Origin of the sequence: Corynebacterium sp. LK33 (genome assembly GCF_014334955.1) — a bacterium.
GTDB classification, from domain to species: domain Bacteria; phylum Actinomycetota; class Actinomycetes; order Mycobacteriales; family Mycobacteriaceae; genus Corynebacterium; species Corynebacterium jeikeium_D.
In genome coordinates this window covers 171,537-229,207 of record NZ_PDGU01000011.1, presented here as the reverse complement: position 1 = coordinate 229,207, position 57,671 = coordinate 171,537, and the positions used below count along the sequence as shown (strand labels likewise).

Genomic DNA, 57,671 nt, shown 5'->3' with positions numbered 1-57,671 from the left:
TGAAAGCGGCCATGCCTTCCTTCTGGTCATTGGAGGAGAACAGGGAGTGGAAGGTGCGACGCTCAAAGAGCAGTCCCTGCGACAGCGTCATTTCGTAGGCCTGGTTGATCTGTTCCTTAATCTGGGTAGTGGCAACCAGCGACTTCGACGCAATGGTGTCGGCGACCTTCAGGGCCTCGTCGAGAAGCGCTTCCGGCTCGACGACGCGGGCGACCAGACCCGCGCATTCAGCTTCTTCGGCGCCCATCATGCGGCCGGTGAGGCACATCTCCATTGCCTTAGCCTTGCCGATTGCGCGGGTGAGACGCTGCGAGCCGCCCATACCCGGAGAGATGCCGAGGTTAACCTCAGGCTGACCGAACTTGGCTTTAGCGCCAGCGATGATGAAGTCCGCCATCATGGCGACCTCGCAGCCACCGCCCAGGGCGTAGCCGTTAACGGCGGCGATAACTGGAGTGCGGACGGAAGTCAGAACATCCCAACGTGCGAACCAATCGGAGATGTACATCTCGGTTCCGGACTTGTCCGCCATCTCCTTAATGTCCGCACCTGCGGCAAACGCCTTCTCGGAGCCGGTGATGATAATCGCGCCAATGCCTGCATCGCTGTCGAAAGCGGTGGCTGCTGCACCGATCTCTTCCATGGTCTTGTGATTGAGGGCGTTCAGCGCCTTCGGGCGGTTCAGGGTAATAATGCCGACGCGACCGCGGGTTTCGGTAAGGATGTTTTCGTAGGTGGTCATCAAATGCTCCTTCGTGATGGCTTAATTTTTGGTGAAAGCCGGATGCGTAGCCCAGCACTTCATAATCTGAAGAATTTGGCTGCGGATTGGAAAGTCTTTCCTGTGTGCGAGGGTACCTGGGGTGGCGGGTGTCGTCAGGCTGTTTGGGCTGATGGATGCCGTGTGGGGCGAGTTGGTGTCTTTTGGTGCTCGATGTGTCGGTAGTTATGTTGGCCAACTAGACAGCTTTGTCTATATACTTTGCCTTATGTCAAACGAGAACATCGCAAATACGCACGAACTATGGAACATTGCTCGCAAGCTTCGGGAAAACCACACCTATGTTGATTTGACGCACGCGTTTCACGCCGGTCAGCCGAAATTCCCGGCGCTTCCCGACGAACAGCGAACACGGCTTTTCACCGTTGCTGAGCATGGATTTGAAATCGACCAATACCAATTTGTTGGCCAGTGGGGTACGCATGTGGATCCGCCTGTGCATTTCGTCCAAGAGACGAGAACTCTTGACAATATTGGCGTCGAGCAGATGATTCTGCCTTTGGTCGTCCTAGATTTCACTACTGAAGTCGCTCGGGATAATGATTTCTCTCCTTCGATTGCTGATGTGGAAGCGTGGGAGGAGCGCAATGGCTCTATCCCGGACGGTGCGTTCGTCGCATTTCGCAGTGATTGGTCAAAGCGATGGCCTGACGCTGAGGCAATGGCCAATGCGGATGAAGAGGGCGTGACCCATTATCCAGGATGGAACGTTGAGGTTGTCGAATGGTTGATAGACAACCGTGGCATTGTGGCGATTGGGCATGAGACCACTGATACGGACCCTGGCATCGTGGCTCACGGTGGAAGCTTGCCGACGGAGCTCTATCTATTAGGGCGTGACCGCTGGCAGATTGAGCTGCTGGCAGGACTCGACCAGGTGCCAGAAACAGGGGCTCTCGTCGTTGCATCCTGGCCGAAGCCAAAGGATGGGACAGGCTTCCCGGCTAGAGTTTTTGCAGTTTTGCCAGCGTAGTCTCATCTATCTTTAGATTCTCAGATAAAACAGCTCTGCATGTGGTGAAATGCAGGCAGGGGCCAGCTCGGTAAACGGGTGGGCGGATAGGAAAGGAAAAACATCTGATGACCGATTAGAACCCGTCTGATTACAACAACGACAGCTACAACACTGGAAATCACAGCAGCAGCGGTGACAGCCAGAACAACCCGTACAGCGAATCGGCGAATAGCGCCGGAACCGGAGGACAGTCGTACGACACCTGGGCGCAGCAGGGTAACTACAACTACGGAACTAACAATAATGCGGGCACCCCGGGTGCAGCTGGAGCTGGCAATGGGTACCAAACCGGGTCTAACAGCCAGTATGGGCAGTCAGCTGGATTTCAGGCAGCAACGGTGAAAGCAGAATCGCGTGGGTTTTTCCAGGCGCTTTTCGATTTCAGCTTTTCCAGCTTCATCACCATTCAGTTTGCCAAGTTCATCTACATCATCAATATCGCAATTGCCGCGTTGATTTATTTCTTCTTCGTCATCGCAGGTTTTTCCGGGATGGGCGAAGATGTTGGTGCCGGTTTCCTGGCTGGTTTTGGCATCCTGTTGTTTGGCTGGATTCCTGCTCTACTCCAAATCGTCGCAGTCCGGTTGGGGCTTGAAGGTATGATTGCCGTGATTCGAATCGCGCAGAATACTGCAGCCATTCGTGAGGCTAATGCAGGTAGATAGCCTCTTAAGTTGCTGACTAACGTCGAGCTAGAACTTCTGCTTGGAAGAGCTAAGTAGAAGTCCTAGCTCGACTTTTGTATTTAGTGTGTGGAAATGGCGCCTTCGAACTGTTTTCGAATACGTCAAAAGTTCCGCCTAACTCAATCCGGGCCTAATTATATGATGCAGGTGTCATTGCTCGAGGGGGCATAACCGCTGGTCGGGTCGTGAAGACCTTGGGGTATCGGTCGTCGTAAAGCGACTGGCACTATGAGCAGCCGAAAGTCCCAACGGATTAGAGGAGACAAGCTATGGCTCATACGGCGGGCTACAGTGCATCGGTTGGTTTCGATATTTCCAGCAAAGACTGGTCGTGGGCGTACACGACGTTGGAGGGGACTTTTAGTCGGGGCCAGGTGACGCAGGTTGATTTGGTGCCGTTGCAAGACGACGAAGACGGACGTCCGATTCTTGCCCGAATGGCGGTGGACGCATCGGGGGCGGCTGTCAACGTGGGGGTATTGAATGTGGTGCCCGGGTTCTTTTCCCATGAAAATAAGGCTTTGACCTTTGTTGCGGCGGTCGATGGTGGAGAGGAACGCGGCAATTTAGGGCAGTGTTTCTTCGACAGTGGTGGGCTGATTCCCTTCGACGAAAACTATGAAGACAATGATGCCACGTCTGATTCCTTCACCTTGCAGGTTGACCTGCAGTGGCTCGATGTGGATTCACCGACAGTTGAGGATTCTTCTGAGATTGAGGCTGCGCTGAAGTACGTGCCGCTCAACCTTGGCGCGCACCTGCACGTATCCAACCCATTCGAGGGACCTGGTGAGTTCTCCATTGTGGACTCTCTGATGGAGGGATATATGGAGGAAGACGAGTTCCCACAGGTGCCCCTGAAGTCCACTATCGGCCAGCTTGGATATCTTGCGCTGACCGCGCTTTTTGACGTCGCATCGGTGCGAGTCTTCCGCTCACAGCTGTGGGAAGAAGGGTTCAACTCATGCGAGGAAGCCGAGGATGAGACTGGGGTGGAGTGCACGAATCTGTCGGAGCTCACCGGACCGGAGGAAGACATTGCCGGGCTTGTTGTCAGCGCCACCCGGCATCAGAACAGAATGACTGAAAAGGAATTCTGGGAGTTAATCCTGCGGTTTAAAGACGGGAAGGAGCTGCACTGTTGCGCACCGCACCCATTCGCTTCGGGCACTTTTGAAGCGGTCGAACCGTACCCCGTGGGCGCGATAGTTTCTGGAAAAGCACTGTTTACCGGGCACTTCCTACCGGTGGAGTGGCGTGGCAGCTTTGGGGCATCGCGCTTACAGTTCCCCATCGCAATCGACAGAGAATTGCTGGATGGAGGTTTCCCGTCGCAGGTCGGTGTGCCGTCGGCAAGTAATTATCCGCTGGCCGCCAGTTTCCAAGAGTTCAACGAGGATTTTAGCTTCGGTCGCATCATGACCGATATTGGCGGTTGCCTCGGTTTTTCTATCACGAGTGGTAATGAAGCACTGTTGTCGATGATGCACCGACCGGCGAGAGCGCAGTGGGCGTCGGCAAGCAGATTTCTAGAAATTTTGGGCGACGAAGGGCGGTATGCCCGGGCGACGATGAGCCTTTCGGCTCGAACTGAGACGATGCCGGAATGGAGGCGTGTGCTTTTTGGGGTGTCTCTGCCCACGCTGTCGTGGGGTGGGGCAATCAGTGCAGACGTACACCATGACCCCCTCGACCACTATGCGGCTGTGGATTGCCAGCTTTGCGCCAAGGCTGACATTGCTGGGACGAGCTTCGGGCAGTTGCTCGATACTGAAGTGGATACTGGCCTGCCTATTTACGGGCAGGCGGTAGTCACGGCATCATACGTGTGGGCACCCGAGATTCACCGCAACCCGTTCAGTGGGAGTCGATTCCTTTCAGTGCACGGGTTTATTGGCCGAGAGGCGTTGATTTACTTCCCCTGCCCTGATTGGCTTGAAGAGCTCTGTGATGAACACGGGGATGATGGCGCCGAGGTCGCGTATGCGCTGCAAAATCTTCCCGGCAAGGTGTTGGTTGGACGTTTCGACCACTGCCAGGTTGACTACGGCGGGCAGAATGTTGATCTCGACTGCTTTGATGAGGCGATTTACTCGCGAATCCCGGAGTCTCCGTTGAAGCGCATGGATAAGCGAGTAGTGGAGGATATCGAAAGGTCCTGGAGGAACCCGGAGGTAGCGCTGAATACGGACGCTGTGTTTGATGCGTATGCCTCCGAGAAGTGCACAACCGCAGATTTGATGACGAGTCTGGTTACCGGACCGAATGGCCTGAACGTCCGCCGGGCGGACATATTCGACACTCGTCTAGTGAACCTCTATGAGGCAGCCCCCGACGACTGGCGCGTTGAATGGCCAGAAGGAGGGGATGCCATCATGCTTTTATTGGACACCCAAGAGATGGATGAGTCGGACTATTTGGAGGAGCTTCCCGAAGGTTACGGTACCGGCTCAAGCGACCCCTCCGTACGCGACTACCTCACCGGCGAGGACTTATTTGAGCAGCACGTGGACATGGTTCGAGCCGGCATTGCAGAAAGGCGCTGCTTGTCCATCCTCTATGGCGACCGAAACGACGAGCCGACAGCGCGGATTATCCGCCCGGTGCGCATTGTCGAGCTCGGCCGTCCCTACGTGCTCGCATGGGATGAGCTCCGCGACGACTGGCGAACATTCCGACTCGACAGGTTTAAGATGTGCTCCACCTTGGACCGTTGGTTCAGTCCCATAGAGGTCCCGCTTCCCGACGACATGGATGACGACAGCTATGAGCGGGTGCAGGAGGCTCTGGGTGGTTCCGCCGATGCGGCGACAATCCGCGTTGCCTGGTCAATTGGGATTGGGCGGTAGGCCGGGACAGAGGGGAGGTCGAGGTGGAAGCGGAGGCAGAGATAGCGGTGCCGTGATCGTGGTCGCCGTGGCTGCTGCTGCCGTGATGACCGTTCCCATGGTCGTGTCCGTCGTCCCCAGACTTCTCGACCAGGTCCACAGTCGGAACGGGGTAGTCATCATCGTGGCCCTTTTCGACCCAGTTCATAGACCCCTTTTCGCAGGTCTGCAGCGCCGGCACCTCAACTGTCGACACCTTCGCGTCGGCGAACCGTCACAGCCATGACCAACGCCGAAGGCCAGGTCGGCGTACCCGCCGATTGGAGCTGAGGAGGGAGTTGCGTGAACATGTGTGGTTGCAACGGCTGGGAAGGTGGGAGTCAGCGCGACGCGTGCCGACGCAACTGCGAGGCTGCGGCCTAGGCGGATGTGGGAATGCTTTTCTTGAGGCATGGAAAACTCCCAAATATGTGGGATGAATTCTTGGCTCGATTGCCCCGCCAGGGGAAAATCGGACGTGCATTGCGGAGTCGCCAGAGCTGATTCGGAAGGGCGGGGTTGGGGTTGGCCAGCCCTGCGCTGCCGATGAGCCGGTAGCTGCACAATGTGTCAGGGGATTAGTCGGTTTGTATTGCGGGAAAGTTCCCGGGGCAAGTTACTAAAAATTATTTTGCGGCCCTGAACTGCAAGTATGTAGAACTTTCCAGAAAAGTTGAGTTGGGTGGGAATAACTTTGCCCCATAGTCCGTTGCATAGCATGACAAACATTGAGTCGGACACACTCAAGTTTGCTTGACAGATTTTCTACGGCAATGCAGACTTGAGCGCGTAAGACTTAAGGGCAATTCTTTTACTCTTCTAGAAAGGTGTTCATCATGGGACGCGCTGTTGGTATTGACTTGGGTACGACGAACTCCTGTGTCTCCGTCCTCGAGGGCGGCGAGGCTCAGGTGATTGCGAACGCTGAGGGTTCGCGCACCACTCCGTCGGTGGTTGCATTTGCAAAGAATGGTGAGGTCCTGGTTGGCCAGTCCGCTAAGAACCAGGCTGTCACCAACGTTGATCGCACTATTCGTTCGGTCAAGCGCCATATGGGTACTGACTGGAACATCGAGATTGATGACAAGAAGTACACTCCGCAGGAGATTTCCGCTCGTACGCTGATGAAGCTGAAGCGCGACGCTGAGTCTTACCTGGGTGATGACGTCACTGATGCGGTTATTACCGTTCCGGCTTACTTCAACGACGCTGAGCGTCAGGCAACCAAGGAAGCAGGTCAGATTGCTGGCCTGAACGTCCTGCGCATTGTTAATGAGCCGACTGCTGCTGCACTCGCTTACGGTCTGGAGAAGTCCGACAAGGAGCAGACCATTCTGGTCTTCGACCTCGGTGGCGGTACCTTCGACGTCTCCCTGCTGGAGATTGGCGATGGTGTTGTTGAGGTTCGCGCAACTGCTGGTGACAACAAGCTCGGTGGCGATGACTGGGATCAGCGCATCGTTGACTGGTTGGTTGAGAAGTTCCAGTCCAGCAACGGCATTGACCTGACCAAGGACAAGATGGCTCTGCAGCGTCTGCGCGAGGCTGCTGAGAAGGCCAAGATTGAGCTGTCCTCCTCGCAGCAGGCATCTATCAACCTGCCGTACATCACCGTTGATGCTGACAAGAACCCGCTGTTCCTGGACGAGACCCTGTCCCGTACTGAGTTCCAGCGCATCACCTCCGATTTGCTTGACCGCACTCGTAAGCCGTTCCAGCAGGTCATTGCTGATGCTGATGTTGCGGTTTCCGACATTGACCACGTTGTGCTGGTCGGTGGCTCCACCCGTATGCCGGCAGTCTCTGAGCTGGTCAAGGAACTGACCGGTGGTCGTGAGCCGAACAAGGGCGTTAACCCGGACGAGGTTGTCGCAGTTGGTGCTGCTCTGCAGGCCGGTGTTCTGCGCGGTGAGGTCAAGGACGTGCTGCTGCTCGACGTTACCCCGCTGTCGCTGGGTATTGAGACCAAGGGCGGTGTCATGACCAAGCTGATCGAGCGCAACACCACTATCCCGACCAAGCGTTCGGAGACCTTCACCACTGCTGAAGACAACCAGCCGAGCGTTCAGATTCAGGTCTTCCAGGGTGAGCGTGAGATGGCTGCTGCCAACAAGCTGCTGGGCTCTTTCGAGCTGGGCGGAATCGCTCCGGCACCGCGTGGTGTCCCGCAGATTGAGGTCACCTTCGACATCGACGCCAACGGCATTGTCCACGTCACCGCTAAGGACAAGGGCACTGGTAAGGAAAACACGATCACCATCCAGGACGGCTCCGGCCTCTCCAAGGAGGAGATCGACCAGATGATCAAGGACGCTGAGAAGCACGCTGACGAGGACAAGAAGCGCCGCGAGGAGCAGGAAGTCCGCAACTCGGCTGAGTCCATGGCTTACCAGACCCGCAAGTTCGCATCGGAGAACGAGGACAAGGTTTCCCAGGACATCCGCGACCGCGTTGAAGAGGCCGCCAAGGAAGTCGACGAGGCTCTGAAGGGCTCCGACATCGAGGCCATCAAGTCCGCCGTCGAGAAGCTGTCCACCGAGAGCCAGGAGATGGGTAAGGCTATCTACGAGGCTCAGGCAGCTGAGGGTGCAACCGCAGCCGAGGGTGCTGAGGCCGCTGACGCTGACGACAACGTCGTTGACGCTGAGGTCGTCGACGAGGACGAGAAGGACAAGTAAGAATGACTGACCAGGATCAGGGAAACCAGCCCACCCCGGAGGAGCCGGCCAACCTGGCCGATCAGGTCAACGAGGTCTTCGAGCAGGCCAAGCTTGACGACGACGTGGAGCCGGCGACCGAAAATGCCGCCGGCGACACCGCCGCGGAGGAAGCTGCAGACCCAGTTGCAGCCATCCAGCGTGAGTTGGATGAGCGCACGGAGGACCTGCAGCGCCTGTCGGCGGAGTTCGCAAACTACCGTCGTCGAGTTGACCGAGACCGTGAAGCCGAGCGCGTACAGGCGAAGGCAAAGCTGGCTGGAGAACTGCTGGTTTTGGCTGATGACCTCGACCGGGCTGAAGAGCACGGCGACTTGGCAGACGGCACCCCGCTGAAGGCTTTCGCGGATAAATTCCGCGGCGTGCTGACCGCACAGGGCGTTGAGGAATTTGGTGCCGCAGGAGAGGAGTTCAACCCGGACATCCACGAGGCTGTCCAGGATCTCTCCGAAGGGGATGACAAGGTTCTAGCCAATGTGCTGCGCAAGGGCTACCGAATTAATGACCGTGTCATTCGTACGGCGATGGTAATCATCGGCGATCCGCAGTAGCGGAGACACAAGTGACGCAGATTTCTTTGAATTAGTTTTTCTGAAAGGAGGAGATGCACCATGACTCAACGGGAATGGGCAGATAAGGACTATTACGCTGACTTGGGCGTCTCTAAGTCTGCGTCACTCGACGAGATTAAAAAGGCCTACCGCAAGTTAGCCCGGGAGAACCACCCGGATAAGAACCCGGGTAACAAGGCCGCTGAAGATAAGTTCAAGCGAATCTCCGAGGCATACTCGGTGGTCGGTGACGAGGACAAGCGCCGCGAATACGATGAGCTGCGTGCAGCTCTCGCAGGTGGTTTCCGATTCCCCGGTGCCGCAGGTGCCGGCGGAGCCGGTGCTGCCGGTGCACGTGGATTCGACTTCGACGTGTCGGATCTCTTCGGCGGAGGTGCCGGATTCGGTGGCAATGCTGGTGGTGCAGGTGGCCTAGGTGATTTCCTGGGCGGCTTCGTAAACCGCAATGGTGGCGCTGGTGCTGCCGGGCGGCAGAAGGCCCGCCGTGGTGCGGATGTGGAGACAGAGATTACGCTCGATTTCCGCGAGGCTGCCCAAGGTGTCACCATCCCGCTGCAGCTCACCAACCCGTCGCCATGCACGAACTGCAATGGTTCGGGTGCAGCGCCGGGAACCTCACCGGTGACGTGTACCACCTGTCATGGTTCGGGATATGTCAAGGAGCAAAAGGGGGCCTTCGGCTTCTCCAGTCCGTGTGCTGACTGTGGTGGCCAGGGCACTCGCATCGAGAACCCTTGCTCGCAGTGTAACGGCACCGGTGTGACCACCCGCCGTCGTACCATCACCGTTCGCGTCCCCGCTGGTGTGGTGGACGGCCAGAAGGTCCGTCTTGCGGGCCAAGGTGAAGCGGGACTGCGGGGGCGTCCGGCCGGTGACCTCTTTGTCACCGTTCATGTTCGTCCGGATGAAGTCTTCACCCGCAGCGGCAACGACCTTGAGGTCACGGTGCCCGTGAGCTTCGGCGAGCTCGCGCTCGGCGGCACTATTACTGTGCCGACGTTGGGTGACAAGATTCGCGTGCGTGTCCCGGCTGGCACAGCCGATGGCCGAACACTGCGTGTGCGCGGTCGAGGAATCCCGAAGCGCAATGGCACTCCGGGTGACCTGTTGGTAACCGTGCGTGTGAAGGTGCCGACCAATTTGGACGACAATGCCACTTCGGCATTGCGCTCCTACGTCGAAGCGGAACGTGCCAGTGGGTTCAATCCTCGTGAGGGTTGGGCAGGTGCGAAATAATGTCCGACAACACTGAGGTCTATGTCATATCCGTAGCCGCGAATCTCGCGGGCATGCATGCGCAGACGCTGCGTAATTATGACCGACTCGGGTTGGTAACTCCGCAGCGAACCTCCGGCGGAGGTCGGCGCTACACCAAACGCGATGTGGCGCTGCTGCGTGAGATTCAGCGTCTGAGTCAGGAAGACGGCGTCAACCTGGCCGGTATTAAGGCCATCATCGACCTGACTGAGCGGGTGGATTCGCTTGAGCAGGAAAATGCAGAACTGCGAGAGCAGCTCTATCAAGCAAAGGCACAGGCTCGTCGTTCGCGAGGCGAACTGGTTCACGTCCCACGCTCTACGGCAGTGGTGATGTGGGAGCCGCGCACACGACGTAGGCACAAAGACAACCGCGGTGCGGAAGGATAATCCCACACGGCTGATTGAACGGACTAAGCAGCGTTGGCTGGTTAGTCCGTTTTCTCTTGGCTTGTTAATTTTGGCCGTGGATTAGCAACCGCTGATCTGAGACACCGGTCAGCTGTCAGTTAGCCACCGGTTGGTCTCGCGGGTGAAAACTTCGTCGTCAAAGTAGTGTTCGATGTGCGGGTTGCCCTGAACGTGCCGATACTTTTGAGGAATATCCTGCACGGGAGTGACCATGAAATCGGTCAAATCTCGCATGGACAGGCCACGCTCACTCAGGTTGAGTGTGTACGCGCCGAAATCCTTATCCGCTGGGTTTTTCCCATGAATCCCCAGTTCGGCAGGAATACGAATGGGGTCCATCGGGGACGTCGCCACTGCCACACGGTGGCTATTCTCATTTTCGGGTCGGACTGTTCCGTCCGGCTTGAGTAGTTTCATGTCGTTTGCGCGCTCCAGTCCGGGGCCAACACCTGGCGGAGCTATGAGCAGCACCCTATCCGCGTAGAGGCCACTACCAAGGGAAGCCTGCGAGACCACCGTCGCCCCATAGCTATAGCCGGCAACAACGTGCCGCTGAGTAGAAGACGTGCCGTGGCTAGTAAGGCCACCGGCAATCGCAGTGTCACCACTATCGACACCACCGGAACGCTCAATCAAACCAGCTTGCAAATGCTGCAGCCGCTCAGCGGCAAAATTGTGATACTCGGTGCGTATGGCCTCACGGAGGTCGGGCGGCGCGTCATAGGAAAACAACACCACCGCCACATCCTCCGGATCTTCACCGGCGGCGTGGAAGGTCGCGGCTACGCGCTCGAACTGCCTGCTAGCGTCCTCCGCGCTAGAGCTGGTGCCGGGGACGAGAGTAATCACAGTCGATGCTCGCTCAACGTCACCGAACGCAATCGCAGAATGTCCAGGCGAGGACTCCAATAGTTGTCCAGGAGGCAGCCCCAAAGCCCGAGCGCGAGCGGACATGGCAGCGTCTATCTCCGATAGCGGTCTACTCGAATACGCCCCAGTCAATCCGCTCCCAAATTCCAAGTCCCAACCACCGTCAAGCCCTCTGTCAGCAGGGTTGCCAGTACCGCTGCCAGCCTGCGATGGCTGCAATCTACCCGAGCCGCTAGCTCCGGTTGCCACCAGTGGTGAAAGAGCTGAGATTGCGCCCGCCGCCTTCTCATCGAGTCGGTTGAGCTCAGCCAAAGCCGACTGAATCCGCAGCTGCGAGGTTGCACGCCATTCGGCCATGGTGAAAGGCCCGGCAGGAATTTTGGGATGAACGAGGCTGCGCGCAATCGCAGACAGCATGCCCTCCGGCGGAGTCACCGCACCAGAAACCAGGTTCACCTGAAACCCCAGGTTGGTTGCCTGGTTTACCGCGTCGGTAAGTTCGCGGATGACGTCGTTAAGCATGGCGGCGGTGTCGCTGCAGCAGGCGGCGAGACGTTCGAGCGCGACGCTGCTTCGGCGCAGACGCGTGGAGCTGTGGGTGACAGAAACCTCGGCGGCGCTGCGGTTGTCGCCGGCGAAGTCATCCTCTGAAAGCGCGTTGAGTGCGGCCTGGGAACTGTCGGCGGAATCGGCGAGGGCGCGCGCCCCGGAACGCAGTGCCCGGGCAAGCGTCTCCAGCGAATCCACACGCCACAGCAGCGCTTCGCCTACCGTGACCATGACAGCTTTTCCAAGGCGGCGGACTGGTCATGCTCGTGCGCGAGAGCGCTGACAGCGAGGGCATCGGCAGCCTGCGCAATAACGTCGATGTTTGTGCACGCAGCAAGCAATGATTCCGACCACTTTCCACAAGTAGTGGAGGCAGCGGGGACGATCCGTGAGCCGGGCAGGGCAGAGGTGAGCTCGGCGCTTCCCGGGGCAGCTGCGACGATGGTGGAAAGACCATCAATACGAGTGGAAATCTGCTGGTAGGAACGACTTAAGGTGGATAGTTGAGCTGGGTTGACTGTGATGTGTTCGGCCATGTTTTTGATTCTGCTGGGTGGCGAAAGGCAGCGGAAGACCATCTTCAGCGAACTGTGGATAACTCTGAGCGGAAGCAACGCAGGAAGCCGCGCTGTGGATAACTTCAGGGCGGTCAATCCGGGGTAGTCGGTAGCATTTAGGCATGCGTATTGCACTGGCTCAGTTGGAATTGTCAGCGTCGGTTGAAGAGAATCTGGACGCGGTGAAGGTGACTATCGCGCGGGCAGCACAGGACAACGCCGATTTGGTGGTTTTCCCCGAGGCCACGATGAAGGCGTTCAATTCCGGTCGCCTGGATGTCGTGGCGGAGTCCAGCAGCGATAGGTTCGTAGCGGAGGTCTCGCAGGCCGCTCACGATGCCGGAATCAGCGTGGTGGTCGGCATGTTCCGGCCGGCAGATGAAGTGGAGCGCGACGGTAAGACGATGCACCGCGTCTTCAATTCGTTGCTTCTGGCTTGGCGTGATGAGGACGGCCCCGGTGTCGAGTTCTACGACAAACTCCACCTCTTCGACGCTTTTGGGTTTCGCGAATCGGATACTGTCGCGCCGGGCAACGCGCACGTGGTCTGTGATGTCCCGCTTGCCGACGGATCGTCGGTCGCCCTCGGTCTTGCGACATGCTTTGACATCCGGTTCCCGGAGCAATTCATTCAACTGGCCAACCTGGGCGCAGAGGTCATCGCGCTGCCTGCATCGTGGAATGACGGCCCGGGCAAGGTAAGGCAGTGGCAGACGCTGGTGTCGGCACGCGCACTGGATAGCACTTGTGTGATTGCGGCAGTCGATGCAGCCCGGCCTGGTGGGGCGAAGGCCGCGGGGAAAGATGAGGGGCCGACCGGCGCGGGGCACTCCATGTTGGTCAATGCGGACGGCGGAGTTATTGCCTCGGCGGGCTACGACCCGCAGTTGCTTGTGGCCGATGTGGATATAGCGGAGGTGGAGCGGATTCGTCGCTCGATTCCGGTGCTGGAGATTCGCGATCAGGGCTAGCCGGGAAGCAATGAAGCGGGCCGAGCCGAGGGGGCGAAGATTGCGGGATATTAGCCTATAGTTCTACCGATTCGGGCGAAGTCCTTTATATTTCTTATCATGCTGCTCCACATCCTCTGGGTCATCGGAATTACGGCTGAAGGCGTCACCGGCGCACTAGCGGCCGGTCGAATGCGCATGGATCTCTTTGGAGTTTCAACAATTGCGTGCATGACTGCTATCGGCGGCGGTACCCTGCGCGATGTCATTCTCGGTCACTATCCGTTGGTGTGGGTTGCAAGCCCACAATATTTGCTGGTTATTGTCGGTGCAGCACTGATCACGGTGCTGTTGGCCGACTTCCTGATGAAGCACTTCCGGGTCGTGTTCTTGGTCGCTGACGCAATCGGTTTGTCGGCGTTTTCCATCATTGGTGCCCGCGTGGCCATGGAAATGGGGCACGGCGTCATCATCGCTATTGTCGGCGCCGTTCTTACCGGTGCGTTTGGAGGTGTGCTCCGCGACCTGATGTGTGACCGCGTCCCGCTGGTGTTTCAAAAGGAGCTCTATGCCTCCATCGCAGTCGTCGCGGCGACGCTTTACTACGTGCTCGACATGGTTGGCCTGCACGAGAACATCAACATCATCTGTGCGGTGCTGTCCGCACTGTTCATTCGACTAGCGGCGCTTTGGCGTGGCTGGTCGCTGCCGGTATTTGACTATCAGGGGCGCGATTAAAACACAGTACCCAGAAAAACTCTCAGCAAAATACTCTAATTAGCTCAGCAGAATCGATAGTTGTTGCTGAAAAGATTGCCGTTATGGGTTTTTCTGGATTCCTCTCCGGTATCGGAGACCCCGAAGCTCTACTCCAGGGGTTTGGCCCTTGGGTGCTTGCGGGGCTTGGACTCATCATCTTTATTGAGTCCGGTGTGCTCTTTCCTTTTCTGCCCGGTGACTCGCTGTTGGTCACTGCTGCCGTCTTAAGGTCAGAGCTAGATGTCCACACCTGGCAGGTGCTGGTTATCGGTATTATTGCCGCGGTGCTGGGTGATCAAGTCGGTTACTTCTTAGGCCACTCCTTCGGCCGCAAACTGTTCAGCGACAATGCCAAGGTGCTCCGAACTAATCGGCTGGAAGCGGCCGAGAAGTTCTTTGCCAAGTACGGACCACTGTCGTTGGTGCTGGGGCGATTTGTTCCCATTGTGCGCACCTACGTTCCGCTGGCTGCGGGCACTGCGAATATGCCCTACGGAAAGTTCATCGGCTGGAATGTCACCGGTGCGATTGGCTGGGTCGCCAGTATGGTCGCTGTTGGTGTGCTGCTGGGCAACATTCCGGGAATCACCAGTTCCATCGACAAGATCATGTTGCTGGTCATTGCAATTTCCGTGCTACCGGTTGTCATTGGTGGTGTGAATGCGCGTCGTAAAGCAGCTGTTGCGAAGCGCTCGGTGTAGGACGGTGCTGTCGTAAGGGCAGAGGCGCCGACAGAAAAACTCCCGCACCAAGAAAACCTGGTGCGGGAGTTTTTAGTTGCGCTAGCGACTATCTAGAGGTGCGCACAAGCGCAGATGCACAGCGCGGACGATTAGGAAATCGAAGCCTCGTAGATGCCCTTGACGGACTCAGCCATAGTTGCGTTGAAATCTTCGTCGGACTGCTGAGCGGACAGGCCCTCAGACAGTGCACGGGAGAAGGAAGCAATCATGCCGTGGTTGCGGGACAGGCGCTCGTTGGCGTCCTCGCGCTCGTAGCCACCGGACAGGGCGACAACGCGCATGACCTTCGGGTGCTCAATCAGCGGCTTGTACAGGTCATCCTTGGTCGGGATGGAAACCTTGATCATGACCTTCTGGTCATCAGCCAGGTCATCCAGGCCAGCGAGCAGCTCGCGCAGGACGATGTCCTCAGCCTCTGCCTTGTCAGCAGCGTTGATGTCGACCTCCGGCTCCAGGATCGGAACCAGACCGTGGGACAGAACCTGCTTGCCGAACTCGAACTGCTGGGCAATGTTGGCCTTGATGCCCTCTTCGTTTGCCTCAGCAATGAAGGAACGCATCTTGGTACCGAAGATGCCCTTAGCGACAGCGCGCTCCAGCAGCTCATCCAGGCCCGGGCACGGCTTCATAAGCTGAACGCCGTTTTCCTTGTCTGCCAGGCCCTTGTCAGTCTTCAGGAACGGGACGATGCCCTTCTTTTCCCACAGGTACTGAGCGGTCGGGATTCCCTCAATGTCGCGATCCATGGTCTGCTCGAAGAGAATCGCGCCAATAATCTGCTCAGAGTTGAAGGACGGGGAAGTGATGATGCGGGTACGCATCTGGTGAACCAGGTCGAACATTTCATCTTCGTTCGAGTACTGATCCTCGTTGATGCCGTACAGGCGCAGAGCCTTCGGGGTAGATCCACCGGACTGGTCGAGAGCGGCGATGAAGCCCTTGCCCTCAGTCATCTGACGTGCCTGCTCGATGTTCATTCGAGTCCTTTCGTGAGAATGAAGGAATGTCACCTACCAGGGTAACCAAAACAGTATGAGTGCGCTGTCCACCCATCACTCACATGGGGGAAGTTGAATCCGGCGGGAGTGTGCTGGTGAGGACGTCGGGCGGTGTGTCGGAGTGTGTTCGCACGTGGTTTCTCGAGCTTTCCAACGTTTTCTAGTGCTTTCCGGCGCGCTACTACGCTTAACGACGCTGCCGAGCTCAATCCTTTTTGCTATAGATGTGGTGTGAATCACAGTCGGAAATTGAAAAATTTGAAGTTGAGTGGAACAGACTCAAGGCTGAGTGCGTTATGGGTAGTGAATGACAAAGTTGAGTCAAAGGGGCGCAAGTTATGAGTTTTACACCAACAACTAAGACTGGAGAAGTTCTCCAGGAAGCTATGAAGGCCGCGACCAACGCGGGTAACCCGGATATCCGGCCTGGGCACATTCTGGTAGCACTGCTGGAGCAAAAGGAGGGTATTGCGGCTCCACTGCTTGAAGCAGCGGGCGTTAATCCTTCCGGGGTTTTGACCCGCGCTAAGGAGTTGGTCGCGGGGTACCCGTCGGCAAGCGGGGCGAATATGGCGAACCCACAGTTTAATAGGGACGCCGTTAATGCTCTGAACGCCGCCGAGGAGCTGGCGGGGGAGCTGGGAGACGAGTACGTTTCCACGGAAATTCTGCTTATCGGTGTAGCAACTGGCCAGTCGGAGGCGGCAACTGTGCTACAGTCGGCGGGTGCTACTGCCGAGGCGTTAAAGGGCGCGCTGACTAGTGTGCGTGGATCGAGGAAGGTAACAACGGAGAATCCAGAAGAGCAGTACCAGGCTCTGGAAAAGTATGCGACGGACTTAACCGCGCGGGCACGTGAGGGCAAGATTGACCCAGTTATTGGCCGCGATGCGGAGATTCGTCGCGTGGTACAGGTCTTGAGTCGTCGTACCAAGAACAATCCGGTGCTCATTGGTGAGCCGGGCGTTGGTAAGACGGCCATTGTAGAGGGGCTGGCACGACGGATTGTTGCAGGTGACGTGCCGGAATCTCTGAAGGGCAAGACGCTGATGAGCCTGGATCTGGGCTCTATGGTCGCCGGTGCGAAGTACCGCGGTGAGTTCGAGGAGCGCCTGAAGGCGGTTCTGGACGAGATTAAGGAATCCGACGGTCAGATTATTACCTTCATCGATGAGATTCACACCATCGTTGGCGCTGGCGCCACGGGTGATAGCTCGATGGATGCGGGCAATATGATTAAACCGATGCTGGCTCGTGGTGAGCTGCGGCTGGTCGGTGCGACGACCCTGGATGAGTACCGCAAGTACATCGAGAAGGATGCTGCGCTGGAGCGTCGTTTCCAGCAGGTCTTTGTCGGTGAGCCGAGCGTTGAGGACGCCATTGGTATTCTGCGTGGTCTGAAGGAGCGCTACGAGGTCCACCACGGTGTTCGCATCCAGGACTCCGCGCTGGTGGCTGCAGCAACGCTGTCGGACCGCTACATCACATCCCGCTTCCTGCCGGATAAGGCTATCGACCTGGTTGATGAGGCCGCATCGCGTCTGCGTATGGAGATTGACTCCTCGCCGGAGGAAATCGACTCCGCGGAACGCATCGTGCGCCGCCTCGAAATCGAGGAAATGGCCCTGGAGAAGGAAACTGACATCGCGTCGAAGGAACGCCTGGACAAGCTCCGTGAGGAACTTGCAGATGAGCGCGAGAAGCTCAACGCTCTGAAGACTCGCTGGCAGAACGAGAAGTCCTCGATTGATGATGTCCGCTCCGTCCGCGAAGAGCTCGATGCCCTGCGCACTGAGTCCGAAAAGGCTGAGCGCGAAGGTGACTACGGGCGCGTCGCAGAGCTGCGTTACGGACGCATCCCTGAGTTGGAGAAGAAGCTGGAGGCCGCCGAGGAATCGGTCGCTGACGCAGAGGAAAACTCCATGCTCAAGGAGGAGGTCACGCCTCAGGAAGTCGCTGAGGTTGTCTCCGCCTGGACGGGTATCCCGGCTGGCAAGATGATGCAGGGTGAGACCGAGAAGCTGCTCGAAATGGAGCTCAACCTCGGCCGTCGCGTTGTTGGTCAGAATGCCGCTGTGGAGGCTGTCTCCGATGCCGTCCGCCGTTCGCGTGCGGGTGTTGCCGATCCGAACCGTCCGACTGGTTCCTTCCTGTTCCTCGGTCCAACTGGCGTTGGTAAGACAGAGCTGGCCAAGGCGCTGGCGGAGTTCCTCTTCGACGATGAGCGTGCGATGGTGCGCATCGATATGTCCGAGTACGGCGAGAAGCACTCTGTCGCTCGTCTGATTGGTGCTCCTCCCGGATACGTCGGCTACGACGCTGGCGGTCAGCTCACCGAGGCTGTTCGTCGCCGTCCGTACACCGTCGTGCTTTTCGACGAGGTCGAGAAGGCTCACCCGGACGTGTTCGATGTGCTCCTGCAGGTGCTCGATGAGGGGCGCCTGACCGATGGTCAGGGCCGAACCGTGGACTTCCGAAACACGATTCTGATTCTGACCTCCAACCTCGGTGCTGGTGGTACGCATGAGCAGATCATGGATGCGGTCAAGATGGCCTTCAAGCCGGAGTTCATCAACCGTCTCGACGATGTAGTGATCTTCGATCCGCTGACCTCCGAGCAGCTGCGCGGCATTGTGGACATTCAGGTTCGCAACCTGGCAGAACGCCTGGAGGCACGTCGTCTGGTGCTGGATGTCTCCGATGAGGCACTGGATTGGCTGTCGGAGCGCGGCTACGACCCGGCCTACGGCGCCCGTCCGTTGCGTCGTCTGGTGCAGAAGGCAATCGGCGATGAGCTGGCACGTCGACTGCTCGCCGGTGATGTTCGCGATGGTGACCGCGTAGAGGTCACGGTTGCTGACGATGGCGAGTCGCTGAAGGTTGTCGGCTATGACGAGGATGGTGTAGCCCGAGTCTAGGGCGCCTGATACTCAGGGCGATAACTGCTGAGCAGGCTGTCTGTTTGTTGGGGCGGTTTGGGAGAGTTTTCTCCTGAACCGCCCCTTTTTTGTGCCTTTATTGTCCGGGTTTATGTGTCTTGTGACCGACCGTGTGGGCTTGTTGCATTCCGGTCAGTCTGGAGTGCGCCGGTATAGTGCGCAAATATGACTAACTTTCAGTGGCGACCAGCGACAGACTCCGACATCCCCTTCATTGCCTGGATGGACGAACTAACGGAAACATTCGGAGATGAAAGTCAGCCACTGCCGGAAGATTATGTGGTCACGAGGCGTCAATACGTCGACCAGTGGGACGCGAGTCAGGGCGGGGTTATCCTTTTCGCCACTTCGCTTGACGACGCTGACCTCGAGTCGCTCAGTAGCGACATGACCCGCACTGACCCATTTGAACCGAGGGTTTCTCGCGAGGCTACCTACAGTGCGGCCGCCATTAAGACGGAATGGTTGGAGCGCGGGGATTCGTCGTCAAGCGAAGAGCACGAGAGCTATGAAGTGCCGGTGGGGGCGGCCTGGCTGCGTACGTTTACGCAGGACGATCCGGGGTACGGGTTTGTGGAAAATCGGATTCCTGAGGTAGCGATTGCGCTGCGTCCGGGTGTTGTTGGGCGCAGGCTGTCGCAGCCGATGATTGCAGGACTCCTTGAGTATGCGCGTGAGCTGGGGTACCCGGGGGTTAGTCTGGCTGTCCATGATGCCAACCCGCGGGCGGCGAAAGCCTATGTGAAGGCGGGATTTGAGCTAGTGGGGCGCTCGAGCTTCCCGGACCATGATGTGATGGTGGTGCGGTTTTAGGTTTTCGGCGTGCAGTTTTTGGTGGGGGCTGCGCGGGTTGGTGGGGGGCTGCGCGGGTGGTGAGGGACTGCGCGAGTTGGTGGGGTTTTCAGGGCGGATGGTGGGGTGTTTAGGCGCTGGAAGCGAGGCAGCGTTTCGGAAAAAGGTTCGAAAAAGTTGACTTAGGGGGTTGTGGTGTGTCGAATGGGTGTGCGATAATGTGGGGGAGGGAAATTAGTTAGTCCATTTGGGGATTCGGATTGCTAGCGTTTTAAAAGGGGTGGGGAAATGTCTACACCATCGGCGTCAAACGGCGGTGGACCGCTTTCGACATCGCAGGTTTTAGATGCGGTTGCGCAGTTTGAAGCTCTGTCGACAGTCATCGTGGAGAACTTCGAAGTACTTGCACCGGATCATGCGCACGATGCATATAAGTCGATTGAGAAAGCGCGAAAACGACTCGCAGTAATTGATGCGACTTATGTGGAGACTATGAAGGGGCGGATGCCCAGCGCGGAGCACCGAAGGATCGCGTGGCTAGCGCAGGAGATGCGAATCTCGCGAGCAGAAGCGAGGCAGCGTATCAATGTCGTCGGACGTCTGAGTAGGAATGTTGATCCGTTTGCTCCGGCGAATGAGGATGTGCGAATGCCGAACCTTCGTCAGAAAGTTGAGGAAGGTGTTGTCGGTGCGGATGCTGTTGCGAAGATTGACAAAGCCGTTCGGGAGCTGCCGGCAACGGAGCATGCACAGCTGTCTAGGCTGCTGGACAAGCACATTTCAGATTTAGTGGACAAAATCCGTGTTGATGATCTCAATAAATTGCCGAACCGCCTGCGGGCGATGTTGGGGGTTGATGACCCGTATACGGATGAGGACCGCGCTCGGAAACGAAGTCTAAAAATCGGTGCTCAGGGGCCGGACGGCATGAGCCGGTTGAGCGGTGTGGTTACGCCTTCGTTTGCGGCGGTGCTCAAAAGGCTGCAGGCAGATCATGCGCGGCCTGGTGGGTTACTCGAAGAAGGCGCCGATGACCAGCGGAATCCGGAGCAGCGTTTCCATGATGCCGTGGAAGCGGCGGTGAATGGGGGCTTTCAACCAGGTGGTGAGCTTCAGCCGGCGCGGGGGACGACATCGGTGGTCACCGTCGCGCATATCGCAGATGTGGCAGCGTTAGCTGGAGTCTCCCTGCCTGAGGGGGAAGATTTTGTACTTCCTGGATCGGGTAAAGCGGTCTCAGACGCGGGAGTGCGAATTTCCATTAGTCAGGCCGTGCAACAGATGGTCGATAGAAATTCGTTCCTCCAAGTATTGGGGAATGAGGGGCAGACCTTGTACTTTGGTCGATCCCGCAGGCTGGGGACTTTGCCGCAGTATCTGGCCCTTCTTGGAGAGGAAGGAGGTTCCTCCGCGCCGGGCATGGGCACTCCGGGAGCTGTGTGCGATGTTCACCATGTGCAGTCGTGGGCATCCGGTGGCGGCACTGACCTGAATAATCTCACTTTGGTGGATCCGGGTACGCATCGAAAGATCGATGATGCTCGATGTGATGAAAATGCTTGGTGGACGCTCCGGCCGGATGAGGTACCGGAGATTCTAGGAACTGACGAAGGGGACGAGGTTATCGGGGAGTGCGAGCCGGCCTCTACTGATCGTGTGGTCTGGGTGCCCCCGAAAGACGAGGAAGGAAATCGGAAAGCGGAATCCAATGAGGATCCCGATGCATTCGATAGCCCGGGACGCTGGTTACGTCGTAAAGCGCGAGAGAAACGGACGAGGGACACAGCGGATGGCAATGGTGGGACGGGACAGGATCCCGGTGGGTAGTCGGATTGGGAGGCGGGGCCTGGCTTAGAGGTTGATCTTCCGTTTCGTAGTCAGCTTTGCGTTAATGAAGCGGTTGGGAAAGGAGGCCGACGCTGGCGGCATAGTGCAGCAGTTTTTCTGCGGTGGCACGGCCGATTCCATGTCCTGTGCATGAGGTGAAAACGGCCAGGTGGACAGCATGTTCAGGTACCCTCCCAAGCTCCTAGTTTTAATAACGTACATATCGCGCTACCAAGTCAATCGATTTAGAATCCGGAATTATGACAACATCCATCTCGGTACAAGAGCTTCGTGACAAGATTGCCGGCGGCGGTCGTATCGTCGTCGTTGACGCACGCTGGTCGCGTGCTAAAAAACCATATGACTCCTACGCCACGGCTCACATCCCACTGGCCGTGTTCTGTGATCCCGAGTTGGACCTAGCAGGTGTTCCAAGCCGAGAAGCTGGTCGCAACCCGTTGCCGGATATCGAGCGTGTGCGCGATGCCGTCCGTCGATGGGGAGTCCGCTCGGAGCATCTGGTGATCGTCTACGACGCGGGCGATGGACTGTTCGCGTCACGCGCTTGGTGGATTCTGCGCTGGGCAGGTTTGGAGAATGTGCGTGTCCTCACCGGTGGGTTAGCTGCTTGGGAAGCAGATGGAAACGAGACTGCCTTCGGGCCCGGAAATCTGCCGCGGCCTGGAACGATTGCGGTGAGTGAAGGCAATATGCCTGTTGCCAGCCTCGATGACGTACGCACCTGGTCTGAGCGTGGAATTTTGGTGGATGCGCGTGAGCCCAGCCGTTTTGAAGGTCGTAGTGAGCGCGTCGATCTGCAGGCGGGTCACATCCCGGGTGCCGTGAACCTGGCGGCTCGCAGTCTGCAAAATGCCGACGGCTCCTTCCTGCCTGTTGAGCAGCTCCGTGAGCGCTTTGCCTCCGTCGGTATCGAAGACGGTCGCAATGTAGCGGTCTACTCCGGTTCCGGTCTTCATTCCTCGCTGTTCATTCAGGCTATGGAAGAAGCGGGCATCACGGGCGCCTCTCTGTATGTCGGTGGCTGGTCCCAGTGGGCTGGCAATCCGAGCCTGCCTATCGTCCGCTTCTAAGCGGGCCCGGGCCAGGGCGACCGCCCCAGGGCCCCAGATGTGCCGTCCATGTGGCTTTTGCCCCTCGCCCTTTACCGTCCTAGAGAGTCCCGTACGCTCTCTCCTCGGGCATTGGCATTGCGCCAGACGGGGGACGGCATCTTGTCGCTGACCAAATAGAACGGCTTCTGGCTTAAGCTAGGAGATTAATGATTCCCCTAGTATTCACCCTCGCAGCGATTCTCATCATCGCCGCAGTCGCGCTGTTCGTTGTCGACCGCCGCCGTCGCAGCACAAGTGAGACTGCTGTGGCGTCTCCGTCATCGCCATCGCTTTACGACGAGCCCTCGGACTCCACCGGCGAAGTAACCGGTGTGGCGGCAGAAGATGTTGTGTCCGAACAGTCGGATTCTTCGGAGCAAGGCAGCCCCGAGACAACTTCTGTGGCGAGACCGAATGTCGCAGCTGACGCTGACTCTGAGGTTGCCGCTGAGACTGATAGCGCCGCTGAAGTTGATTCTGAAACTGAGGTTTCGACGACAGAACTGGGGACTTCAGCTGTAGAAAAGACACCGACGGAGCCTGAATCTGTCTCGGGAATCGAGCCGGCGGCCACTGCTGAAATGCCCGAAGCAACAGAAGACGCGGGTGCTGCCGAAACATCGGAAGCAGCAGCTGATCTGAATGCGGGAACGGACGTGACTCTCCGAAGCGGCGCGGAGTCTGGCACAGAATCTGGAGCAGGGCCTGGCATGGAGCCAGCCGAGTCGGTGACTGCTGAAGATACCGATACCACGGATGAGCCCGAGACAGGTTTAGTGGACAACACCAGTGCCATAGATGCCAACAGCACCACTGCTCCTGACGCTCGCATTGGAACTGTTGACGGTGCAGAATTCGAGGCTGTGCCCGGCGAAAATGCCGAGACTGACGAAGTGCCGCAATCATCCGATCGTGCGGCGCGCACCCAGGCCACCCAGGCCACCCCGCCCACTGTGTCCACCCAGCCCGCGCAACCGCAGCGCGCTCAGCAGCAATCAGTGGCCCCTATCCGTCGACGTATCAGCGGTCGCCGTGTGCGTCACTTGCGGAAAGCCTGGGCGCAGGAACGTAATTCTGTCTATAACCGTGTGGACCATGAGCTGCCGTCGTACTGGCAGCGTACGCCGGACGGCGATGCCAAGGCCGTGGTCTCCGGTTTCGCCTTTGGCCGGGAAATGCACCTCGCCGATGTCGGCGGCATCACCACCATCGCCATCCGCCGCTCTGTATCCAGCGATGAGGTTTTCGAGTTGCGCCGCAGCGGCGGCACGACGCTGCCTCACGTAGCTACCGAAGCCGGCCTGGTAGTCGCAGCTACCGACCCAGAGCTCATTCATCGCATCTTCGACGACCGTGCAACCCGCATGCTTGCCGACGTACACCCGGCCATTACCCGCATGTGGTCCGAAAACTCCTGGTCCTTGGCTCAGCTGATTGATAATTCAGTGCCAGAGGACTGGGACGGTGCACTGGCATCGCTGTCGGACTTCTCCGACATTGCGCGCAGGTTGCCACCGGCGGAAGGCGAAACCGTCGCTCCGGACACTAATCAGTGGGATCCCACTCGTTTGCAGCTCACCGAGCAGTCCGTTGACTCTGGTTCCTTGATTTCGGATGGAACCGGGCGTGGGCACTTGCACGCGGTACCAGATCAGCGTCGCAACGGTTCTGCTAACCACGAATCGCAGGATCACAGCTCACAGAACGGGCATGCCCAGAGTCACAGCGCGCAGAATAGCAAGGGTGAAGAGCCGCTGGACGTTGAGGAAATTGTTTACGCAGATTCTCCTTCGTCCTCGTCCGCTGCTACCGCGGATGCAACCACGGATGATTCGCAGTGGCCGTCGCAAAGCAATGCACAACCCACGGTGGTGCAGGCGATTGACGGTTCGTCGTGGCGCCCTACGCGGGATATACCGCTGGATCCGACGGCGCTGCCTTCGCGGTCGACGGCACGAAAGATGGGTGCAAACGTTGGCGAGTCGGAGGACATTGGAGATTCTGGCCAGCAGATTCCTGCGCTTGGGGAGGACCCCGAACATAGCCGGATGCGCTCGAGCCAGGGGCGTGTGGTGCGATCAAATGTGAAGCCCGCCAGTATTTTTACCGACGCCGCCCCAGACCTCGACAGCAGCGACGACCCCACCGAATCTATGTCCGAGGACAAGGGCGTAACCCCTGATTCCGCGGACGAGTAGAACCAGACATATCCTTGAGCACACAGTCGTTTATTTAGGAGACAACCTCAGATGAGCATCCACACGAGCAATGTCAATCAGGAGAAGCTGCAGCGTTTGGCCGAGCTGGTCAAGGAGCTGGCGGTTGTTCATGGCAAGGTCACGCTGTCGTCTGGACGTGAGGCTGATTACTACGTTGACCTGCGCCGCGCCACTCTACATCATGAGGCCTCGCGTCTGATTGGTTCTCTGCTACGAGAGCTCACTGGAGACTGGGACTACGCGCACGTCGGTGGTCTGACGCTTGGCGCGGATCCGGTGGCTACCTCTGTCATGCACGCCGAAGGGCGTCCAATTGATGCCTTTGTGGTGCGTAAGGAAGCCAAGAAGCACGGCATGCAGCGCCGCATCGAGGGACCGGACATTGTAGGCAAGAAGGTCCTGGTTGTGGAGGACACCACCACCACGGGCAACTCGCCGCTGACTGCCGTCGCTGCACTACGTGAGGCCGGTGCTGAGGTTGTCGGTGTCGCCACGGTGGTTGACCGCGCGACGGGCGCCGACGAGGTCATCAAGGCTGAAGGCCTGGACTACCGTTACCTGCTCGGTTTGGATGACTTGGGTCTGGCCTAAGAATCTGAGCGCTAGAGCTATCGCCGAGCCTCACCCTGCTCGCCGAGCCTCACCCAGCTCACCGCCCCAACGCAGTCCCACGAAAGAGGAACATCCCCATGACCACCAAGCGCGCAGGACTCCTGTCCAAGCTCACCACGACCAAACTTCCCGGCACCAAGGAAACCGTCGCTGACATGTTTGTGCGTCGCACGGGCGAGGGCCTCGGCGCACTCGTCGGTATCGCCAGCGCAAGCTCCGACACCCGCCGTGCCCCAGAACGTGCCGGCTATATCGCCGCCAGTGCGGTCAACGTTGTCTCCAGTGCCTTCGGCTGGGAGACTCCACGTCGAGTTTCCAAGACTGTCCTCATGCCACTGTTGGCGGCCAATGTTTGGCGCCGTCGCCACGAGACGTCTCGCTTTACGACGACCACCCTGCTCATCGGCCTCGCCGGCGGTTGGCTGGGCGACTTGATTCTCATGCCGAATAAGCCGAACCTGAACCGCGGTTCTGTGCCGTTCGCAGTTAACCAGGTTGCCTACCACGTGCTGCTGTGGCGTGCCGGAGCTCGGATTAGCGCGCTGCGTGCTGCCATTCGTTTCCCACTGTGGGCTGGTTCGGTACCGCTGGTCGGTGCTGTAAAGCCCGAGGCGCTGCCCGCTGCTGTTGGCTACGGTCCGCTGCTGGCTGTGACCTCCGCACTGGCCGATGACCCGGCGCTGCTGGAGGGTGCCGGTGCTGTCGGTACTGATGAGCAGACCGGCCTGCCGATTGCCGATGCCGCCTACGGCCTCGGCCACGGTGGCAACCTGTTCCTCGTCTCCGACACGCTACTGATGGCTCGAAAGATGTTTGCGGAGGAGGGCGTCGTCGGCAAGCTTCTGAATGCGGCAGTGATGGACACCTACACCGTGGCGCAGTTGTTCCTGGTCGAGGGGCTGTTGGCTCTTGACCGCGCCTGAGCCCGGGAAGGGGCCGACGGAATGGTTTGAGGCTCGTGTCGGGGTGGGGCCGTGGGAGCAGGAGCACCCGAACGAACCCCGGCCGACCGGCCCAGAATACGATGAGCAGCTTCTGGATGAGGGCGACCGACGTAATGTCGTCGATGCCTACCGCTACTGGACGATGGAGGCTATCGTCGCGGAGCTGGATAAGCGTCGTCATCCGTTGCATATCGCCATCGAGAATTTTGAGAATGACTCCAACATTGGCACCGTGGTACGCACCGCAAATGCCTTCCTGGTGGAGGCCGTGCACATCGTGGGGCGCAAGCGTTGGAATCGTCGCGGCGCGATGGTGACTGACCGCTACCAGCACTTGCTGCACCACGAGACGGTGTCGGAGGTCATTAGCTGGGCGCGCGAGCATGATTTGGCTGTCGTGGCCGTGGACAATGTGCCGGGCTCCGTACCCATCGAAACCGTTGAGTTGCCCGAGCGTTGTCTTTTGCTCTTCGGCCAGGAGGGGCCGGGAGTGACTGAAGAAGCACAGCAGGCGGCGGATTTGACGGTGTCGATTGCCCAATTTGGCTCGACGCGTTCGATAAATGCGGGGGTAGCGGCGGGTATTGCCATGCACTCTTGGATTCGTACTCATGCAGATATCACCGCGGCCTGGTAATTGTCTGCTTAGGTGTTTTATTTCGAAGGCTGTTTTAGAGCTGTTTCACAGCCGTTTTAAGGAGAGCCAGTGGTTCTAAAAATGTCGCGTCCGGAGGCCGAAACGTGGGCCTATCGTGCGGACGTGGCTGAACAGGCGATTCGCAACCGTCATGCGGCGAAGCTGTGGGGTCTTCCGGGCACGAATTTGGCAATGGCTTCCTGGCCCGCGCCGCTTCGACATAAGGTCTTCATCAACTGGCATTACTGGTGGCAGGCGCAGTATCTCGACTGCCTGGTAGACGCAGCCAAGCGCGTGCCTTCTAAGGAGAAGTACCGCGCTATCCGCCAGACCACTCGGGGTATCCGCATTCGCAACCTCACGCTGCTGACCAAGAACAAGTACTACGACGATCGCGCGTGGATGGCGTTGGCGCTCGGGCGTGCCGACGCTGTCCTCGGCGCATCGGTGCCCAAGAAGACGACAGCACGGCTGATTTCATGCTTGGGCGATGGTCGGCAGGAGTCCACGGGTGTGCTGCCGTGGCGTGAGCAGGACCTCTTTTTCAACGTCCCCTCGAACGGTCCTGCAGCCATCGCTCTGGCCCGGGCTGGTCGTATCAAGGAGGCAGAGGAACTTATCGATTGGGTTTACGCCAACCTCCTGTCGGACTCAGGGCTGCTCTACGACGGCATTCGCTTGTCCATGGCAGGTGCCGTCGTGCAGAAGGGCATGTTTACGTACAACCAGGGTGTCATGATTGGCGCTTGCCTCGAAGTGGGACTTGCGCTTCGGGCGCACGGCCAGCGTGAACAGGCGACGAAGTATTTCACGCGCGTGCAAAACCTCATCCACGCGGTGGCAAAGGATTTGGCGACCACCGACAATGTTATCGCCGGTGCCGGTGGCGGCGATGGTGGTCTGTTCAACGGCATCCTGGTGCGATACCTCGCCGATGCGGCGGTGCGTTTGCCTGGAGACAATCGCATGAATCGCGCGGCAGCTCGCATTGCTCGCCGACTGGTTCTGGCTTCGGGGGAGAAGTGCTGGTACCACCGCCTCGAGGTTGATGGCCTGCCGCTTTTCCCCGCAGATTGGAACGATAATGCTCAGTTCCCACAGGGCGGTTCGGTTGCGCAATCAGTCGGTGGCGCGGTTCGCGGTTCGGCGATTAAGGAGCGTGACCTCTCTGTCCAACTGTCGGGTTGGATGCTGATGGAAGCGTGCGCCCGAGTGGCCGATTTTGTTGCGACCAAGCTGGAAAATGGTGAGTCGTTGGGTTCGACGAAGCCGAGCTGCCCGGAGTAGTCGGGGAACGCTAGTTGGTCGTCATCTGGCGCTTGCCGACGTTGTACCACCGCGCTGTGCCCGCCGTTGCCAACAGGGAGTCACCTACTGAGCCCCTGCCATCGCCACGTGATGCCTGGCACAATAGGACGCATGAAACTCAATGACATGATGGCTCCTGCTCCCGTGAAGCTCCCCGTTCTTGACGAGGCCGTTGCTGCCCGCAACGGTGGCGCAAGCCCGGAGGCCGTGGTTCGCGCATGCCCGCGCGATTCCCAGGCTTGGGCGGATTTGGCTGAAAGCGCCTTGTCCGAGGGCCAGGAGATTCAGGCCTATGCCTTCGCTCGCACTGGTTACCACCGCGGTCTGGACCTGCTGCGTGGAAACGGCTGGAAGGGGTTCGGAGCCATTCCGTGGGAGCACGAGCCGAATCGTGGTGTGCTCCGCGCCTTCGCAGCGTTGGCTAAGGCTGCTAAGGCTATCGGCGAGGATGATGAATTCGATCGCATGATGGCGTTGCTGCGTGACAGTGATGAATCCGCGTTGCCAGAACTGGGTCTTTAATCGCGCACAGAGATTCAGCGGGCACATAAGAGTGCACAACAGCACAACGGGTACATAAAAAGCGCACAGTTTTTTACATGAGGATGGTGACTTCGGCATGGCTGGCATAGCTGGTGGGGAAGATAAGGATGCCGCAGCTGCCAGGAATCTAGAGGACCTTGCTCCCGCGCATGTCGACGACCTCGTCGAAGCTAAGGAAACGCAATTCGTCGAGGATAATCCGCGCCCGGATTTCCAAGATTTTCGCAATACGTACCTACATCCGGCCTCCCGCGCAGCAAACAAGCTGCGTCAGAAAGTGAGGCCCCGCACGCGTTTCCTCCATGCGATTGACCGTGTGCGCTCCCGTTGGATGCTCATTGTCCAAGCCACGTTAGCCGCTGGGTTGGCCTACTGGTTCGCACTTGAGGTACTGGGGCACCCCAACCCGTTCTTCGCGCCGATGGCCGCTTTCATCAGCCTCAACGTGATGACCGCAGGTCCTCGCTTAAAGCACTCTGTGGAGTTGGTGCTCGGTGCCTCGTTGGGAGTCGGCATTGGTGATGTGATTATCTCCATCCTCGGCTCGGGTATCTGGCAGCTGACCGTCGGTGTGTTTGTCGCCATGGTCATCGGTGTGTTTGTCGGTCGAGGACCGCTTGTGGTCAACCAAGCGGCATCTTCAGCCGTGCTCATCGCCACCATTATTCCGCCGGGCACCGCTGGTTCTTATTACCGAATGATCGATGCTCTCGTCGGTGGTGTGGTGGGCATTATTGTGCTCATGATATTGCCGCGAAGCCCGCTGGCGGGTGCTCGCCGCAAGGTGGCCAAGGTCCTCGACATGGGTGCAGATGTACTTTATGACATCGGCATCGGCATGAAAGAGGGCGACACCGATCGCATCCGCACCGCACTGAGCGTGGTGCGCTCCATGCAGGCGCAAGTCTCGCTGATGGACCGCACTGTCGCCGACGCGGGCGAGCAGGTCCGTATCTCGCCGTTGCTCTGGCGCTCCCGGGATCGAATCCACTCGCTGTCACGTATGGTTCATCCCGTCGACAACGCCATGCGCAACATCCGTGTGCTCGCGCGTCGCGCTATCACAGCACGTGAGGACCACATCGACTTCTCGTCCGAACTGTGCGCACTTGTTCTCGGCGTGTCTGAAGGTACGCGTCTGGTCAGTCATGTGCTTGACGACGAAGCCGCCGTGCGCCGAATCCCAGAGTGGGGCGAGTTGCCTTTCGAGTCCGGCGACATCGCTATCGCTCAGCTTTCCGAGGGATCCGGAGAGGTCAAGCTTGAAGACGTGGTTCGGTACTTGCGTCGTTTAGCGGCGAAAATGCACCCACGCGTGATCGAGGACGCAACGCTGTCGGAACAGGTTGTGTTTGCGCAGTCCCGCTCATTGGTGGTGGACCTGTTGCAGGTGTGTGGCCTGTCCAGGCGTTCAGCTGTGGCAACGCTGCCGCCGACGACCCCGTTCCCAGCAATGCCGCCGGAGGTATGGGACGAGTAGCCGGTGAGGAGTGGGTGAGTAGCGGCTCGCTAGGCGCCCGTCGGTTACTGCCCACGTGCTCCGGCGCACATGCTACTGCCCACGTGCTATTGCAGCATGCTCTAGTGCGGTACGCGCTTGACCTCGACGCCGCCGAAAGCGACGAAGCCGCGCACAATAATCTTCGGAGCCTGTCCGGCGCCAGGAGCTGGAAGGTGACGTCCCGGCTTTCCAGTAACATCCGTGCCGCCGAAGATGGGCAGCACGTCGACATCAACTTGGTAGTGGTCGGGGACAATGACGTCGACTCCACCGAAGGCGCAGCCAATGTTGACGACAGTGGTTTCCGCGGTCAGGATGGCCTCGCGGAAATCCAAGCCAGTCCCGCCGAAGGCCGCTACCGTGGTGTGCGTGGGAGCGCACGTCCAAGGGCCTCTCTTGTCGGTGCCGCCAAAGATGCCGATGGAGAGCTTCGAACCAGTTGCCGCAGCGGAGCTATCAATCCGAGCTGGCTGATGATTGCTGGCTGCATTTGGTGCCACTGAATGGTGCTCGTCCGGGACGCTGTGTAGGTTCGGGCGCAGGTTAGGGTTTGGGTGCGCATGTGGAGTCGGCTCGGCCAGGTTCGCGGGCAGCGACAAGTCTTGTGTCAATGCGGGCAACTCATCGATGTACGTCGCCTTTTGGGCTTTCTCGGTGCGCTCCTGCAGTTCCGCAAAGTCAATCTGGCCATCGCGGAATGCCCATTCCAAGCGTTCCAGCGCAGTGTGGCGGGCTTGGTCGCCAGCGCGTAGCCGTGGGGTGTTGTCAGTCATGATGCTGTCCTATCGAGGCAGTGGCGGGCAGTGGCTTTAACACCCAAATGTTATCTGTACTCGAACTTTCGCGCAGGTCACTTTCATGCACGCCACTTTCGCACAGGCAGACCGTGGCTATTGCCCGCCGCAGTTAGTGCACAATCTGCAAGTCGCGAAGGTGTCGGTACAGAGTTGTCTTCTCTCTCGGCTTTCGTGACTCCACGCCATCGCGCACATATCGGAAGCCCAGGCCACCAACTTGAACTGCCCGACCCGTCATCGGACGGTGTAGCTCGCGGGCCGGGGCTTCTTTCGCTTTACGACGGCCACCGCGCCCCAATCCGAGTCGGCTCAGCAGGCCTTTGTCGCCCTCACCCTCGTTACCGATTTCCGCTTCCGGAGCCGGAACTTCGGCCGCAACGATGCCCGGGGCGTCGGGGGTAGGGCGAATCTGCAGGCCGGTGGATGTGCCGGAGAACATCTGATGCTCGTCGACATAGACCTCGCCAGTAAACCCGTTTGCCGAGGACACTCCGGTAATTCCCGGCTCTGTCAGTAGGGCGTAACCAACAATTGCGTGCCCGGTGTCATCGCGAATCAGCGGCACTGGCGTCGTCGGGCGCGTGAGCGCGGCCGCCGCATCGAGCCCTTCCCCTCCATCGATGCCCCAGTTTTTGGCCGCGGTCGAGGGCGCGGTGGGGACATGTGCCACTTCAATCCACAGGAGGTTCTTGCGCATCAGGTAGGTTGCCACGGTAGCCAGTGCCGCGTCGGTGCCAACGACCACAATTCGTAACGGCTCGCTCGGCTTTTGCGGAGCGGGTTGCGGAGCGCCTAAGTGGTCGACTTTTTTCTGCTTGGAGATTTCCTCCGGCGTCGGAGCTGTATCGACAGGCAGTACGTCCTTGGCCAGGTCGTCGATGAAAGCCAGCTCCTTGCGGGTGGGGATCATCGCGACGTCGTGAAGCGCATAGGCGGGTGGTGCCGGAGTAGCTGGTGCTGATGGTGTGGACGGTGCTGATGTAGACCATGATTGGCGGAGCAATTGGGGAAACGCGGGTACATCGGGGCCACACTGCAGCACAACAATACGCATAGGACTACACTCTAATGCGTCGTCTGCAATCCCAGGAGTTGAAGTAGGACTATGGCCGCAATCATTATCGTCGGTGCCCAGTGGGGCGACGAGGGCAAGGGCAAAGCAACCGATATTCTCGGTGGCCGCGTCGACTACGTCGTCAAGCCCAACGGTGGCAATAACGCCGGCCACACCGTTGTCGTCGGCGGTGAGAAGTACGAGCTGAAGCTGCTTCCGGCGGGTGTGCTGTCGGAAAACGCTGTGCCGATTATCGGTAACGGCTGTGTGGTCAACCTCGAGGCGCTTTTCGACGAGATTGATGGCCTCGAAGCTCGCGGTGCAAAGGCCTCCCGCCTGCGCGTTTCCGGCAATGCCCACATGGTTGCTCCGTACCACCAGACGCTGGACCGCGTGACCGAGCGCTTCCTGGGTAAGCGCGCTATCGGCACTACTGGCCGCGGTATCGGCCCGACGTACGCCGACAAGGTCGGCCGTACGGGCTTGCGTGTCCAGGACATTCTGGACGAGTCGATTCTGCGCCAGAAGATTGAGTCTTCGCTGGCTCAGAAGAACCAGATTCTGGTCAAGCTGTACAACCGCCGCGCCATCGATCCGGATGAGGTCTTTGATTACTTCATGGGCTTCGCCGATCGTCTGCGCCCGATGATTATCGACTCGGAGTTTGAGCTCAATCAGGCTTTGGACGCCGGCAAGCACGTCCTCATGGAGGGCGGCCAGGCCACCATGCTCGATGTCGACCACGGCACCTACCCGTTCGTGACCTCCTCGAACCCAACCGCTGGTGGTGCCTGCGTGGGCACCGGCATCGGCCCGACGAAGATCACTTCGGTGCTGGGCATCATGAAGGCCTACACCACCCGCGTCGGTGCTGGCCCGTTCCCGACGGAGCTGTTCGACAAGTGGGGCGAGTACCTGCAGACCACCGGCGGTGAGGTCGGAGTCAACACCGGCCGTAAGCGCCGCTGTGGTTGGTACGACTCGGTGCTGGCTCGCTACGCCGCGCGCGTCAACGGTTTCACGGATCTGTTCATCACCAAGCTGGACGTCCTGACCGGTATCGGCGAGATTCCGATTTGTGTCGCTTACGACGTTGATGGCGTGCGTCACGACGAAATGCCACTCACCCAGTCGGAGTTCCACCACGCTGTCCCGATTTACGAGACCATGCCTGCGTGGGACGAAGACATCACTGGCTGCCGCACCTTCGATGAGCTGCCGGACAAGGCCAAGGATTACCTGAACCGCCTGGAGGAGCTCTCTGGCGCTCGCATTTCCTACATCGGTGTTGGCCCGGGTCGTGACCAGACCATCGTTGTCCACGACGTGCTGGACAACTAGCGCTGGCTCCTTAGCCTGGGGCAGTGGCGAACTAGCCGGAAAATAGTCCGGCTTTCGACCCGGCTTTATCGAACTGTTAAATAAAATATCTTCGGTGTCGAAACTGCTGGCTGCTGTAAAAAAGAACATTTGCTAACCACGAGAAGGCTCTGGGAATTGTCAGTTGGCACTGGCATCCCAGAGTCATTTTTGTATCGTAGGCCTCACCGCGTAGTCCAACGACAGAAGTCCAAACGACAGAAGGCGTGTGGTTTTCATGCAAAACACAGGACACCGAGTACAACGACTGGCAAGTTCCGCCGTACTTTCCGGCGCGATGGTTTTCTCCGCAATAGGTGGAGCCGTTGCAGCTCCTGCGGCTCAGGCGGAACCGGCCCCAGCGCCGGCACCGGCTCCAGCTCCCGCGCAGGCGGATAGCTGTACCCCGAACCCGGCAGCACCTGAAATCCAGGAGGCCCTGGATAAGGTCAACAGGGAGCGCCCGAACAACCATGATGGGTGGAAGTACACTGGCACCTCCAACTTCAGCCCGTGTAGCGATTTGAGCTTTGCTCTCGCAGATCAGGCCAAGCAGGGCAACGCTCAGTCCTCCACTGTGCTGTTGATGTTCCACAAGGGTGAGTTCATTGGTACGGACTCTGACCGGCCTCAGCACATCAACAAGGTGACGCCGACCCCTGATGGTAAGAACATCTCGGTCATCTACCACGACTGGGAGGCCCAGGAGGCCGCAGGTGCGCCGAACGCTGATGCGGCCAAGTTCACCTCTAATGTTCACTTCTTCTGGAACGGAGATCACGTCGTCCACGAGGGCAAGATTCCCGGCGGCGCGACACCCGCTTCCTAAGGACTCCCGAGAATTTTCGAGAGCTTTCGAAAATTCTTGGACACTCCCGGGGTCTCTTGAGTTTTCCCAAGTAAACTCAATTCAGAGTCGGACATGAGAAAGTAATGCTCCGTCGTAGCGCAGTGCTTGAGAAAACTTGAGAGAACAGAAGAGGTTCCAGCCATGAGTGGTCATTCAGTTCGTCGCGGGTCGATGCTGGTTAGCGCGGCGGTCGCAGGTGTAGTGGCTTTGTCCGGTTGCTCCACTGATGAGACCGCAGCACCGACCTCTGCTTCTCAGGTAGATCAAGAAACGACGACCATCACTACGACCACCACTGTCGAGGATGACAGTGAAAGTGCAGATACCCCCAATCCGGATGTCGATGACAACGACTCCGATGGGGGTTCTTCTGCGCCAACTCAGGAAGAGGCTTTCGAAGAAGCGGTTGCCGACCTGAACTCAATGGAAGGTGGCAATGGCAGCGGTTGGACAGTCACGGACGATACGAACTGGGATACCACCAGCGAGTTGACCTTTGCCTCAGCAGTACAGAATGAAATTACGCATTCAACTACCGCTGGTGCAGTGCTGCTGTTTCATAAGGGCGAGTACGTGGGGACCGCCGGTGGTCCGCAGACAATCAACTCGGTCGAGGGTGATGGCAAAACTGTGACCGTCAATTTCTTCGATGTCAATAAAATGATCGAAGACGGCGGTGCCTTCGCCTTTAAAGACCAGTACAACGCTCCCGTTACGTACTCCTGGGATGGGGCAGAGGTTGCTCAAGAAGGCGAGATTCCAAAGGCAGAGGGGAATTAAACGCTCACCCCGCACTCTCTCCAGATGCGAGTGCTGTCAGGCCGTTTTAAAGTAGTGGCGCACCACACAGTTTTCACCCAGATTTCTGTGTTCCGTAAACCTCCGACGGTAGTTTGTCGACACTGTGTTGTCGGTACTATGCCGTCGCTATGAAGTCGCTAATACTACGCCCAAAGAGGAAAAATCACCGGCCATGTCTTCTCGCAACTCATCTGACTCCATGTTTGACGAACGGACCAAGCAGAGCGAGCAGCCTCAGAATTCACGCGTCCACGGCACGCGCCGCGCAATCGCGGCCATCGCTATGGGCGCGTTTGCTATTTCTCCTATTGCAGCCTGCAGCAATGATGCAGACAACGACGCGGCGTCGTCGTCAAGCAGTGCAAGCGCGGTCAGCACTACGTCGAGCGAAGAGAAGACCTTTGAAAAGCAGCAGGTCGCTGAGCTGAATGCGGCCGCGAATGTGCGGCCGGCTGCGATGGCTAAGCTGCCGGAGGGTTTTGATCTGCAGTCGCACCGTGGTGGTCGCGGTGAGTGGACGGAGGAGTCCAAGCAGGCGATGATCAACTCGTTGGAGCTGGGCGTTACGACGTTGGAGCTGGACATCGTCCTGACGAAGGATGGCGTGCCTATGGTCTGGCACGATCCGGAGATCCAAGACGATAAGTGCTCGGACACCGAGCCAGTGACGGAGGGGGATCCGCAGTACCCGTACGTCGGCAAGCTCGTACATGATCTCACCTATGAGCAGGTACAAACCCTGGTCTGTGACAAGAAGCTCGAGGACTTTCCGGATGCGGAGCCAATCAAGGGCAATAGGATGATGACCCTGCCGGAGCTGTTCGAGCTGACTAAGGACAACCAGGACATCCACTTCAACATTGAGACCAAGATTGAGGGCGAAAAGCGCGCTGACTCGGCAGAACCGCAGGAGTTCGTCGATGTGATTCTCGACGAGATTGACCGCGCGGGTGTGGCTAATCGTGTGATGATTCAGTCCTTCGATTGGCGCTCGCTGCCGCTGGTCGCGGAACGGAACCCGGAGATTCCGCTGGTCATGCTGTGGGACGAGACCACCTGGAAGAAGGATTCTCCTTGGATTGGCGATGTCAATTACGACGAGGTCAATGGCGACATCATCGAGGCCGCCAAGCAGCTCGGCGTGCAGGTGCTCTCGCCGACGCACAGCATTCCTTACGGCAAGACACCGTCAGATGCTGACTACCACCCGGTCGCCACGCCGGAGCTAATCTCCCGTGCGCATGAGGCCGGCATGAAGGTGGTGCCGTGGACCGTAAATGAAAAGGAGACCATGCGCGAGCAAATTGCCGCTGGTGTCGACGGCATCATCACCGACTACCCGACGCGACTGCGCGAGGTCTTGGCCGAGCTGAAAATGCCGCTGCCGGAGTCCGCTCCGGTGGGTGATGCAGCGATGTCGACGAACTAGTAAACCCGGCCAGCACCAGCGGAAACTCGTCTGTATCCCTGTTTTGCCCATGTTTAGCTCTGCGGGCCGAGCATGTTTCGTGTCACACTTGACCTTATGACGCGTTTGAAAGTGCTTGCCGACGTTGACACGGGTATCGATGACAGTCTTGCTCTCGTCTACCTCGCGGGGTTGCATACCGCAGGCGAGATCGAGCTGGTGGGTGTGACCTGCGCAGGTGGTAACACCACTGCGGCATGGTCCGCTCGCAACACCAAGTACATGTTGAATCTCTGCGGTTGTCCGGAGGTTCCGGTTGTCAGCGGTTTCGAGGGGCCCGCTGACCGTGAACTGACCACCACGCCTGAGACTCATGGCCCGTACGGGCTGGGCTACAACCTGGCACCACCGGCCGTCATCTACGAACCGGGGCGCTCAGGAGCGGCGGATCCGCTGGCGCTGTGGCGACGAGTCATCGAGCAGGCACGGTCGACGGGGGAGAAGGTGCACCTGCTGGTCACTGGCCCTATGACCACCTACGTGGCCGCTTTGAAGAAGTACCCGGAACTCATGCGGGAGCTCGACGGCGTGACCATTATGGGCGGTGCTGTGGAGTACCACGGTAACGTTACCGAGTTTGCGGAATGGAACTTCTGGGTCGACCCCACTGCGGTCACCGAGGTGTTCGGCACCGCAGGTGCTGTGGCCGTCGAGCGCCCGGAGGATGCCGTGCGCAGCATCGCCACCGCCGCAGGCGCGCCGGTGCCGACGCTGGTTCCGCTCAATGTCACCGAGACCATCACCATTAGTGATACTGAGATTGAATCCTGGCGAGATGCCGGTATGAACTCGGAGCTGCTGCGTGTTCTGCGCCGCTCGCTGAAGTTCTACTTTGAGTTCCACCAGGGAGTTGGAGTCGGTTATAAGGCGCAGGTTCATGACCTCTTCGCTGCGATGGTGGCCGTCGGTGCGGTGACCGGGGAAGTGGAGAAGATGCGCCTCGTGGGCGTCGATAAGCGAACCTTTGCAGATGAGCCAGCACGCCGCGGCCAGGTGGTGGAGGATTCAGCCGGAGCGGTGGCGAATGTTGTCCTGGCCGCTGACCGTGAGGTGGCGCTGGCTGAGTTCCAGCGGGTGTTCCCGCGCTAGGTTCCCGCCCGTGCCCGCCGCGGTGAATCAGCTCGCTGTCGTATGCTGGAGGCAATCAATTTAACAGCTGCTGGTTGCGCAGCGTATGTGCCGTAGACGAAAGCGAGTTTATCTCGATGTTCACCCCCGAAGTCACCGGAACCCCGTACCAGCCGGGAGCAACGCGAGTGCTGCTGCTCGGCTCTGGCGAGCTCGGCAAGGAGGTGACCATTGCTTTCCAGCGTCTTGGCGTTGAGGTGCACGCTGCCGATCGCTACGAGCATGCACCGGCACACCAGGTAGCTCACCACGCCTACGTGTTGAATATGTCGGACCCCAGCGCACTGCGGGACCTGATTCTCCAGGTCAAGCCCCACTTCATCGTCCCCGAGATTGAGGCTCTGGCAACCGAGGTGCTGGCAGAGGTCGAGGAAGATGAGACGCTGGACGTCACCGTTATTCCGACCGCACGGGCGACTCAGCTGACCATGAACCGAGAGGGTATTCGCCGCCTGGCTGCGGAAGAGGTCGGGCTGCCGACTTCCCGCTATCACTTCGCCTCCAGCTTTGATGAGTTCACCGCAGCTGTTGATGAGATTGGCTTCCCATGCGTGGTCAAGCCGGTCATGAGTTCCTCGGGCAAGGGACAGTCCACGCTGCGTTCGCCGGAGGATGTCCAGGCCGCGTGGGATTACGCCATGAGTGGCGGTCGCGTTGAATCCGGTCGCGTCATCGTGGAGGGCTTCGTTGATTTCGACTATGAGATCACGCTGCTGACCGTGCGCTCCGTTGATCCGGAGACTGGCGAGGGGGCAACGTGGTTCTGTGAGCCCATCGGCCACCGTCAGCAGGATGGTGACTACGTTGAGTCCTGGCAGCCGGCAGCCATGAGCGAAAACGCCCTGGACAATGCTCGCTCTGTCGCCGCGCGCATCACCAACGCGCTGGGCGGTCGCGGTATCTTCGGCGTCGAGCTGTTTGTCCGCGGCGATGAAGTGTGGTTCTCCGAGGTCAGCCCGCGCCCGCATGACACCGGCATGGTCACCATGGGTACCCAGCGTTTCTCCGAGTTCGAGCTGCACGCGCGCGCAGTGCTGGGGCTGCCTATCGACGTCACGCTGGTGTCCCCGGGAGCTTCCGCTGTAGTCTACGGCGGTGCTGACATCGAGCAGCCGGGCTACACCGGCCTAGCTGAGGCCATGGCTATTCCGGAGACAGACATTCGTATCTTTGGTAAGCCGTTTGCCGGTCCGCGTCGCCGCATGGGTGTTGCTGTTTCGACCGCAGATTCTGTCGACGCTGCTCGTGAGCGTGCATCGGAGGCGGCATCAAAGATTAAGGTCGTCGAACTGGGGTAGTTCGACGACCTAGTGTGCGCTGCTGGTGTTGCTTGGGAAAGGAACGCTGCAGCGCACTTTTTTGTGCGCCTCCGGCAGCGCGTGAGCTATTTGGACTTCTGTACCGGTGGCTCGGCCGACCAGGGGAAGACGATCCAGTCATCGGTGTGCTTCCAGACGTAGTCCGGTGCAATCTCCGAGCGGGACTTGCCGTAGAGCACAGCGGAACGGACTTCAGCGCCGTGCTTCTTGAGCAGGTCGAGCACCAGATGCAGCGTGCGACCGGAGTCAGCCACATCGTCGACGACCAGCAGGCGGCGGTTGGAAATCGATTCGATGTCCAGCAGCGGCTCCAGCAGAACCGGATCCGGCAGGGTCTCCGCCACGTCGGTGTAGAACTCGACGTTGATGGCGTCAGAGAGCTTGACGCCCATGGTGTAGCTGAGTGCGCCTGCTGGCAGCAGGCCACCGCGGGCCACGGCGATAATAATCTCCGGGTCGAAGTCCGAGTCGACAATCTGCTGTGCGAGTTCACGGGAGGCGACGCCGAAGCCTTCCCAGGTCAGAACTTCCTTGACGTCCAGGTTGGATGAGTCTGCATGATAAGCCATGTATTAACTCTAATCCGAAGACCGACTGACGTGCACAATCAACTGTCCGGTTAGACCCGATGCGCTAGCTCGCGACGGTCTCCACAACAGCTTCGTGCACAGCTTCGGCCACGTCATCGGCATCTGGCTGCTTTGCGACGACCGTGGAGGCCGCAACCATGTCAGCCCACTCGACCAGCTTCTTGCGCTCGCGGCCTTCGGCTTCGCCCGCGGCACGCTCGGCGGCGTCGAGTGCGTGCCAGCCCTCCCAGGTGGTGACCTGGAGGCCCTTGTCGGCCAGGAACTCGTCGACGTCGTTATGCGTGGGCTTTGCAGGTGCGGCCAGGCGACCTGCCTCCCAGTCGGCGATGAGGTTGCCGACAGCTTCGTTGGCATCGCCCTTGGTGTTACCGATTAGGCCGACCGGGCCACGGCGAATCCAGCCGGTGGTGTACAGGCCCTGGATGTGGTTGCCGTCGATGTCGTCAAGCACGCGGCCGCCGGCATCTGGGATGGTGTGCGTGCCGGTGTCGAACGGTACGCCGGTGACTGCGTCGGAGCGGTAGCCGACTGCGCGGTAGACCGCACCGACCGGCCATTCGGTGAACTTGCCGGTGCCGCGGACGCCACCCTCGCCGTCGAGTTCGGTGCGTTCGGTGCGGATAGCGCTGACGTGCTGTACTCCATCTTCACCGGTCTCGCCGATGATTTCGACCGGGGACTCGAAGAAGTGGATGAAGAGCTTGTGCGGGGCGCCCTTTGGCTCGCGGATGGCGTAGTTTTCCAGAATCGTACAGACCTGATCGGTGATCTTGGACTCGCGACGGGACGTTTCGGAGGCGGCATCGTACTGGATGTCCTCCGGATTCACGACAACCTCAATGGTGTCAGAGTGGTCCAGTTCCTTCAGCTCCAGTGGAGTGAACTTTGCCTGAGCCGGACCGCGACGGCCAAAGACATGGACTTCGCGGGCGGCGTTTTTAGCCAGGCCGTCGTAGACGTTGTCGGCGATTTCGGTGACGTGCAGCTCATCGGCAGTCTTGGCGAGAATGCGGGCGACGTCGAGGCCCACGTTACCGACGCCGATCACAGCGACCGACTCAGCGGAGAGCTCCCAATCGCGGGCGAACTCCGGATGGGAGTCGTAGAAACCTACGAACTCACCGGCGCCGTAGTGCTCCGGCAGGTCCGAGCCCGGGATGTTCAGATCGCGGTCGCCGGTCGCGCCAGTGGCGAAGATGATGGCGTCGTAGAACTGGCGCAGTTCATCAACGCTGACCTGCTTGCCGACGTCCACGTTGCCCAGCAGTCGAACCTGCGGCTTGTCCAGCACTCGGTGTAGGGACTTAATGATGCCCTTGATTCGCGGGTGGTCTGGCGCAACACCGTAGCGGATGAGGCCGAACGGCACTGGAAGGCGCTCGTAGAGGTCGATGGCGACATCGCGGCCGGACTTCATCAGCGCGTCGGAGGCGTAGATACCGGCCGGGCCCGAGCCAACCACGGCTACACGCAGTGGCGTGGTGGAGTTGGCGAGATCGGGCAGTGAGGAAGCGGCCGTGTTCTGGGCTGCAGTCTGGTCGTTGGTCATTGGGTGGAATCCTTTTTCTACGTTTTCTTTGTCGCGATTGCTTATCGTAGACCAATCGGTCTATGCTTGCTGAAACAGAATATAGACAAACTGGTCTACAAAAAGCAAACACAAAACACCGCAAGAATCACTGCTTTGGCTTGAGAGGGTTTTGCTGCGCATCGCTTCTGCTGAATGAGCTCTGAAGGGGGCTCGTCGTGCGGGCATCGTGGCAACGGCAGGCTCTGGTTGGGTAAGTGGGGAAGGGCTTGTCATGGAAAAACTCATAGTCTTCGTGCTAATCGGCCTTGGCGCGCAATTAGTCGACGGCACTCTGGGGATGGCTTTCGGTGTCACCGCTACTTCGCTGTTTATTGTTGCTGGTAGTAGTGCTGCCACTGCGTCGGCGGTGGTTCACGTAGCAGAGGTGGGTACGACACTGGCCTCCGGTATTTCACACTGGCGATTCGGCAATGTCGACTGGCGACGCGCGCTGAGTCTTGGTGTGCCGGGTGCTATCGGTGCCTTTATTGGTGCGACCTTTTTGGCGAATCTCGACGGTGATGCCGCGACGCCTGTGACCTCGACAATCTTGCTTTTCCTCGGTCTGTGGGTGATTATCCGCTTCGCCTTTTTGGCCAATGTTAAGCGCAAGAAGAAGGCCTGGGGGGCGAAGAAGCTCGCTCCGCTGGGGCTCTTTGGTGGCCTGCTTGATTCCACTGGAGGTGGTGGTTGGGGGCCTGTTACCACCTCAACTTTGCTCGGCGCTGAGGCTGACCAGCCGCGCAAGATTATCGGTACTGTCTCTGCGGCGGAATTTCTCGTTGCCTCGGCGGCTGTACTGGGCTTTTTGCCCAAGCTGCGGGAGGAATTCACCCAGCATGCTGCACCGGTAATTGGTTTGTTGTGCGGTGGTGTGATTGCGGCCCCCTTGGCTGCGTACCTGGTGGGGCGCATTAATCCGCGGCTGCTTGGAATTGCGATCGGCGGCGTGTTGGTGGGGCTGAATATTCGCACTCTGTTTTCGTCGCTGGTTTCTGGTGGCGTGCTGGCAACGGTGCTGCTCGTGTGGGCTTTTGTTGTCGTCGCGCTGGTGCTGTGGGCGCGTTCGCACGACACTCTTCCGGGTTTGCGTCAGCGGATCCAGCTTGAGCCGACTTCTCAGTCTTCCTCGGCTGATGTGTCTAGTTCTGGATCTCCATCACCCGCTTCGGTTGATGTCGGGGCCGAGGATGCTTCTGAAGGTGTCAAAGTGGGTGCGAAAAACGGTGTCCGCGTGGGCGAAGCGGGGGTCCGCTAGGTATCCGAGCGTGTCCCGGCTTGCACTAGCCAGACTGGTCGGTCTAATGTTGCCTGCAATGCAACGTAGACCAAACGGTCTATAAAGATTAGAAACTAATTCGGTCAACGAGAACAAAACGAAAGTGATTCGGTAGATTCCCCATGAGCTCTCCTACGAAAACCGCCGAGCGTCCAGCTTCCGCAGCGGCTACCCGACGTAAGAAGCGCGCACCGAAGCCACAGGGGCAGTGGCTTATCGACGGCCGCGAGCCACTTAACGACGACGAGCGCATTAAGAAAGAAGATGCTGGCATCGCCGTTAAGCAGCGTGTTATCGACATCTACTCCAAGCAGGGGTTTGACTCCATCCCCGCGGAGGACCTAGCGCCTCGCTTTAAGTGGATTGGCCTCTACACCCAGCGCAAGCAGGGGCTTAGCGGTGAGCACACCGGCGTGAAGACCAACGCCGAGCTGCAGGACAAGTACTTTATGCTCCGCGTCCGCCTCGACGGTGGCCAGACCACCACCGAGGGTATTCGCACCATCGGCGAGATTTCCCGCGATTTCGCCCGCGACACTGCGGACTTCTCCGACCGCCAGAACGTCCAGCTGCACTGGATTCGCGTCGAAGATATGCCGGAGATCTGGGACCGCCTTGAGCGAGTTGGTCTCGACACCAACTTTGGCTGCGGCGACGTTCCCCGCGTTATTCTAGGCAGCCCGGTTGCCGGTGTTGCGGCCGATGAAATTGTCGACGGCACCAACGCCATCCGCCGCATCAAGGAGGAGTACCTCTCCGGCGACGAGTTCTCCAACCTACCGCGTAAGTTTAAGTCGGCAGTTTCCGGTTCCCCGCGTCTCGATGTCACCCACGAGGTCCAGGACGTTGCCTTCGTCGGTGTCAATCATCCAGAGCACGGCCCCGGTTTCGACGTTTGGGTCGGTGGTGGTCTCTCCACCAACCCGATGCTCGCCCAGCGTCTCGGCGCCTGGATCCCAGAGGACGAGGTTCCCGAGGTATGGGCGGGCGTGTGCCGCATCTTCCGGGACTACGGCTACCGTCGCCTGCGCAATCGTGCGCGTCTGAAGTTCCTCGTTGCCGAATGGGGCGCGGAGAAGTTCCGCCAGGTACTCGAAGACGACTACCTCAACCGCAAGCTTATCGACGGCCCCGCACCCGAACCTTTCGAAGGCGACCGTGACCACATCGGCGTGCACAAGCAGGCCGACGGTCTCAACTACGTCGGTGTTAAGCCCGCTGTTGGCCGTGTTCCGGGCTCTGATCTGGTCAAACTCGCCGACATCGCCGAGCGCCACGGTGTTTCCCGCGTCCGCACCACCGTGATGAAGGAGCTCATTCTCCTCGACGTCGCCGACGACCAGGTCGACTCCCTGCTCGCAGAACTCGACGAAATTGGCCTGTCTGCCAAGCCCTCAGCTTTCCGACGGGGCATCCTGGCCTGCACCGGCCTAGAGTTCTGCAAGCTCGCACTTGTCACCACGCGCCAGCGCGCAATTGATTTGGTGGGCGACTTGGAGGAACGCCTCGGTGACCTCGACGTCCCAATCACCATTGCGCTCAATGGCTGCCCGAATGCCTGCGCCCGCACGCAGATTGCCGACATCGGACTCAAGGGGCAGATTGTCACCGACGACGAGGGCAACCGTGTCGAGGGTTTCCAGGTTCACCTCGGTGGTTCGCTGGGGCTCGATGCCAACTTCGGCCGCAAGGTTCGCGGACACAAGGTCACCTCGGCAGAACTGGGTGACTACATCGAGCGCGTCGTCAATCACTTCAAGGAGCAGCGCCACGAGGGTGAACAGTTCCGCGAGTGGATTGTCCGCGCTGATGAGGAGGACCTGAAGTGAGTGAATCTCCCAATGGGGTTCGGTCGCAGGGGCCGTCGTCAAGCGAAAAAGACGAGACGCCAGCGCGACTGGGAATCGGTGGCCGAAGCGCACACCCCAATCCGAACCGGGGTGCGGTGATGCATTGCCCTTACTGCGGCGGTGATGATCTGTGGCCCGACCTGGAAACCGATTACGCCTGGCAATGCCGCGAATGCTGCCGGGTATTCACAGTGAAACTGCACGGACATATCGATAGAAAGGTGGCGTCATGAGCACGGGACTGAAAACCGCTGAGGTCATTAAGACTCAGGAGGCGCTCGCGCGTGAAGACGCGCTGGACAACCCGGAAACTGCTCGCCGTCTGATTGAGCTCGCACTGGAGTGGGGCTCCAAGCTGGAGACCGCTACTGCTGGGGAAGTACTGGAATGGGGTGCGGAGCACCTGCACACGCCACTGGCTGTGACCCTGTCGATGCAGGACACAGTGTTGGCGGAACTGGCTGCTCGGCACGCGCCGGAGGCAGATCTGATTTTCCTGGATACCGGTTACCACTTCCCGGAGACCCTCGACGTGGCAGAGCAGGTCGCACAGCGTTACGACAACCGACTGCTGTCGATTGAGCCGAAGCGCACCCGCGCCGAGCAGGACGCCGAAGAGGGCGTTGATCTGTACAAGACCGACCCGACGCGTTGCTGCGCATTGCGGAAGGTCGAGCCGCTGTCTGCCGTGAAGCGCCCCTACGAGGGCTGGGTCACAGGTCTGAAGCGCGTCGACGCGCCGACCCGCGCACTCACGCCGGTACTGGAGATCGACAAGACTGGTCGCATCAAGCTCAACCCGTTGGCCACCTGGACAGATGAGGATGTTGCCCAGTACATCGAGGACAACGACCTCATTGTGCATCCGCTGACGCAACAGGGGTTCCCGTCGATTGGCTGCGCAACATGCACCGCGCGAGTGGCAGAGGGTGCGGATCCGCGCTCGGGTCGCTGGGCGGGCTCCGAGAAGACTGAGTGCGGATTGCACCTCTAGTTCGAGCGGCTAGCAGACAGCTACTTGCCGCCAGCCACTAGCCGCCCGCCGATAACCGATATCAGCTAAAACAGCGCAGTTACAACAGCCAACACAGCCCCAACAGAAAGAACCCCCATGACTAGCTCAACCACCGTTTCCGTACAAAACCGCCTCGACCCGCGGCTTGCCGAGCTGGAAGCCGAGGCCATCGACATTATTCGCCAGACCGCCGGTCAGTTTGACCGTCCGGCACTACTTTTCTCCGGCGGAAAGGATTCCGTCGTCGTGCTCGAGCTGGCCAAGCGCGCTTTCGCACCGGCGGGTATCCCGCTGGAGCTGCTCCACGTCGACACCGGCCACAACTTCCCCGAAGTTATTGAATTCCGCGACAAGATTGCCGCTCAGCCGGGCATCAAGCTGCACGTAGCCAAGGTCCAAGACTGGATCGACAGCGGCATGCTCACCGAGCGTGCCGACGGCACCCGCAACCCCTTGCAGACCGTACCGCTGGTGGAGACCATTGCCAACCGCGGTTACGATGCCGTTCTCGGTGGCGCCCGCCGCGATGAGGAGAAGGCCCGCGCAAAGGAGCGCGTGTTCTCCGTTCGCGACTCCTTCGGCGGTTGGGATCCACGCCGTCAGCGCCCTGAGCTGTGGGGCCTCTACAACGGTCGCCACGCCGCCGGAGAGAACGTCCGCGTTTTCCCAATCTCGAACTGGACCGAGGCCGACGTCTGGGCCTACATCGAAGCCCGTGACATCGAACTGCCGCCCATCTACTTTGCCCACGAGCGTGAGGTGTTCAACCGCGGCGGTATGTGGCTGGCACCGGGCGAGTGGGGTGGACCCCGCGACGGCGAGACCCTCGAGGTTCGCACTGTCCGCTACCGCACTGTCGGTGACATGAGCTGCACCGGCGCTGTCGAATCGACTGCCACCACTATTGCGGAGGTCATGGAGGAACTTCGCACATCCAAGCTCACCGAGCGCGGCGCTACCCGCGCAGATGACAAGTTGTCCGAATCCTCCATGGAAGACCGCAAGAAGGAAGGTTACTTCTGATGAGCCAGCCAAATTCCCCAGCTACCCTGATTACCGCTGACCGCGCCACTCGCGCTCGTCGCACTCTTCGCCTGTGCACCGCTGGCTCCGTGGACGACGGTAAGTCCACCTTCGTCGGTCGCCTGCTGCACGACACGAAGAACATCCTCGCTGACCAGTACGAGGCCGTCGTCGCCTCCTCACAGGCGCGCGGTCAGGAAAACCCTGACCTGTCGCTGCTGGTCGACGGTCTGCGGGCCGAGCGCGAGCAGGGCATCACCATCGACGTCGCCTACCGCTACTTCGCCACCGACGTCCGCTCGTTCATCCTCGCCGACTGCCCTGGTCACGAGCAGTACACCCGAAACACGATTACCGGTATGTCCACCGCTGAGGCCGTCGTTTTGCTTATCGACGCGCGCAACGGCGTCGTGACGCAGACCAAGCGTCACGCAACGGTGGCCGGTCTGCTGGGTGTTCGCCACGTAATCTTTGCCGTCAACAAGATTGATCTGCTGGACTATAGCGAAGAGGCCTTCCGCGCCATTGAGTCGGATGTGGCAGCACTCGCAGAGCGCCTGGGTCTGCAGAACACCTTCGTTGTTCCAGTGTCGGCTCTGGTCGGCGACAACATTGTCGATTCTTCTGAGCACACCCCGTGGTACGAGGGTCCGACCGTGCTGGAGCTGCTGGAAAACCTCAACATCGGTGCCGACCTGGAAACCGATGCCGAGGCTGACCTGCGCCTGCCCATCGACTATGTCATTCGCGATCACGCCACTGAATACCGTGGTTACGCCGGCCGTATCGCCGCAGGTAGCGTGCGTGTGGGCGATGTTGTCTCCGTAGACGCCAACCGTCAGGCTACGGTCACGAAGATCACCGTGGCAGCTGAGGATGTCACTGAGGCCGTGGCCGGCCAGTCGGTGGCCATCAGCCTGGATGCCGAGTTCGACCTCGCCCGTGGCGACCTCATCAGTGGCACGCGCCCGGAAGACGTGCGCCGTTTCTCCGCCGTGGCCGTCCACCTTGCAGACAAGCCGTTGGCAGTCGGTCGCGTCGTAGAGGTGCGCTACGGTGCCGCGCTGGTGCGTGGTCGTATCGCTTCCGTCGATGCGCTCATCGATATCGAAACCGGTGAGCCCACCGGTGTGGCTGATCAGCTTGCAGTCAACGACGTTGCTGAGATTACCGTCGAGGTCGCACAGCCGCTGCCGGTCGATGCCTACCGCGTCGGTGGTCGTGTCGGTGCGTTCCTGCTCATCGAGCCGGGCACCGGTGACACTCTCACCGCAGGCCTCGTGCGTGGCGCTGCCCAGTAGAGCCGCCAGGTAGAGAAACCAGAACGCACAGCTAGCGAGCCTGAGGAGACCATCGATGACCGCACTGATTCTGCTTGCGCACGGTTCTCGGCACTCAGAGACCAAACCGGTGCTCGAAGACGTGGTCGCGCTCGTGCGCGAGAAGATGCCGCTCACCCGCCTGGATGCGCCCTCTCAGATTCGCCTCGCCTGGCTGGACCTCGACGAGCCCTCACTGGATACCGTCTGTGCCGAGCTCGCCGCTGCCGGCGAGACTCAGGCACTGGCTGTACCGCTGCTGTTCACCGATGCGTTCCACTCGCGAGTCGACGTTCCCGAGCAGGTTCGACTCTGCGATCGGCATGGTGTTGACATCACAGTGGCTGAAGGTCTCGGGCTTGGCGACGGCACGAAGCGCGCCGTCGTAAAGCGAATCATCGAAGCGGCGGAGAATGCATCTTTTTCCTGGCCGGTCGATGCGCTGGTGATGGGGGTCGGCTCCTCTGATGAGGATGCCAATGCGGCGGTGCACCAGTTTGCGGCAAATCTTGGCGGGATGCTGCCGGGACATGTGAGCGCGGCATTCGTGGTCGGTCCTGAGAAAATCAAGGGAGCCGATGCTGTGGCCGCGGCGCAGGAGCGCGCGGCCAAGCGCGGACGCGGACTCGTAGTGGTGCCGCTGTTTACCGCGCCGGGCCTACTGTGGGATCGAGTCATCGATGCGGGCGCTGCCGACGGTGCTGGTCAGGTGGCTTTTGGTGAGCCATTGGTCGAGCTGTTGGCGCCGATTGTGTGCTGCCGCTGGGACTCGCGCGCCGCGTACACGGACGTGAAGGTAGTGGCGTAGCCGACGCTTTTTATCCGTCCTAGTTACTCGCCGTTACTCGCCCTTGGAGTGGGTGACCATCTCATCCCACTCGACGTACTTCTTGCGTTCGCGGCCCTCGGCCTCGCCGGCGGTGCGTTCGGCAGCATCGAGCTTGTGCCAACCTTCCCAGTCCAGGTAGTCGATACCCTTGGACTCCAGCAGCTCGTTGACAGCGGACAACTCCGGCTTCGACGGGTTGAATTTCTTGCCCTCAGCGGCATCGGCCAGGAGATTGGCCACGGCCTCGTTGGCATCGCCCTTGGTATTACCAATCAGGCCGACCGGTCCGCGGCGAACCCAACCGGTGGTGTAGAGGCCAGTGATGGCCTCGGCTGCTTCATCCTCGGTGTTGTCGGATTCGATGACTCGACCACCGACGTTGGAAATGACATTCTTCACGTTGTCGAACGGGATACCCGGCAGCGCATCAGAGCGGTAGCCCACGGCGGAGTAGACAGCGCCGACCTTCCAGTCGGTGGTCTCTCCGGTCGGCCGCAGCCCGCCAGCACCGTCGTATTCCATGCGCTGAGTGCGCAAGCCTGTCACATGCTGCTGGCCGTCGGTACCCTCCTCGCTGAGGATTTCCACTGGCGACTCGAAGAAGTGAATGTAGAGCTTGTGCGGTGCGTTCTTCGGCTCACGGATGGCGTAGTTCTCCAGGATGGTGCAGACCTGGTCGGTGATCTTGGAGTTGCGACGCATAATCTCGGATGCGGAGTCGTAATCAATATCGCGCGGATCGACAACGACCTCGACGTTCGGTGAGTAGTCGAGTTCCTTGAGCTCCAGCGGAGTGAACTTTGCCTGTGCCGGGCCGCGGCGGCCGAAGACGTGGACTTCCTTGGCCTTATTTGTCTTCAGAACCTCGTAGACATTGTCCGGAATCTCTGTGACGTGCAGTTCCTCGCCGGTCTTCGCCAGGATTCGAGAGACATCCAGCGCGACGTTGCCGACTCCGACGACGGCCACGGACTCCGCCGAGAGGTCCCAGGTGCGCTCAAACAGTGGGTTGCCGTCGTAGAAGCCCACGAACTCGCCTGCGCCGAAGTGCTCCGGCAGGTCCGCTCCCGGCGTTGGCAGTGCGCGGTCGCCGACGGCACCGGTGGCGAAGATGACGGCGTCGTAATGCTCCTTTAATTCGTCGAGTGTGATGTCCTTGCCGAACTCAACGTTGGAAAATAGGCGCAGCTCCGGCTTTTCCATCACGCGGTGCAAGGCCATGATGATGCCCTTGATGCGTGGGTGGTCGGGGGCGACGCCGTAGCGGATTAGACCGAATGGAGCCGGCATCTTTTCAAACAGATCGACTTCCACGTCAGTACTGGATTTCATCAGTGCATCGGAAGCATAAACACCGGCCGGGCCAGAGCCAATTACGGCAACGCGGAGCGGGCGATTCATGAAGTGTGTCCTTCTTTCTCTAATGCTTTACGACGGCCACGAGGCCGCGGCGTAAGTAGCTGCCAGCGGTGACCTCGTGGGGAAAAGGAGTTATTGGTGAGCTATCGGTTTATTCGACATTCCCAATGGTAGCGCCCCCAATCGTAGCGATAACTTACGAAAAATCGAGAGGCGAGCATCACATCATCGGTGAGATGCTTTTGAAGGCATACAAAACTAAATGTGACCTTAGTCACGTCTAATGTGGGAATTTGGGCTAGTTCACTAGAAAAACCGCATAAAAGCCGCGATTATGCGGGAAAATTGTTGGAATCTGTGGGGAAAAGTGTGGCTACCAGGGGTAACCAAAGAGGTTTGAGTCCGCCGTGAGATGTAAGGTGACTCACAATAAGATGAAAATAATGATTTGGGACTCAGCGGGATTAGATTCAGCAGGATTAGAAGCTCAGCATGATCTTGAGCCTCCGGCAGTCCAACGGCTCGAGCCAAGTCAACGTTTAAATAAGTCAACGATTAAGCGCAGTGCGAGAAAGGAACGTCGGTGAGCGATAAGAACGCCCAAGCGTCCACCAACAACTCCGCAGTCCTGATTACTTCAGTGGACCGCGCAGACAATCTGCAAGATGTCATTACGGCATTGTCTGAGGCACTGGGTGGGGCACGTTGCCTCCACACTGTCGGTGGGGCGCACGGCGCCACCGTGGATCAGGTTGTTGTGGATCCGGAATCCGCGCTTGACACCATCGTCAGTGCTGTTGAAGCTGATCGCGCTGCCAACGAGGGGGCGGCTGTTCTGACCGGCTCCGGCAACCTCGATTTTGACTTCCGCATTGCCACCGTCGCCGGCGCCGGTGTCATCGTTGTCGCTGGTGGCGAGGGCTGCCACACAGAGGCCGCAAAGGCTCGCGTTCGTTTGGCTCTCAGCAGTGCAGCTCAGCGTCACAGCGAGGTACTCGCAGTTGTCCTTACAGGGGAGGAGGCAGCTAAGGCTGCTAAGACTCTCGAGCTCGACGTTCCCGTTGTTGCCGTTGACGATGCTGAGGGGCTGCGCAAGGTCGTAAGCCGCGAGGTCACCGCAGTGATGACTCCACAGCGTTTCCAGTGGTGGCTATTGCAGCGCGCCAAGGCTGATAAGCGTCACATTGTGCTGCCAGAGGGGGACGATGACCGCATTCTTGAGGCCGCTGATTACCTCCTGCGCGAGGACATCTGTGAGCTCACTATCCTCGGCGACCCGGATGCGATGAAGGCGCGCGCCGCCGAACTGGGTTTTGACATCGACGCCGCTCATCTTTGGAACCCGCAGACCTCCGAATATGTTGAGCAGTTCGCGGAGCAGTTCGCAGAGATGCGCAAGGCCAAGGGGGTCACGCTGGAGCAGGCCCGTGAGACGATGCAGGACATCTCCTACTTCGCGACGATGATGATTCACAACGGGCTTGTCGACGGCATGGTGTCCGGTGCAGTCCACACAACTGCGCACACCATTCGTCCGTCCTTGCAAATCATTAAGACCAAGCCGTCGGCTTCCACGGTGTCGTCACTGTTCCTCATGGTTATGGACAACTCGCTGTGGGGTTTTGCGGACTGTGCGGTGCTGCCGAAGCCTGCTCCGGAACAGCTGGGTGAAATCGCGGTAGTATCCGCCGAGACTGCAGCTTCCTTCGGCATCGATGCCCGCGTCGCCATGCTGAGCTACTCCACTGGAGCATCCGGCACAGGTGAGGATGTGGACCGTGTGAAGGCGGGTCTGGCCAAGGCCAAGGAGCTGGCTCCGGAGCTCGCTGTCGATGGTCCGCTGCAGTTCGATGCTGCTATTGACCCGTCTGTGGCTGCGAAGAAGATGCCGGATTCCTCCGTTGCGGGTAAGGCAACTGTTTTCGTGTTCCCGGATCTGGACGCCGGTAACATCGGTTACAAGATTGCCCAGCGCTGTGGTGGTGCATTGGCAATCGGCCCGATTCTGCAGGGCTTGAACAAGCCGGTCAACGACCTTTCCCGTGGCGCCACGGTGCCGGACATCATCAACACGGTTGCAATTACCGCTATTCAGGCTGGAGGAAACTAATTATTATGTCCCGTCACGTACTTGTTTTGAACTCCGGTTCCTCCTCTATCAAGTTTCAGCTGGTAGATCCGGAGAAGGACTCAACGCAGCCGCCGTATGTCTCAGGTCTGGTGGAGCGCATTGGTGAAGAAGACGGCATTATTAATCTGAAGTTCTCCGGACAGAAGATTGAAATCACTGAGCCGATCGCTGACCACGCCAGTGGTCTTGACCGCGCGTTCGAGCTGATGGATGAGCACGGTGTTGGTCCGGAGTCGGTGGATATTGCGGCCGTCGGTCACCGCGTCGTTCACGGTGGTCGCCTGTTCTCTGGACCGGAGCTGATTACCGACGAAATCGTCGGCATGATCCGCGACCTTATTCCGCTGGCGCCGCTGCACAACCCGGCCAATATCGTAGGCATCGAGGAGTCTCGCAAGCTGCTTTCGGACGTGCCTCACGTCGCCGTCTTCGACACTGGTTTCTTCCACACCATGCCGCCAGCTGCTGCTCTGTACCCGCTCAACGCAGAGGTCGCATCGAAGTTTGATATCCGTCGTTACGGCTTCCACGGCACCTCGCATGAGTTTGTTTCCAAGCAGGTGCCGGACCTTCTGAATAAGCCGGCAGAGGAAATCAACCAGATTACGCTGCACCTGGGTAATGGTGCGTCGTGTGCGGCTATCCGAGGTGGCCAGGCGGTGGATACCTCGATGGGGCTGACCCCGCTGGCTGGTCTGATGATGGGCACTCGTACCGGTGACATTGACCCGGGCGTCATCTTCCACCTCTACCGCAACGGCATGAGCATCGACGAGATCGACAATCTGTGCAACCGCCAGTCCGGTCTGAAGGGTGTCTCTGGTGTCAATGACTTCCGGGTTCTGCAGGAGCGCATGGATGACCACGACCCGGATGCTTGGGCTGCATACCAGATGTATGTCCACCAGCTGCGCCGCTACATTGGTTCTTACATGCTGATTCTCGGCCGCCTCGATGCCATCACCTTCACCGCAGGTGTCGGTGAGAACCATGTCGGTATTCGCCGTGATTCGATGGCTGAGCTTGAGAACTTCGGTATCAAGATTGATGACGAGCTCAACTCCCAGCCGAATGACGGCCCGCGTCTGATTTCGGCGGAGGACTCGAAGGTCAAGGTCTTCGTGGTACCGACCAATGAGGAACTGGCCATTGCTCGCTACGCAATGAGCTTCGTGGAGTAGGTTTTGAGGCAGGGGCACTGACGAGTAGGCAGGGGCTCCTGTAACCCTCCGTAATCGACGGCTGCTAGATGCCCCATCTGTTGAATCGGCAGCTGTAACTCAACAAAAATGAGCTCGCTCCCACTGCCTTCCAAACTGGAAGAACCTAGTGGGGCGAGCTCATTTTTCACCGCCGGGGCGACTGCGCCTATGCCTCAACAGGCTCAGTCACCCGGTCATCGTTTCAACGCATCAGCGCAGCTAACTACCAGATGTAGACGCCGTCGCCGACCTGCAGGGTATCGAAGTACTTCACAGCATCATCGTGGTTCAGGTGGATGCAGCCGTGGGACATCTGATTAACAGAGCCCTCGTGGAAAGCTTCGCCGTCGTTGGTGAAGTACACCGAGAACGGCATCGGACCGTTGTAAGGACGGGACCACTCATCGCGGACCTTGCGGGTAACGCTCAGGTGGCCGCGGGTGGTTTCGTAACCCGGCATACCGGAGGACATTGGCACCGGACCGTAGGTGATGTTGCCATTTTCCTGCAGCCAGGTCTTCTGGTTAGCCAGGTCAACGCATGCGCGGGCGCTCGGCGGGCACGGGTTGTTTGGCTCTGGGCGTGGTTCAGGGCGTGGCTTCTGCTCTGGCTGTGGAGCAGGGGCAGGCGCCGGCTCAGGCTGCGACGGCTCGTCCTGGCCCCCCAGCAAACCGAAAATCTCGTTGACGACGCGGGTGGCTTCGGCCTTCTGTGCAGCTGGCAACGGCAGGCTGTCGATGGCGTTCAGCAGCTGAGTTTTGACCTTGTCCGCCACCTGCTTGTTGTTTTCAGCGAACTTGAAGTTTTCATTAATCAGAGCGACGACCGAATCCGGCAGCTTCACCGAAGAGGAATCCAGTACCTCAGAGAGCTCAGGGGCAAGGTCGCCCGAATTCAGAGTCGAGATCTCCGGCAGCTTGAGGTCCCGAACACTCTGGCTAAGCGACTGCAGGTCTGGAGAAACCGGCAGGGCAACGGCAGTGCCGGCCCCAATACCAAAGGCGGTGGTGAGGGCTGCAGCGCTGATAATTACGCGCTTAGCGCTGCGGAGAGAGGATTTCGAAGAGGCAAACATAGAGGATATCTTAAACCACGAAAGGCAATTCTCTCTTTATTCACCAATTCTGGGGTGGCGCTCAGGCCCACAACAGCATGTTTGACCAGGTTCGGTAAGGAGCTGTTAGAGAGCTAACGCCAAGTCCGTGGCCGAATGAGATTTGCGATATCCACCAAGTTGTAGCGGTGTCGCGGAAACTGCGAAGAGCGTGCCAGCATCCGTAAGTCTTTTTCCAATCCTTCACGCAGGCCGGCCACGGTAAAGGGCGCATCGAAAAGACCATTGGAGCTAGCTGCATGGTCGAGGTTCGAGCTGCGCAACCAGTTCAGCGCGGACGCCATCACGGCGATGCGCAGCTGTGGCATGCGCGGTTCATTCGTCGGCAGCTCCACCAGACGACGCGCAGCACGGCGAATTCTCGATTCAGTTAACTCGGAGGGCATCCCTGAGGTGAGCATCAGAATCGTCGTCAAACGTGCCATGCGATGGTGACGGGAGTTACCGGGTACGCGGTCAAGCTGGGAGATAGCCATTTCGTGTTGGCGCTCAGAGGCCAGCTGACGAGCTAGCCCGAAGGCGGAGGATACCGTCGTCGGGTTGGCCGCCCACACGACGGCGTAGAGACGCAGGGTGTTGAAACGAATCGTCTGAGGCGACAGGGACTCGCTGGCCCAGGCGGGGGAGAAGATCTCGGGCGTATCGGCAGCGACATTATCCAGCGCGCTGCTCAAGTTCGCGGCGGCGCGGGCGACAGCGGGCTCGAGGAGAGATGCGTTGGCGATGCCCAAGCGCTGTTGAATCAACTCGAGAGTCGCTGCCAGCGCCAACTTCGGGGCGGGCTCGCCGGGCAGCATCGTCAGCACGTGGTGGAACGAGGCGAGGGCATCGTTGAATTGGTCGAGAAGCAAATAAGTCACGCCCTCGTACCAGTGGTAACGCCAATCGCGCTGCAAACGTTCAGAGACATCGCGGAGGCTGTCGCGGGCCTCATCAATTAATCCGAGGTCCAGTTTCGCACGCACGATGCCCAGTGGAATTTCCACGGAAGAGCCATACTCGGGTTCGGACAGCGCATTGGTCAGTGTTTCGATAAGTTCGTTGGGCTCTGTAAACGACGAGGCACTCAAGATGCGCGCACCCGGATCTGTCGGGTTAATCAGTGGTACAGGCAGCGCGAAGGTCACTTCTTGCGGAGTGATTTCCACGCCGCGGGTGATGCCGTCGACAAGCTGATCGGTGCGGAACACCAGGTGCTTGGTGCCGTACGTGGAACGCTGCGGCGAGAAATTCGACACCGCCTGCGGGAATTGCACGCCGTCGCGCACCGCCAGAATCTCGCGCAATACGCCGATGAGCTGCACACTCATCTCTTCGGCAGAACCGAAGCGAGCCTCCGGGTTCTCGTGGCAAGCGCGTAGTAGGAAGCGGTAGAGCGAGTAAAAACGGCGGAATAGAGGCTCTTCGACAGGTGAGGGTAGCCCCGGGTCGTAGACGCCGTTGGTCGCCGGCAACTTCAGAATCAGGGAGGCCAGCGTGCGGCCGACTGTGTAGATATCGCTGGCAATCGTCGGTCCCGTCGTGGCAATCTCCGGCGCCTGGAAACCGGGCGTGCCGTAGATATGGCCGTAGGCGCCGATGCCGGTGACCGCGCCAACGTCGATAAGCGTGACGTGGTCTTCGCTGAGCAGCACGTTGTCCGGCTTCAAATCGTTGTAGACAACGCCGCGCGAGTGCAGGTAATCCAGCGCGGGGAGCAGCTCCAGGATGTAGCCAATCGCTAGGTCACAGGGCATGACGCCGTCTGGGTAGCTCCGTCGCTGCTTGCGTAACGACGGGCCGCCGACGTACTCCATCACAATGAAGCCGGTGGCGCTGTTGGCGTCCGTCTCATCGATGAAGTTGATAATCTTCACAATTCCCGGATGCGAGATTTCCGCGAGGAACTCGCGTTCCGCCTGGACTACGGCGAAATCCTTCTCGTTTTTCGCTGCCATCATGCCCTTGAGCACGACCCAACGATCCGAGACATTGTGGTCAATCGCCAGGTAAATCCAGCCGAGCCCGCCGTGGGCAATCGGGCCCACGATCTCGTACTGATCCGCCACGATATCGCCGGCTTTCAGGCTCGGCGCCGGCTTATTCGTCGCTCGAATCTTCTCATCACTCATTACTGCATCGCGCGGATCCTGCGTTGTGATGTACGGCAGGTGCACCATGCCGTCGGCGACAGTGCGTCCGCGGTGTGCATTCGATCGCCTCCGGCGGAAGTCCTCCAACGCTTTCCGGTGCGAGGCCATCGACGGATCTGGCGTCTGGGCGCCGGGTTGGGTCGTCGCGCTTGACGACGAGCCCCCGCGCCCCAACAATTCGGCGATATCGAACTCTTCGTCATCGTCATCATCGTCCGCAAAAGGGTCGAAGGCGACAGCGGCAGTGCCGGGCTCTTGTTCGTCGTCTTCATCGGCGAATGGGTCGAAGGCGACGGCCTGAGTGGCAGCTGCCTCTGCCTCTGCGTGAGCATCCTCCTGGGGCTCCGGCGTGTACTGGGGATGCTGGGCTTGCTGGGCATGCTCGGAGTACTGGTTTTCGTCGCTCATCGGTTATCCACCTCGCCTTCTGGAGCAGCTTCCGGTGTGGGGGAGATTCCAAGTATGTCTTCGTCGTCGCTGTACTGTGGCGATGGCTGTGTACCGCTTGGCAGGAAGGGGCCGAACCAAGTGTCGTAGAGGGACTGCCAGGTGCCATCGCTGGCCATACGCTCCAGGGTCGCGTTGATTTGGCGAACCAGGCCTGGGTTCCCCTTGGATACACCGGCCGCGTAGCTTTCCTCGTTCAAGCCCCGCTGGACAATGGCGGTAGCCGGATCTTGGTCGTTGATACCAGCGAGGATGGTGTCATCGGCAACGACAATCTCTGCCTGGCTGTTTTGAAGTGAAATGAGGCAGTCCGACCAGTTACCGACCAACAGCAGCGTATTGTTCGGCGAGAGCCGTCGAATCAACTCCTCGGTAGTGGATCCCCGGGAAACGCAGATGCGACCGTCCTCGACGTCCTCGGGGGAAGCATCGCCACCCGGCGAAGAGACTAGAACTCCAGCTCGTGCTGTCAAATACGGTGTGGAGAACAGCACCCTTTCGCGCCGGGCATCGGTGACCGTCATAGTGCGCAAAACGACATCGACAGTGCCGTCTTCGAGTGCGGCAGTGCGTTCGTTGCTGTCGACGAACCGAAACTCGACAGCATCGGGATTGTCAAAGATGTCCCGGGCAATCTCTTGTGCCAGGGATACTTCAAACCCCGAGAGCTCTCCGGTGCTGAAGTCGCGGAAGCTGAGCAGGTTCAATGATTGGTCAACACCAACGATGATGCGGCCGCGCTGGTAAATCTCCGGGATTCGCTCTTCCGGTGTTTGGTCATCGGGGGCGAGTGTGGACAGATCTGGGGTGTTGGCTTCTGCCGCAGGCTTCCTCGAGGAGGCTTTGTCGTAGAACGCGCCCGGTGGCAGG

General features: G+C 59.2%; 47 protein-coding genes (2 of these 47 cut by a window edge). 35 read left to right on the top strand and 12 right to left on the bottom strand.

The genetic code is table 11. The features are described from left to right. Positions 1–742, bottom strand: partial view of an enoyl-CoA hydratase gene (locus tag CRD20_RS04350; protein WP_038626800.1) — the 5' portion only. It extends 35 nt beyond the left edge of the window; the window shows 742 of its 777 coding nt (coding positions 1–742); it begins with the start codon at positions 740–742; its stop codon lies off the left edge, out of view. A 247-nt stretch (positions 743–989) separates the two neighbouring features. Between CRD20_RS04350 and CRD20_RS04345 the strand changes: the two genes are divergently transcribed. The 7 genes from CRD20_RS04345 (at position 990) to CRD20_RS04315 (ending at position 10,284) form a co-directional block, all read left to right on the top strand. Further along, complete coding sequence (locus CRD20_RS04345; protein WP_049181762.1) at positions 990–1,754, top strand: cyclase family protein; 765 nt, start codon at positions 990–992, stop codon at positions 1,752–1,754. Positions 1,755–2,134: 380 nt separating this feature from the next. Then, positions 2,135–2,461 carry a DUF4282 domain-containing protein gene (locus CRD20_RS04340; protein WP_048734443.1) on the top strand — a complete coding sequence of 109 codons (327 nt, stop codon included), beginning with the start codon at positions 2,135–2,137 and terminating at the stop codon, positions 2,459–2,461. A gap of 290 nt (positions 2,462–2,751) precedes the next feature. Further along, the gene (locus CRD20_RS11140; RefSeq protein ID WP_255468704.1) at positions 2,752–5,331 is read left to right on the top strand and encodes a YafY family protein; all 2,580 of its coding nucleotides are present in this window, start codon (positions 2,752–2,754) and stop codon (positions 5,329–5,331) included. Positions 5,332–6,185: 854 nt separating this feature from the next. Further along, complete coding sequence (gene dnaK, locus CRD20_RS04330; protein WP_038626797.1) at positions 6,186–8,027, top strand: molecular chaperone DnaK; 1,842 nt, start codon at positions 6,186–6,188, stop codon at positions 8,025–8,027. A gap of 2 nt (positions 8,028–8,029) precedes the next feature. Further along, entirely contained in the window at positions 8,030–8,617 is a 588-nt protein-coding gene (gene grpE, locus CRD20_RS04325) for a nucleotide exchange factor GrpE (protein ID WP_126108218.1), read from the top strand. A 60-nt stretch (positions 8,618–8,677) separates the two neighbouring features. Next, positions 8,678–9,874: a molecular chaperone DnaJ gene (dnaJ, locus tag CRD20_RS04320; RefSeq protein ID WP_005511752.1), complete on the top strand. Its 1,197-nt coding sequence runs from the start codon at positions 8,678–8,680 to the stop codon at positions 9,872–9,874. Continuing rightward, positions 9,874–10,284 (top strand): heat shock protein transcriptional repressor HspR, encoded by a 411-nt coding sequence (locus tag CRD20_RS04315; protein ID WP_070601024.1) that lies wholly within the window; start codon positions 9,874–9,876, stop codon positions 10,282–10,284. The genes dnaJ and CRD20_RS04315 overlap by 1 nt, the downstream gene beginning before the upstream one ends. Before the next feature lie 108 nt (positions 10,285–10,392). Here CRD20_RS04315 and CRD20_RS04310 read toward each other — a convergent pair whose 3' ends face one another. Together CRD20_RS04310 and CRD20_RS04305 are read right to left on the bottom strand one after the other, a co-directional pair. Then, positions 10,393–11,955 (bottom strand): alpha/beta hydrolase, encoded by a 1,563-nt coding sequence (locus tag CRD20_RS04310; RefSeq protein WP_187404895.1) that lies wholly within the window; start codon positions 11,953–11,955, stop codon positions 10,393–10,395. Further along, positions 11,943–12,260, bottom strand: coding sequence for a hypothetical protein (locus CRD20_RS04305; RefSeq protein WP_150963407.1), 318 nt, complete (start codon positions 12,258–12,260; stop codon positions 11,943–11,945). The genes CRD20_RS04310 and CRD20_RS04305 overlap by 13 nt, the downstream gene beginning before the upstream one ends. A gap of 143 nt (positions 12,261–12,403) precedes the next feature. On the opposite strand from CRD20_RS04305, the gene CRD20_RS04300 reads away from it, so the two are divergent. The 3 genes from CRD20_RS04300 to CRD20_RS04290 all read left to right on the top strand — a co-directional run bounded on the left by CRD20_RS04300 (position 12,404) and on the right by CRD20_RS04290 (position 14,691). Beyond that, complete coding sequence (locus CRD20_RS04300) at positions 12,404–13,252, top strand: carbon-nitrogen hydrolase family protein (protein ID WP_049193760.1); 849 nt, start codon at positions 12,404–12,406, stop codon at positions 13,250–13,252. Positions 13,253–13,351: 99 nt separating this feature from the next. Then, positions 13,352–13,969 carry a trimeric intracellular cation channel family protein gene (locus CRD20_RS04295; protein WP_016421558.1) on the top strand — a complete coding sequence of 206 codons (618 nt, stop codon included), beginning with the start codon at positions 13,352–13,354 and terminating at the stop codon, positions 13,967–13,969. An 83-nt stretch (positions 13,970–14,052) separates the two neighbouring features. Continuing rightward, complete coding sequence (locus CRD20_RS04290) at positions 14,053–14,691, top strand: DedA family protein (RefSeq protein WP_187404894.1); 639 nt, start codon at positions 14,053–14,055, stop codon at positions 14,689–14,691. Between the two features lie 131 nt (positions 14,692–14,822). On the opposite strand, the gene CRD20_RS04285 is transcribed toward CRD20_RS04290, so the two are convergent. After that, positions 14,823–15,710 (bottom strand): fructose bisphosphate aldolase, encoded by an 888-nt coding sequence (locus CRD20_RS04285; protein ID WP_048734469.1) that lies wholly within the window; start codon positions 15,708–15,710, stop codon positions 14,823–14,825. A gap of 359 nt (positions 15,711–16,069) precedes the next feature. Between CRD20_RS04285 and clpB the strand changes: the two genes are divergently transcribed. From clpB to CRD20_RS04230, 11 genes are all read left to right on the top strand, one after another. Further along, the gene (gene clpB / locus CRD20_RS04280; protein WP_187404893.1) at positions 16,070–18,649 is read left to right on the top strand and encodes an ATP-dependent chaperone ClpB; all 2,580 of its coding nucleotides are present in this window, start codon (positions 16,070–16,072) and stop codon (positions 18,647–18,649) included. A 186-nt stretch (positions 18,650–18,835) separates the two neighbouring features. Further along, a complete protein-coding gene (locus tag CRD20_RS04275) occupies positions 18,836–19,483 on the top strand; it encodes a GNAT family N-acetyltransferase (RefSeq protein ID WP_187404892.1) in 648 nt (215 codons plus the stop codon). A 267-nt stretch (positions 19,484–19,750) separates the two neighbouring features. Further along, positions 19,751–21,289 carry an HNH endonuclease signature motif containing protein gene (locus CRD20_RS04270; protein ID WP_187404891.1) on the top strand — a complete coding sequence of 513 codons (1,539 nt, stop codon included), beginning with the start codon at positions 19,751–19,753 and terminating at the stop codon, positions 21,287–21,289. 260 nt (positions 21,290–21,549) lie between these two features. Continuing rightward, entirely contained in the window at positions 21,550–22,380 is an 831-nt protein-coding gene (locus tag CRD20_RS04265; RefSeq protein WP_049169848.1) for a sulfurtransferase, read from the top strand. Between the two features lie 188 nt (positions 22,381–22,568). Next, on the top strand, positions 22,569–24,599 hold the full coding sequence (locus CRD20_RS04260) for a hypothetical protein (RefSeq protein WP_070549989.1): 2,031 nt from the start codon (positions 22,569–22,571) through the stop codon (positions 24,597–24,599). Between the two features lie 51 nt (positions 24,600–24,650). Next, on the top strand, positions 24,651–25,211 hold the full coding sequence (gene pyrE / locus CRD20_RS04255) for an orotate phosphoribosyltransferase (protein WP_049169851.1): 561 nt from the start codon (positions 24,651–24,653) through the stop codon (positions 25,209–25,211). Positions 25,212–25,309: 98 nt separating this feature from the next. Continuing rightward, entirely contained in the window at positions 25,310–26,155 is an 846-nt protein-coding gene (locus CRD20_RS04250; protein ID WP_016421548.1) for a lysoplasmalogenase, read from the top strand. Next, a complete protein-coding gene (locus CRD20_RS04245; RefSeq protein ID WP_038626765.1) occupies positions 26,142–26,813 on the top strand; it encodes an RNA methyltransferase in 672 nt (223 codons plus the stop codon). The genes CRD20_RS04250 and CRD20_RS04245 overlap by 14 nt, the downstream gene beginning before the upstream one ends. 69 nt (positions 26,814–26,882) lie before the next feature. Beyond that, a complete protein-coding gene (locus tag CRD20_RS04240; RefSeq protein WP_187404890.1) occupies positions 26,883–28,100 on the top strand; it encodes a glycoside hydrolase family 76 protein in 1,218 nt (405 codons plus the stop codon). A gap of 132 nt (positions 28,101–28,232) precedes the next feature. Next, a complete protein-coding gene (locus CRD20_RS04235) occupies positions 28,233–28,643 on the top strand; it encodes a DUF3151 domain-containing protein (protein ID WP_016421545.1) in 411 nt (136 codons plus the stop codon). Between the two features lie 97 nt (positions 28,644–28,740). Continuing rightward, positions 28,741–30,144, top strand: a complete 1,404-nt coding sequence (locus CRD20_RS04230; protein WP_005510217.1) for an aromatic acid exporter family protein — start codon at positions 28,741–28,743, stop codon at positions 30,142–30,144. A 101-nt stretch (positions 30,145–30,245) separates the two neighbouring features. Here the strand turns inward: CRD20_RS04230 and CRD20_RS04225 are convergent, their stop codons facing one another. Together CRD20_RS04225 and CRD20_RS04220 are read right to left on the bottom strand one after the other, a co-directional pair. Next, on the bottom strand, positions 30,246–30,938 hold the full coding sequence (locus CRD20_RS04225; protein WP_070439015.1) for a DUF1707 domain-containing protein: 693 nt from the start codon (positions 30,936–30,938) through the stop codon (positions 30,246–30,248). A gap of 133 nt (positions 30,939–31,071) precedes the next feature. Further along, the gene (locus CRD20_RS04220; protein ID WP_255468703.1) at positions 31,072–32,016 is read right to left on the bottom strand and encodes a hypothetical protein; all 945 of its coding nucleotides are present in this window, start codon (positions 32,014–32,016) and stop codon (positions 31,072–31,074) included. Between the two features lie 51 nt (positions 32,017–32,067). Here CRD20_RS04220 and CRD20_RS04215 point away from each other — a divergent pair, with 51 nt between their 5' ends. The 6 genes from CRD20_RS04215 (at position 32,068) to purT (ending at position 38,920) form a co-directional block, all read left to right on the top strand. Then, positions 32,068–33,357 carry an adenylosuccinate synthase gene (locus tag CRD20_RS04215; protein WP_016421542.1) on the top strand — a complete coding sequence of 430 codons (1,290 nt, stop codon included), beginning with the start codon at positions 32,068–32,070 and terminating at the stop codon, positions 33,355–33,357. Positions 33,358–33,613: 256 nt separating this feature from the next. Continuing rightward, complete coding sequence (locus CRD20_RS04210) at positions 33,614–34,204, top strand: LppP/LprE family lipoprotein (protein ID WP_187404889.1); 591 nt, start codon at positions 33,614–33,616, stop codon at positions 34,202–34,204. 162 nt (positions 34,205–34,366) lie between these two features. Then, positions 34,367–35,005, top strand: a complete 639-nt coding sequence (locus tag CRD20_RS04205) for an LppP/LprE family lipoprotein (RefSeq protein WP_070642262.1) — start codon at positions 34,367–34,369, stop codon at positions 35,003–35,005. Positions 35,006–35,198: 193 nt separating this feature from the next. Beyond that, on the top strand, positions 35,199–36,455 hold the full coding sequence (locus CRD20_RS04200) for a glycerophosphodiester phosphodiesterase family protein (protein WP_069358962.1): 1,257 nt from the start codon (positions 35,199–35,201) through the stop codon (positions 36,453–36,455). 96 nt (positions 36,456–36,551) lie between these two features. After that, positions 36,552–37,583 carry a nucleoside hydrolase gene (locus CRD20_RS04195; protein WP_187404888.1) on the top strand — a complete coding sequence of 344 codons (1,032 nt, stop codon included), beginning with the start codon at positions 36,552–36,554 and terminating at the stop codon, positions 37,581–37,583. A 116-nt stretch (positions 37,584–37,699) separates the two neighbouring features. Further along, positions 37,700–38,920: a formate-dependent phosphoribosylglycinamide formyltransferase gene (gene purT, locus CRD20_RS04190; protein ID WP_101738777.1), complete on the top strand. Its 1,221-nt coding sequence runs from the start codon at positions 37,700–37,702 to the stop codon at positions 38,918–38,920. A gap of 86 nt (positions 38,921–39,006) precedes the next feature. On the opposite strand, the gene CRD20_RS04185 is transcribed toward purT, so the two are convergent. Next, positions 39,007–39,510 (bottom strand): phosphoribosyltransferase, encoded by a 504-nt coding sequence (locus CRD20_RS04185; protein WP_048734520.1) that lies wholly within the window; start codon positions 39,508–39,510, stop codon positions 39,007–39,009. 64 nt (positions 39,511–39,574) lie between these two features. Next, positions 39,575–41,080: an FAD-dependent oxidoreductase gene (locus CRD20_RS04180; RefSeq protein ID WP_187404887.1), complete on the bottom strand. Its 1,506-nt coding sequence runs from the start codon at positions 41,078–41,080 to the stop codon at positions 39,575–39,577. A gap of 253 nt (positions 41,081–41,333) precedes the next feature. On the opposite strand from CRD20_RS04180, the gene CRD20_RS04175 reads away from it, so the two are divergent. The 6 genes from CRD20_RS04175 (at position 41,334) to CRD20_RS04150 (ending at position 48,395) form a co-directional block, all read left to right on the top strand. Next, entirely contained in the window at positions 41,334–42,359 is a 1,026-nt protein-coding gene (locus tag CRD20_RS04175; protein WP_187404886.1) for a sulfite exporter TauE/SafE family protein, read from the top strand. 143 nt (positions 42,360–42,502) lie between these two features. After that, a complete protein-coding gene (locus CRD20_RS04170; protein ID WP_016421533.1) occupies positions 42,503–44,209 on the top strand; it encodes a nitrite/sulfite reductase in 1,707 nt (568 codons plus the stop codon). Positions 44,210–44,459: 250 nt separating this feature from the next. Next, positions 44,460–45,224, top strand: a complete 765-nt coding sequence (locus CRD20_RS04165) for a phosphoadenylyl-sulfate reductase (RefSeq protein WP_187404885.1) — start codon at positions 44,460–44,462, stop codon at positions 45,222–45,224. Between the two features lie 117 nt (positions 45,225–45,341). Beyond that, positions 45,342–46,268, top strand: coding sequence for a sulfate adenylyltransferase subunit CysD (cysD, locus tag CRD20_RS04160; protein ID WP_187404884.1), 927 nt, complete (start codon positions 45,342–45,344; stop codon positions 46,266–46,268). Continuing rightward, positions 46,268–47,569 (top strand): sulfate adenylyltransferase subunit 1, encoded by a 1,302-nt coding sequence (locus tag CRD20_RS04155; protein ID WP_187404883.1) that lies wholly within the window; start codon positions 46,268–46,270, stop codon positions 47,567–47,569. The genes cysD and CRD20_RS04155 overlap by 1 nt, the downstream gene beginning before the upstream one ends. 55 nt (positions 47,570–47,624) lie before the next feature. After that, on the top strand, positions 47,625–48,395 hold the full coding sequence (locus tag CRD20_RS04150; RefSeq protein ID WP_187400225.1) for a sirohydrochlorin chelatase: 771 nt from the start codon (positions 47,625–47,627) through the stop codon (positions 48,393–48,395). A gap of 33 nt (positions 48,396–48,428) precedes the next feature. Here the strand turns inward: CRD20_RS04150 and CRD20_RS04145 are convergent, their stop codons facing one another. Continuing rightward, positions 48,429–49,817, bottom strand: a complete 1,389-nt coding sequence (locus CRD20_RS04145; RefSeq protein WP_049169886.1) for an FAD-dependent oxidoreductase — start codon at positions 49,815–49,817, stop codon at positions 48,429–48,431. A gap of 742 nt (positions 49,818–50,559) precedes the next feature. On the opposite strand from CRD20_RS04145, the gene pta reads away from it, so the two are divergent. Both pta and CRD20_RS04135 read left to right on the top strand, forming a co-directional pair. Continuing rightward, positions 50,560–51,885, top strand: coding sequence for a phosphate acetyltransferase (gene pta / locus CRD20_RS04140; protein ID WP_370545914.1), 1,326 nt, complete (start codon positions 50,560–50,562; stop codon positions 51,883–51,885). A 5-nt stretch (positions 51,886–51,890) separates the two neighbouring features. After that, positions 51,891–53,087 carry an acetate kinase gene (locus CRD20_RS04135; RefSeq protein WP_016421525.1) on the top strand — a complete coding sequence of 399 codons (1,197 nt, stop codon included), beginning with the start codon at positions 51,891–51,893 and terminating at the stop codon, positions 53,085–53,087. A gap of 244 nt (positions 53,088–53,331) precedes the next feature. Here CRD20_RS04135 and CRD20_RS04130 read toward each other — a convergent pair whose 3' ends face one another. The 3 genes from CRD20_RS04130 to CRD20_RS04120 form a co-directional block, all read right to left on the bottom strand. Further along, positions 53,332–54,183: a L,D-transpeptidase gene (locus CRD20_RS04130; protein WP_016421524.1), complete on the bottom strand. Its 852-nt coding sequence runs from the start codon at positions 54,181–54,183 to the stop codon at positions 53,332–53,334. 113 nt (positions 54,184–54,296) lie between these two features. Then, entirely contained in the window at positions 54,297–56,762 is a 2,466-nt protein-coding gene (locus CRD20_RS04125) for a serine/threonine protein kinase (RefSeq protein ID WP_187404881.1), read from the bottom strand. After that, positions 56,759–57,671: the 3' portion of a glutamate ABC transporter substrate-binding protein gene (locus tag CRD20_RS04120; protein ID WP_101687923.1), read on the bottom strand. Its footprint extends 167 nt past the window's final position; the window shows 913 of its 1,080 coding nt (coding positions 168–1,080); its start codon lies off the right edge, out of view — the gene reads right to left on this strand; its stop codon occupies positions 56,759–56,761. The genes CRD20_RS04125 and CRD20_RS04120 overlap by 4 nt, the downstream gene beginning before the upstream one ends.

Coding starts and splice junctions, on each gene's coding strand:
- CRD20_RS04235 (WP_016421545.1), top strand. CDS start 28,233: ATGAAACTCAATGACATGATGGCTCCTGCTCCCGTGAAGCTCCCCGTT.
- CRD20_RS04290 (WP_187404894.1), top strand. CDS start 14,053: ATGGGTTTTTCTGGATTCCTCTCCGGTATCGGAGACCCCGAAGCTCTA.
- purT (WP_101738777.1), top strand. CDS start 37,700: ATGTTCACCCCCGAAGTCACCGGAACCCCGTACCAGCCGGGAGCAACG.
- CRD20_RS04215 (WP_016421542.1), top strand. CDS start 32,068: ATGGCCGCAATCATTATCGTCGGTGCCCAGTGGGGCGACGAGGGCAAG.
- CRD20_RS11140 (WP_255468704.1), top strand. CDS start 2,752: ATGGCTCATACGGCGGGCTACAGTGCATCGGTTGGTTTCGATATTTCC.
- CRD20_RS04185 (WP_048734520.1), bottom strand. CDS start 39,510: ATGGCTTATCATGCAGACTCATCCAACCTGGACGTCAAGGAAGTTCTG.
- clpB (WP_187404893.1), top strand. CDS start 16,070: ATGAGTTTTACACCAACAACTAAGACTGGAGAAGTTCTCCAGGAAGCT.
- CRD20_RS04300 (WP_049193760.1), top strand. CDS start 12,404: ATGCGTATTGCACTGGCTCAGTTGGAATTGTCAGCGTCGGTTGAAGAG.
- cysD (WP_187404884.1), top strand. CDS start 45,342: ATGACTAGCTCAACCACCGTTTCCGTACAAAACCGCCTCGACCCGCGG.
- CRD20_RS04180 (WP_187404887.1), bottom strand. CDS start 41,080: ATGACCAACGACCAGACTGCAGCCCAGAACACGGCCGCTTCCTCACTG.
- CRD20_RS04305 (WP_150963407.1), bottom strand. CDS start 12,260: ATGGCCGAACACATCACAGTCAACCCAGCTCAACTATCCACCTTAAGT.
- CRD20_RS04130 (WP_016421524.1), bottom strand. CDS start 54,183: ATGTTTGCCTCTTCGAAATCCTCTCTCCGCAGCGCTAAGCGCGTAATT.
- CRD20_RS04225 (WP_070439015.1), bottom strand. CDS start 30,938: ATGACTGACAACACCCCACGGCTACGCGCTGGCGACCAAGCCCGCCAC.
- CRD20_RS04175 (WP_187404886.1), top strand. CDS start 41,334: ATGGAAAAACTCATAGTCTTCGTGCTAATCGGCCTTGGCGCGCAATTA.
- CRD20_RS04155 (WP_187404883.1), top strand. CDS start 46,268: ATGAGCCAGCCAAATTCCCCAGCTACCCTGATTACCGCTGACCGCGCC.
- CRD20_RS04265 (WP_049169848.1), top strand. CDS start 21,550: ATGACAACATCCATCTCGGTACAAGAGCTTCGTGACAAGATTGCCGGC.
- CRD20_RS04230 (WP_005510217.1), top strand. CDS start 28,741: ATGGCTGGCATAGCTGGTGGGGAAGATAAGGATGCCGCAGCTGCCAGG.
- CRD20_RS04135 (WP_016421525.1), top strand. CDS start 51,891: ATGTCCCGTCACGTACTTGTTTTGAACTCCGGTTCCTCCTCTATCAAG.
- dnaK (WP_038626797.1), top strand. CDS start 6,186: ATGGGACGCGCTGTTGGTATTGACTTGGGTACGACGAACTCCTGTGTC.
- CRD20_RS04125 (WP_187404881.1), bottom strand. CDS start 56,762: ATGAGCGACGAAAACCAGTACTCCGAGCATGCCCAGCAAGCCCAGCAT.
- CRD20_RS04260 (WP_070549989.1), top strand. CDS start 22,569: ATGATTCCCCTAGTATTCACCCTCGCAGCGATTCTCATCATCGCCGCA.
- CRD20_RS04165 (WP_187404885.1), top strand. CDS start 44,460: ATGAGCACGGGACTGAAAACCGCTGAGGTCATTAAGACTCAGGAGGCG.
- CRD20_RS04170 (WP_016421533.1), top strand. CDS start 42,503: ATGAGCTCTCCTACGAAAACCGCCGAGCGTCCAGCTTCCGCAGCGGCT.
- CRD20_RS04220 (WP_255468703.1), bottom strand. CDS start 32,016: ATGCGTATTGTTGTGCTGCAGTGTGGCCCCGATGTACCCGCGTTTCCC.
- pyrE (WP_049169851.1), top strand. CDS start 24,651: ATGAGCATCCACACGAGCAATGTCAATCAGGAGAAGCTGCAGCGTTTG.
- grpE (WP_126108218.1), top strand. CDS start 8,030: ATGACTGACCAGGATCAGGGAAACCAGCCCACCCCGGAGGAGCCGGCC.
- CRD20_RS04275 (WP_187404892.1), top strand. CDS start 18,836: ATGACTAACTTTCAGTGGCGACCAGCGACAGACTCCGACATCCCCTTC.
- CRD20_RS04295 (WP_016421558.1), top strand. CDS start 13,352: ATGCTGCTCCACATCCTCTGGGTCATCGGAATTACGGCTGAAGGCGTC.
- CRD20_RS04310 (WP_187404895.1), bottom strand. CDS start 11,955: ATGGTCACGGTAGGCGAAGCGCTGCTGTGGCGTGTGGATTCGCTGGAG.
- CRD20_RS04205 (WP_070642262.1), top strand. CDS start 34,367: ATGAGTGGTCATTCAGTTCGTCGCGGGTCGATGCTGGTTAGCGCGGCG.
- CRD20_RS04285 (WP_048734469.1), bottom strand. CDS start 15,710: ATGAACATCGAGCAGGCACGTCAGATGACTGAGGGCAAGGGCTTCATC.
- CRD20_RS04145 (WP_049169886.1), bottom strand. CDS start 49,817: ATGAATCGCCCGCTCCGCGTTGCCGTAATTGGCTCTGGCCCGGCCGGT.
- CRD20_RS04315 (WP_070601024.1), top strand. CDS start 9,874: ATGTCCGACAACACTGAGGTCTATGTCATATCCGTAGCCGCGAATCTC.
- dnaJ (WP_005511752.1), top strand. CDS start 8,678: ATGACTCAACGGGAATGGGCAGATAAGGACTATTACGCTGACTTGGGC.
- CRD20_RS04150 (WP_187400225.1), top strand. CDS start 47,625: ATGACCGCACTGATTCTGCTTGCGCACGGTTCTCGGCACTCAGAGACC.
- CRD20_RS04345 (WP_049181762.1), top strand. CDS start 990: ATGTCAAACGAGAACATCGCAAATACGCACGAACTATGGAACATTGCT.
- CRD20_RS04195 (WP_187404888.1), top strand. CDS start 36,552: ATGACGCGTTTGAAAGTGCTTGCCGACGTTGACACGGGTATCGATGAC.
- CRD20_RS04270 (WP_187404891.1), top strand. CDS start 19,751: ATGTCTACACCATCGGCGTCAAACGGCGGTGGACCGCTTTCGACATCG.
- CRD20_RS04200 (WP_069358962.1), top strand. CDS start 35,199: ATGTCTTCTCGCAACTCATCTGACTCCATGTTTGACGAACGGACCAAG.
- CRD20_RS04210 (WP_187404889.1), top strand. CDS start 33,614: ATGCAAAACACAGGACACCGAGTACAACGACTGGCAAGTTCCGCCGTA.
- CRD20_RS04250 (WP_016421548.1), top strand. CDS start 25,310: ATGACCACCAAGCGCGCAGGACTCCTGTCCAAGCTCACCACGACCAAA.